Source organism: Bradyrhizobium sp. 179, from assembly GCF_023073535.1.
Lineage (GTDB): Bacteria > Pseudomonadota > Alphaproteobacteria > Rhizobiales > Xanthobacteraceae > Bradyrhizobium.
Genome location: NZ_JADPJR010000076.1, coordinates 1 through 55,535, shown reverse-complemented (window position 1 = coordinate 55,535; position 55,535 = coordinate 1). Strand labels below are relative to the sequence as shown.

General features: G+C 59.8%; 43 protein-coding genes and 8 pseudogenes. 29 read left to right on the top strand and 22 right to left on the bottom strand.

What is annotated here, in order from left to right:
• Positions 1 to 553: 553 nt before the first annotated feature.
• Positions 554 to 790 carry a hypothetical protein gene (locus IVB12_RS19150; RefSeq protein ID WP_247301110.1) on the bottom strand — a complete coding sequence of 79 codons (237 nt, stop codon included), beginning with the start codon at positions 788 to 790 and terminating at the stop codon, positions 554 to 556.
• Positions 791 to 955: 165 nt separating this feature from the next.
• Positions 956 to 1,210 carry a hypothetical protein gene (locus tag IVB12_RS19145; RefSeq protein WP_247301109.1) on the bottom strand — a complete coding sequence of 85 codons (255 nt, stop codon included), beginning with the start codon at positions 1,208 to 1,210 and terminating at the stop codon, positions 956 to 958.
• Between the two features lie 797 nt (positions 1,211 to 2,007).
• On the opposite strand from IVB12_RS19145, the gene IVB12_RS19140 reads away from it, so the two are divergent.
• Positions 2,008 to 2,316, top strand: coding sequence for a hypothetical protein (locus IVB12_RS19140; RefSeq protein WP_247301108.1), 309 nt, complete (start codon positions 2,008 to 2,010; stop codon positions 2,314 to 2,316).
• Between the two features lie 55 nt (positions 2,317 to 2,371).
• Here IVB12_RS19140 and IVB12_RS19135 read toward each other — a convergent pair whose 3' ends face one another.
• Together IVB12_RS19135 and IVB12_RS19130 are read right to left on the bottom strand one after the other, a co-directional pair.
• Positions 2,372 to 2,989 carry a hypothetical protein gene (locus IVB12_RS19135; RefSeq protein WP_247301107.1) on the bottom strand — a complete coding sequence of 206 codons (618 nt, stop codon included), beginning with the start codon at positions 2,987 to 2,989 and terminating at the stop codon, positions 2,372 to 2,374.
• Positions 2,974 to 4,188: a TAXI family TRAP transporter solute-binding subunit gene (locus IVB12_RS19130; protein WP_247301106.1), complete on the bottom strand. Its 1,215-nt coding sequence runs from the start codon at positions 4,186 to 4,188 to the stop codon at positions 2,974 to 2,976. The genes IVB12_RS19135 and IVB12_RS19130 overlap by 16 nt, the downstream gene beginning before the upstream one ends.
• Positions 4,189 to 4,656: 468 nt before the next feature.
• On the opposite strand from IVB12_RS19130, the pseudogene IVB12_RS19125 reads away from it, so the two are divergent.
• A pseudogene (locus IVB12_RS19125) lies at positions 4,657 to 4,854 on the top strand (TauD/TfdA family dioxygenase); the annotation flags it as partial.
• Between the two features lie 180 nt (positions 4,855 to 5,034).
• Here IVB12_RS19125 and IVB12_RS19120 read toward each other — a convergent pair.
• Together IVB12_RS19120 and IVB12_RS19115 are read right to left on the bottom strand one after the other, a co-directional pair.
• Positions 5,035 to 5,751, bottom strand: a complete 717-nt coding sequence (locus tag IVB12_RS19120) for a DNA-binding response regulator (protein WP_247301104.1) — start codon at positions 5,749 to 5,751, stop codon at positions 5,035 to 5,037.
• Between the two features lie 471 nt (positions 5,752 to 6,222).
• A pseudogene (locus tag IVB12_RS19115) lies at positions 6,223 to 7,088 on the bottom strand (IS66 family transposase).
• Between IVB12_RS19115 and IVB12_RS19110 the strand changes: the two are divergent.
• The 7 genes and pseudogenes from IVB12_RS19110 (at position 7,041) to IVB12_RS19080 (ending at position 14,171) form a co-directional block, all read left to right on the top strand.
• Positions 7,041 to 7,283, top strand: a complete 243-nt coding sequence (locus IVB12_RS19110) for a hypothetical protein (protein ID WP_247301111.1) — start codon at positions 7,041 to 7,043, stop codon at positions 7,281 to 7,283. The pseudogene IVB12_RS19115 and the gene IVB12_RS19110 overlap by 48 nt on opposite strands.
• 102 nt (positions 7,284 to 7,385) lie before the next feature.
• A complete protein-coding gene (locus IVB12_RS19105) occupies positions 7,386 to 9,335 on the top strand; it encodes a hypothetical protein (RefSeq protein WP_247301103.1) in 1,950 nt (649 codons plus the stop codon).
• A gap of 274 nt (positions 9,336 to 9,609) precedes the next feature.
• Positions 9,610 to 10,101: pseudogene (locus IVB12_RS19100) on the top strand (transposase); the annotation flags it as partial.
• Positions 10,102 to 10,198: 97 nt separating this feature from the next.
• A complete protein-coding gene (locus IVB12_RS19095; RefSeq protein WP_247301102.1) occupies positions 10,199 to 10,816 on the top strand; it encodes a response regulator transcription factor in 618 nt (205 codons plus the stop codon).
• 353 nt (positions 10,817 to 11,169) lie between these two features.
• Positions 11,170 to 12,840: a polysaccharide biosynthesis/export family protein gene (locus tag IVB12_RS19090; protein WP_247301101.1), complete on the top strand. Its 1,671-nt coding sequence runs from the start codon at positions 11,170 to 11,172 to the stop codon at positions 12,838 to 12,840.
• A gap of 111 nt (positions 12,841 to 12,951) precedes the next feature.
• Complete coding sequence (locus IVB12_RS19085) at positions 12,952 to 13,341, top strand: hypothetical protein (RefSeq protein WP_247301100.1); 390 nt, start codon at positions 12,952 to 12,954, stop codon at positions 13,339 to 13,341.
• A 140-nt stretch (positions 13,342 to 13,481) separates the two neighbouring features.
• A complete protein-coding gene (locus tag IVB12_RS19080) occupies positions 13,482 to 14,171 on the top strand; it encodes an FkbM family methyltransferase (RefSeq protein ID WP_247301099.1) in 690 nt (229 codons plus the stop codon).
• A 656-nt stretch (positions 14,172 to 14,827) separates the two neighbouring features.
• On the opposite strand, the gene IVB12_RS19075 is transcribed toward IVB12_RS19080, so the two are convergent.
• The 13 genes from IVB12_RS19075 to IVB12_RS19015 form a co-directional block, all read right to left on the bottom strand.
• Positions 14,828 to 16,081, bottom strand: a complete 1,254-nt coding sequence (locus IVB12_RS19075) for a DUF4832 domain-containing protein (protein ID WP_247301098.1) — start codon at positions 16,079 to 16,081, stop codon at positions 14,828 to 14,830.
• A gap of 176 nt (positions 16,082 to 16,257) precedes the next feature.
• Complete coding sequence (locus IVB12_RS19070; protein WP_247301097.1) at positions 16,258 to 16,404, bottom strand: hypothetical protein; 147 nt, start codon at positions 16,402 to 16,404, stop codon at positions 16,258 to 16,260.
• Positions 16,405 to 16,666: 262 nt separating this feature from the next.
• Complete coding sequence (locus IVB12_RS19065) at positions 16,667 to 17,881, bottom strand: hypothetical protein (RefSeq protein WP_247301096.1); 1,215 nt, start codon at positions 17,879 to 17,881, stop codon at positions 16,667 to 16,669.
• 98 nt (positions 17,882 to 17,979) lie between these two features.
• Positions 17,980 to 19,254, bottom strand: coding sequence for a glycosyltransferase family 4 protein (locus IVB12_RS19060; protein WP_247301095.1), 1,275 nt, complete (start codon positions 19,252 to 19,254; stop codon positions 17,980 to 17,982).
• A gap of 12 nt (positions 19,255 to 19,266) precedes the next feature.
• A complete protein-coding gene (locus IVB12_RS19055) occupies positions 19,267 to 19,848 on the bottom strand; it encodes a hypothetical protein (RefSeq protein ID WP_247301094.1) in 582 nt (193 codons plus the stop codon).
• 157 nt (positions 19,849 to 20,005) lie between these two features.
• On the bottom strand, positions 20,006 to 21,988 hold the full coding sequence (locus IVB12_RS19050) for a hypothetical protein (protein WP_247301093.1): 1,983 nt from the start codon (positions 21,986 to 21,988) through the stop codon (positions 20,006 to 20,008).
• Positions 21,985 to 23,130 (bottom strand): glycosyltransferase family 4 protein, encoded by a 1,146-nt coding sequence (locus IVB12_RS19045; protein ID WP_247301092.1) that lies wholly within the window; start codon positions 23,128 to 23,130, stop codon positions 21,985 to 21,987. Before IVB12_RS19045 ends, IVB12_RS19050 begins: the two co-directional genes overlap by 4 nt.
• 36 nt (positions 23,131 to 23,166) lie before the next feature.
• Positions 23,167 to 23,958 (bottom strand): glycosyltransferase family 2 protein, encoded by a 792-nt coding sequence (locus IVB12_RS19040; RefSeq protein WP_247301091.1) that lies wholly within the window; start codon positions 23,956 to 23,958, stop codon positions 23,167 to 23,169.
• On the bottom strand, positions 23,955 to 25,211 hold the full coding sequence (locus IVB12_RS19035; protein WP_247301090.1) for an NAD(P)-binding domain-containing protein: 1,257 nt from the start codon (positions 25,209 to 25,211) through the stop codon (positions 23,955 to 23,957). Before IVB12_RS19035 ends, IVB12_RS19040 begins: the two co-directional genes overlap by 4 nt.
• Before the next feature lie 257 nt (positions 25,212 to 25,468).
• The gene (locus IVB12_RS19030; RefSeq protein ID WP_247301089.1) at positions 25,469 to 26,986 is read right to left on the bottom strand and encodes a hypothetical protein; all 1,518 of its coding nucleotides are present in this window, start codon (positions 26,984 to 26,986) and stop codon (positions 25,469 to 25,471) included.
• Positions 26,987 to 27,036: 50 nt separating this feature from the next.
• Positions 27,037 to 28,278: a hypothetical protein gene (locus IVB12_RS19025; RefSeq protein ID WP_247301088.1), complete on the bottom strand. Its 1,242-nt coding sequence runs from the start codon at positions 28,276 to 28,278 to the stop codon at positions 27,037 to 27,039.
• 13 nt (positions 28,279 to 28,291) lie between these two features.
• Positions 28,292 to 29,614 (bottom strand): NAD(P)-binding domain-containing protein, encoded by a 1,323-nt coding sequence (locus IVB12_RS19020; RefSeq protein ID WP_247301087.1) that lies wholly within the window; start codon positions 29,612 to 29,614, stop codon positions 28,292 to 28,294.
• A 61-nt stretch (positions 29,615 to 29,675) separates the two neighbouring features.
• Positions 29,676 to 30,863 carry a GNAT family N-acetyltransferase gene (locus IVB12_RS19015; protein WP_247301086.1) on the bottom strand — a complete coding sequence of 396 codons (1,188 nt, stop codon included), beginning with the start codon at positions 30,861 to 30,863 and terminating at the stop codon, positions 29,676 to 29,678.
• Between the two features lie 266 nt (positions 30,864 to 31,129).
• Here IVB12_RS19015 and IVB12_RS19010 point away from each other — a divergent pair, with 266 nt between their 5' ends.
• On the top strand, positions 31,130 to 32,596 hold the full coding sequence (locus tag IVB12_RS19010; protein ID WP_247301085.1) for a beta-mannosidase: 1,467 nt from the start codon (positions 31,130 to 31,132) through the stop codon (positions 32,594 to 32,596).
• Positions 32,583 to 33,584: a glycosyltransferase family 2 protein gene (locus IVB12_RS19005; RefSeq protein WP_247301084.1), complete on the top strand. Its 1,002-nt coding sequence runs from the start codon at positions 32,583 to 32,585 to the stop codon at positions 33,582 to 33,584. The genes IVB12_RS19010 and IVB12_RS19005 overlap by 14 nt, the downstream gene beginning before the upstream one ends.
• A 1,319-nt stretch (positions 33,585 to 34,903) precedes the next feature.
• On the opposite strand, the gene IVB12_RS19000 is transcribed toward IVB12_RS19005, so the two are convergent.
• A complete protein-coding gene (locus IVB12_RS19000; protein ID WP_247301083.1) occupies positions 34,904 to 35,083 on the bottom strand; it encodes a hypothetical protein in 180 nt (59 codons plus the stop codon).
• A gap of 424 nt (positions 35,084 to 35,507) precedes the next feature.
• On the opposite strand from IVB12_RS19000, the gene IVB12_RS18995 reads away from it, so the two are divergent.
• From IVB12_RS18995 to IVB12_RS18965, 7 genes and pseudogenes are all read left to right on the top strand, one after another.
• Positions 35,508 to 36,485 (top strand): NAD-dependent epimerase/dehydratase family protein, encoded by a 978-nt coding sequence (locus tag IVB12_RS18995; protein ID WP_247301082.1) that lies wholly within the window; start codon positions 35,508 to 35,510, stop codon positions 36,483 to 36,485.
• Entirely contained in the window at positions 36,485 to 38,404 is a 1,920-nt protein-coding gene (locus IVB12_RS18990) for an HAD-IIIA family hydrolase (protein ID WP_247301081.1), read from the top strand. Before IVB12_RS18995 ends, IVB12_RS18990 begins: the two co-directional genes overlap by 1 nt.
• A complete protein-coding gene (locus IVB12_RS18985; protein ID WP_247301080.1) occupies positions 38,405 to 39,406 on the top strand; it encodes a GHMP kinase in 1,002 nt (333 codons plus the stop codon). It abuts the gene before it with no gap.
• On the top strand, positions 39,403 to 40,110 hold the full coding sequence (locus IVB12_RS18980; RefSeq protein ID WP_247301079.1) for an SIS domain-containing protein: 708 nt from the start codon (positions 39,403 to 39,405) through the stop codon (positions 40,108 to 40,110). Before IVB12_RS18985 ends, IVB12_RS18980 begins: the two co-directional genes overlap by 4 nt.
• A gap of 290 nt (positions 40,111 to 40,400) precedes the next feature.
• The gene (gene galE / locus IVB12_RS18975; protein WP_247301078.1) at positions 40,401 to 41,462 is read left to right on the top strand and encodes a UDP-glucose 4-epimerase GalE; all 1,062 of its coding nucleotides are present in this window, start codon (positions 40,401 to 40,403) and stop codon (positions 41,460 to 41,462) included.
• Between the two features lie 418 nt (positions 41,463 to 41,880).
• Positions 41,881 to 42,475 (top strand): annotated as a pseudogene (locus IVB12_RS18970) (IS3 family transposase); the annotation flags it as partial.
• A gap of 383 nt (positions 42,476 to 42,858) precedes the next feature.
• The gene (locus tag IVB12_RS18965; RefSeq protein WP_247301077.1) at positions 42,859 to 45,696 is read left to right on the top strand and encodes an Ig-like domain-containing protein; all 2,838 of its coding nucleotides are present in this window, start codon (positions 42,859 to 42,861) and stop codon (positions 45,694 to 45,696) included.
• Between the two features lie 448 nt (positions 45,697 to 46,144).
• On the opposite strand, the pseudogene IVB12_RS18960 reads toward IVB12_RS18965, so the two are convergent.
• Both IVB12_RS18960 and IVB12_RS18955 read right to left on the bottom strand, forming a co-directional pair.
• A pseudogene (locus tag IVB12_RS18960) lies at positions 46,145 to 46,779 on the bottom strand (pyridoxal-phosphate dependent enzyme); the annotation flags it as partial.
• Positions 46,780 to 47,696: 917 nt separating this feature from the next.
• Positions 47,697 to 48,185 carry a CDP-archaeol synthase gene (locus IVB12_RS18955; protein WP_247301076.1) on the bottom strand — a complete coding sequence of 163 codons (489 nt, stop codon included), beginning with the start codon at positions 48,183 to 48,185 and terminating at the stop codon, positions 47,697 to 47,699.
• Between the two features lie 101 nt (positions 48,186 to 48,286).
• Here IVB12_RS18955 and IVB12_RS18950 point away from each other — a divergent pair, with 101 nt between their 5' ends.
• From IVB12_RS18950 to IVB12_RS18900, 11 genes and pseudogenes are all read left to right on the top strand, one after another.
• Positions 48,287 to 49,225: a metallophosphoesterase gene (locus tag IVB12_RS18950; RefSeq protein ID WP_247301075.1), complete on the top strand. Its 939-nt coding sequence runs from the start codon at positions 48,287 to 48,289 to the stop codon at positions 49,223 to 49,225.
• A gap of 297 nt (positions 49,226 to 49,522) precedes the next feature.
• Positions 49,523 to 49,756 (top strand): IclR family transcriptional regulator C-terminal domain-containing protein, encoded by a 234-nt coding sequence (locus tag IVB12_RS18945; RefSeq protein WP_247301074.1) that lies wholly within the window; start codon positions 49,523 to 49,525, stop codon positions 49,754 to 49,756.
• Positions 49,757 to 49,763: 7 nt separating this feature from the next.
• A pseudogene (locus IVB12_RS18940) lies at positions 49,764 to 49,952 on the top strand (alpha-hydroxy-acid oxidizing protein); the annotation flags it as partial.
• A 58-nt stretch (positions 49,953 to 50,010) separates the two neighbouring features.
• Positions 50,011 to 50,552, top strand: a pseudogene (locus IVB12_RS18935) (AcrB/AcrD/AcrF family protein); the annotation flags it as partial.
• Positions 50,553 to 51,173: 621 nt separating this feature from the next.
• Positions 51,174 to 51,659, top strand: a complete 486-nt coding sequence (locus IVB12_RS18930; RefSeq protein ID WP_247301073.1) for a hypothetical protein — start codon at positions 51,174 to 51,176, stop codon at positions 51,657 to 51,659.
• Positions 51,619 to 51,795, top strand: a complete 177-nt coding sequence (locus IVB12_RS18925) for a GMC oxidoreductase (protein WP_247301072.1) — start codon at positions 51,619 to 51,621, stop codon at positions 51,793 to 51,795. Before IVB12_RS18930 ends, IVB12_RS18925 begins: the two co-directional genes overlap by 41 nt.
• A gap of 526 nt (positions 51,796 to 52,321) precedes the next feature.
• Positions 52,322 to 52,741 carry a CopG family transcriptional regulator gene (locus IVB12_RS18920; protein ID WP_247301071.1) on the top strand — a complete coding sequence of 140 codons (420 nt, stop codon included), beginning with the start codon at positions 52,322 to 52,324 and terminating at the stop codon, positions 52,739 to 52,741.
• Positions 52,742 to 52,746: 5 nt separating this feature from the next.
• Complete coding sequence (locus tag IVB12_RS18915; RefSeq protein WP_247301070.1) at positions 52,747 to 53,931, top strand: PHB depolymerase family esterase; 1,185 nt, start codon at positions 52,747 to 52,749, stop codon at positions 53,929 to 53,931.
• A gap of 215 nt (positions 53,932 to 54,146) precedes the next feature.
• On the top strand, positions 54,147 to 54,518 hold the full coding sequence (locus IVB12_RS18910; protein ID WP_247301069.1) for a hypothetical protein: 372 nt from the start codon (positions 54,147 to 54,149) through the stop codon (positions 54,516 to 54,518).
• A 240-nt stretch (positions 54,519 to 54,758) separates the two neighbouring features.
• Complete coding sequence (locus IVB12_RS18905) at positions 54,759 to 55,103, top strand: DUF1236 domain-containing protein (protein ID WP_247279936.1); 345 nt, start codon at positions 54,759 to 54,761, stop codon at positions 55,101 to 55,103.
• A gap of 91 nt (positions 55,104 to 55,194) precedes the next feature.
• Positions 55,195 to 55,535: pseudogene (locus tag IVB12_RS18900) on the top strand (hypothetical protein); the annotation flags it as partial.

Sequence of the window (55,535 nt, the reverse complement as noted above, 5' to 3'; positions counted from 1 at the left end):
CTGAACTGAGTCGCTGCATAAAACCCCCGTTCTGACCGTGTCGCGAGGGGGTCAATTCCTCGTGTCGTCAGGGGGTCAATTTTCCACGTCGCCCGACACCGCATGAAGGTTGCGACCGCGGTTCTCCCAACGCCGTCGTGCGAACCAACTCTCAACCAGGAGCAGCGGAGCCTTGGCGAAAACTTCCACGGAATGTTTTGCGTTCTCTCTCCCCCGCTTCCCGCGGCTGGACTCTGAGGCGCGCCTGATCGCTCAATAGCCGGGGGGCTTCCGTCATCGCCGAGGTTTTCGTTGAAGGGTCCGTGCTGCACGAAGTCCGCGTCATTCGCGAGCGCGAGGACGGCTGGATTCAGGACCGCACGGACCCCACATGCTCGCGAGCGTGCAGTCGAATGGACGACACGCGTCCGGAGTGTCCCAGGGAACGCGGCTTTTCCAGTGCGGGCGGAATTGCAAAAGGACAGGACCGTGCAAAACGAGAGTTTGTGAAGGCCTGTATGCGCGGGACGCAAAGCGAATTGGACAACTTCTAACCGCGCAGGCCCATCTCGGGTCAATCGAAATCCGGCCGCACATCGGCGCCGCGCCGGCCGCATTTGCGACAGGTGAACTTCGGCTCGAGATCCGACAGGCGCAGGTCATCCGGCCATTGGTCAACCTCGGCCGACGCCAGCCGGACCATGTGGCCGCATTTGTAGTCGGCGCAACAAACTAGCAGGTGGCGTGTGCCGCCGCGGCCGCCGTCCGGATTGCGCATCTGACCGAGCGTGATCTTCTGATCGCGCGCCATTACTTGCCCTTGCTCTCGCTAGGCGACCGCGAGAGCGCGGCGGCCGCCGAGCGACTCCCCCATGTCGGTGAGCGTCGACCACGACCAGAGGCTCGCGCGCAGGCGCGGCGCCTCACATTGGCCGAGAGTGATCTTCTGACCGGTCACTTTCCTTCCGCGGCTGTATCAGCTGACGTTCGCCTGGATATGCAAGACGAAGAGCGTGTTTTGAAACTCGTCCGTCACTTCCATCCGCCAATCGCGTCCGGGCGCAAGCTTTCCGTCGAGCTCGTGTAGGGTCTGCCCGGCCATAACGGTGGCCTCTTTCCATGCGGCATGCTTGTCAGGCAGCTCCTCGCCTTCCTCGTCGACGTGCGTCCGGCCGTGAATGACATGAAAGAAGTACCTCTCATGGCGGTAAAATGCTGCAGTCGAAAACATGTTCCGGATAGGGTCGTCTTTCGGGTGGGCAGCTAGCGCTCGTTCCGCATATATGGGCTGTTCTTGGACACAAAAAGCATAGATGCATCGGAGTTCGGCACGCCTCTTTGGTCGAACGAAATTTTGGGCAGGGCTACGATGCAGATGCTCGCGAGTAGGGTGATTGAGGACAAAGCCCCCACTACAATCCAAATCTCCCTCTGCATCTCAGCCCTCCTAGCAAGAGCATCAATGGCACGGCCAACGCGAGCCGTGGAGAGCTGTTCCTATCACCTAAAATTCGGCGAAGGCCGCTCCCGCGGCTATCTCCGCGCCCAAGTTGCCATCGAAGAAAGCTGTCGGCTGCGCGATCAAAGGAAAGCCTTAACGGATCAGCGGGCGCCGCTGTCAGGTCCGCTTATCGCTGAAGAGCTTGCGGCGCTCGCCGAGAAGGTGCCTCCCCCGTCTCCGCCGCAATATCGAAGTGAGCGCGCCGGAGTAGGACTGTGCGCAGCGCCTTCCTCGCCCGATAAACGATGGTCGCCTATTGCCGAAGAAGAGCGGGTCGGATGAAGTCGTCTAGAAAGACGAAGCCGCAGCAATGTTTTCGCTGCAGCGCGCACACAGTGAAAATAGACCGGGCAAAACGATCTAAATCCGGGTGCAGAAGAATTTAAATCGACCTACGTGCGAATGATTTTGCGTCGCAGAACGGGAAAAGTCCGAAGTTCCTTTAATCTATGTTAGCCGGAGAGGACATCCGGCTTAACGTGGGACCCTTTCGGGAAAAATGGGTACATTCCCGGAGAGGAACGACCATGAAGCAAGCCCACCTAGAGCTACTTCGCGGGCAAATTGCAGAATGCGAGCGCACGCAGCAGGCCGCGAAGAGTGAACTCAAGCGGGATGCGTTCGCGAGGCTGCTCGCACGCTACAGGGCTATCGCGGTCGAGCTTGAAGAGGCGATTGCAAAGATGCCTGCTCGAGAGACTTTCAGAGATCGGACCAAGGAAGCAGGGCAGGTCGCCAAAGGGGCTGCTGGTGACCTGCTGGTGCTAGCAAAGAAGCTCCGTCCAGAGCGGGGTGCTCCAGCGCGTACCGAGGCATTGTTTTTGCGACGGAGTTGAGTGCCTCGTCGGATTCCTTCCCTTGCCGCGCTGCCCGCGTCAACCGAGGGTAGCCCTAGTGACCGAGGACGAGCCGGTGTACTGGCGTCTTGCCCGGTGGTGTTGTGCGCGTTTTCGCAACGCGCTCTTCCTGCTTCTTGGTCACATGCCAGATCACAACGTGGTAGTGCGGCATGTCCACTCCGGGGTGACCCGGGTTGAAGTAGAAGCTGACGTGGTCAACTCGTCCGGCGAACCCGGTGGTCTCCATTGGTTTGTGATCGTTGATATCTTTTGTCGGGACCATATACACGGTCGCTACCAAGCGATCCTTCCGATCGAAGCAAAGGAAGGGCCCTAGCGGCAAAGTTTCGGGTTTGACAAAGATGATGCCAAGACCTGGAAAGAACTTTGGGAAGTTCACGAGTTCGCTGACCCGTTGGTAACCGTCCCTTTCGGCAATCTTCCGCTGATTTGGAAGCGAACGATAGACGTGAGGCCTCCTGTGTACTTTGTCGCGGCCATGACCTCGGGCGTGCATTTCCACTTCATGATGGGCCAATTGCAATCGCATTAATGCAGGCGCCTCCCCCGCCGTGCGTTCGGCTCGATCAGGTTGCGCGCAAGGCCGTCGCACGTCGGCCGTAATTCCGAGCAATGCAGCTAGTGCCGCGACGGCTACTCGATTGCGCATTCAGGTCTCCCGATTCGCTCACTCCGCCGGTTTCCGTTCTTCCCACCGCACGAACTGCTGGAACAGGGCTTCGCGTTCGGACAGATTGTCGATTGATTTCTGTTCGAGGAATCGGCCGAACGTCTTACGAAGTCCGGCCTCTTCCCCAGTGGCCGCTGGAGCCAGCGCTCTGCGGGACGAAATCGCTGCCACCCCGGAAGCAGCGCCGCCAAGTTCACGTCTCTCCACTTTGGGTGGTGAGCGTCCCCTAGAAAGTCGGGGAATCGCGAGAACAATGTCTGGACAAACAATTCCGTTAGTTGGAACCGCTCGCTGCGGATCGGCCAGTTGTAAGCGAAAAGAGCGGATTGGATTGCAATCGTGCCGACGCTTTCGCCAGCCGGGATGATGTTTGGATAGTCCTCGTGACGGAAAGCCGATGGCAGGTAATCATCCTCCAGTCTTGGCGAATACGGGATCGGCAGGAAGTGAATGCCTTCGGATTCCTGATAACGCGCTAAGAAGTTGACCGGTTTTCCCGAAACCAACAGGGTGGCGAATATTTGCCCCTTTCGCATTCCATCTAGCGCGGCGTCCAAACCCAGGTTCAATTCGCTGATCGTGACGCCTAGGCGATTGAGCACGTCACGACCAAGTACAGCTCCAGAGCTGCCTTCTTCGCCGAGATTGACTGTCTTTCCCCCGAGATCTGTCAGAGTTCTGATTTCAGGCCGTGCGAGCAGATGGAACTCTTGGGGAAAAAGAACGGTAATGTAGACAAGCTTCTGACGGATATCGCCGAATGTCCCTGAATCACGCACTCGATTGGCCAAGACGACGGGCGCGATTGCCATGTCGGCTCCCGAGGCGGGACGCATGTCCAGGATGTTGCTGATGCCACCGTTCCCCGCTATGGGCATTACCCGCAAAGCCACCTCTCCGCGAGGGCCGGTCTCTTGACCGCTGGCCAACGCGGTTGCGATTTCTTGAGCTATGGCGAATTCGGTGCTGCGCGGTGTACCAGTAACGACTCCGGCCCTGTACCTGTTCTCGGATGTTCCGGCTTCCTTCCTGGGGGCGCTTTCCTTCGCCGGAGGCACATTCGCGCTTTCATTCGGAGAAGCGGATGGTCGCCTTTGCGCGAGGGATGGTTCGACGAGCCAGGCGGCTGCAATGAATATAGTGAACAACGCGACCCGCGCCGCTTCGCAGACGGTCATTGTCGAACCTGTTCTGCAGACCAGCCCTCGCCTGAGCGTGACATCCTCTCACACCCTATTCATTGGTGTAGCTGCCGCCGCTACAGACAACCCGCGGCAAACATCGTTGTAGTAACACCAGGCAATCTGGCCTGAGTCGTTTATGGTTAAGTCACCACGCTATTGAGGGCGATTGCATGATCGATCATCCTGTGAATACGTGTCGTCTAATGTGGCTGACACTTCAGCAGCTTGGGGTGGCGGAGATTACACCAAGCCAAGGAGCGTGACCGTATTGTTTGGTACCTGAATTGTTTGGTACCTGACTTGTTTGGCCTGAGGCACATTCTTGGAGAAGCGATCCGACCATGTGCCATCGCTGAGCATCAAAGCGAAAGCGAAATACGAAATACAATCAAATGCTCAAAGTGACTACCCCGTTGGTATGTCAGCCCCATTCTTCGAATGCTCCGGCAAGCTCCACCGAACGACGAGAGCGACGCGATGCTCGCCTATCTCTACCAGCATGTCGAAAACCCGCTGTTTCAATGCCGCTTCCGCTGGACCAAGAATGCCATCGCCCTTTGGGACAACGGCTGCACCCAGCACCGCGCGATGTGGGACTACTGGCCGCATACGCGCTCCGGCACGCGAGTGACTGTGAAGGGCAGCTGCCTGTTTAATTGAGACTGATGCAGGGCTGGGCAAAGGCGCATTAGTGCCGTGCCCACCGTCTCTCCGGCTCCCGTGAGCACACTTCCAAACAGTCGCATTCGTACGCCTACTTGAGCATGTCGTGCTCAGGGTTTGCCGGCGCCTTCTCGCGTGGTGCTACGTTTTTGACTCATTGTTGCTCTCACGACGCGGTCACTTGCCGTGACCGTTGCCACTCGTTCGTGGCAGCCATCCGCAATTCATCCCCCAAATCGCCGCTTGTGTGCGATTGTGGACCCGGATCTTGCGAAGGATCGCCTTGACATGGACCTTCACGGTGGCCTCCGCGATGTTGATTTTCCGTGCGATGCATTTATTAGAATCGCCATCGATCAGACAGCGCAGGATCGATTTCTCCCGTGGCGAAAGCTGGGGCGCAATGTCCTCAGTGGCAGCGAGGAGCGCGTCGTCGGCGCTGTTTGGGCCGGCGTGTTCTGCGGGCGCGATTTCAGGCCCGAGCACGAATGGCAAAGATGCCGAGGGGAGAACTGTTTCACCCATCATCACCAGTTCTAATGCTTTTGTGAACACTTCGGAGGTCATGATATCAACGAAATAGCCACTAGCTCCTGCCCGAAATGCTGAGACCAGCTCTTCTAGGCGACAGCGATCGGTAACCACTGCGATTCGAGCATCCGGGTTGCGGGCCCTCAAATGCTCAATTTGCTTTGGTAAGTCAAAGTTGTCGCCGGTATGGATAGCGATAAATAGCAGTTGGCGTGATTTGACTTTGCCGCTTTGAAGATCGTCGGCGGATGCCACTGAAGCCACGATGCGAAAGTTGGCCGAACGCAGGATTCTGGCAACGCCTTCTTTAAGTAAGCTGCTATTTCCCAGGAGTATGGTTCCGAAAAAATGTCTCCGACTCATACTGGCTCTCCGATCTACACCCAAAGAGATGCTTGGATTTGGTTGAGCCGACCCTCCACGTTGATTCTGGACGGCGTTAATGTCCAACCTTGCTATGGACAAAAGTCGGTGAGACGCCCATTTGCTTGCTAGCTTACGGCAACCGCAGTCGTGCTGTTGCGCTTGCATTTCTTGAAAACAAAATGATCCAAATTGGGATCAGGAGTCACCAGCATTTATTAAATGTCGCGCGGCTTCATTAATTATCGGACATTATAATTAAATCGAAGTCTATATATGATTTGCTATAAACTGCGAACGCGGGACCAGATCGCTTATCGGCCTGATCTGCGTGTTTACGGTGGCTTTCCGCTCGCGAACCTCGCCATGTAAGCGCGAGATCACAGAGCTGACCTTCTGTCAAAGTTCAGACCAGCATCATCCAGTCTGACAGCTTGGTATCGGTTTCGCCGAGAAGGAAGTATGTCGTTCTCAGGCCAGCTTTGAGGGCTTGAGCGCGGTAGGCCGAACGCAGTAGCTGGTCGATGTCGCGGCTTGGAGGCCCTTTGAGGATGGGACGTCGGTGAGATGGGCGAGCGGATCGACTCCGTTGAGCTTGCAAGTCTTGACCAGGGAGGTGACAACAGCCCGGTGTTCGGCACCGCCGTCGGAATCGGCAAAGAGTGCGTTCTTGCGACGGAGCTTGGTACTACTGATTGATCGTTCGACGGTATTGTTGTCCAGTTCGATGACGCGCGTTAAGCCTTGCCGGCGCGAGAGGGCGTAGCGGATGGCCTCGGCGAGCTTGATCTTCTGGCTGATGAGAGCCACCTTGGCGCGCGGCCATCCCTCGAAGCTATCGGCCAGTGGTCCGCTCTTCTGCTGCCGCACGAGGCGACGCTCCTCCGCGCTGCGGCCGCGGATCTCGATCGCATAGAATACGACGATGTGCTTCAGCGCTTCGCTCGCGATCGGAGCGGGGCGGCTGCCGCGAGTTCGTAGAAGTTGCGCCGGACGTGCTTCCAGCAGAAGGCGAGCTCGGCCTCGCCACGTTTTGCAAGCTTCGGGTGGGCGTTGTAGCCATCGACCTGCAGGACGCCCAGCAAGATGGCTGCACAGCCGCTCGGCTTTGCGGTCGGGTGCATAGACATAGGCGATGCTGGCGGATCGAGGCGCCAGGGCGTGCCGTCGGCGGCATAGGCCCAGACCTCGCCGGTCTTGGTACGCCCTCGACTGGGATCGAGCACCGGCACCGTCATCTCGTCGGCGAACAGCTTTGATCTCGCGCGAAGCACCGTGAGGAGGCGCTCATGCAGCGGGCGCAGGTGGAAGGCAGCATGCCCAGCCCAGTTCGCCAGAGTCGCTCGATCCGCAGCGATGCCCTGGCGATCAACCGCGCCGGAGCCTCGGCCTGCAGGACGCCATCTCGCAGGCACGGCAGACGTACTTGGAACGACAAGGCGGAACTGCGCCGGCACCATGTCCAGCCGCTCGCTCTTGTCTTCGCCGATCTGGTCCAGGTCGACCCCCGCCGCCGTGTAACTCCGAAGTAGGTACGAGGGTACACCATTCGGAGGAGTAGCTCATAGCCGAGCGAACTGCATAATGATGCATGCAGGATGGTTCCTGCCCGGTTGCTGCATCTCGATCGCCGAATGCAAAAACTGACAAACACTGACGTGGAATCACCTGCACTCGCGGAGACTGCAACAGGTTTCGGAGAAGACCTCATTCAGGCAAAATGCCTATTGGAGCAAGACACAGTGAATAATCTGTCTGGGCCCTTGTGGATCGCTTCAGCTCTCCTCGCTATGACGTGGACGTCCGGAACTCAAGCTTTCCTTGATCAGGCGCGACGTGCGCCACCGGATTGGCAACATGCTCGGGTTCTGGCTACTCGGGTTCCGGCTAAGAGTGGCGGGTCGGCCGTCAATCAGGACCAAGATAAGCCGCATCCGAAGCCGGAGAGCCGGCATGAACTCGCGCGGATGGCGCAAGCTACGACGAGCGACACAGGCCGGTTAAAGCCGTCTATTGGACAGCAACACCAGCCAGCAGACGCGCTGGAGTGCGAACTCTCTGTTGCAAAGCGCGATATCGACTTGCTGCAACATATCGAGCAGGCGCACAATCGAACCGAACAGCTCGAGCAAGATCTCCTAGCCGCTCGGCGCGATGTTCAAAGCCAGACCACGCTGGCGAGGGAAGCAACTGAAAAAGCTGACCGCGCAGGCCAGTTGGCGGAGCGCGGCACAGCGGAGTTGCAGAAGACGCTGCAGCAGCTGCAGCAAGAGCGTGAGTTTGCGAATGAGTTAAAATCGGATCTTGCAATCGCTCGGCGTGAGATCGGAGAACAGACTGCACTGGTGGCCAAGAGGAGCGACGAAATTTCCGGGCTCAGACAGGAGTCGGAGAGCGGGGCCGCAGAGCTGCGTGAATCCCTGCAGAGAGAGCGCGAGCGGGCGAGGCGGCTGGAGCAGGATCTCGCGGTGGCCCGACGCGATCTCGAGACCCAAGTCGGACTGACAGCCAAAGCAAGTGAACACGCCTTCCCGCTGAAACAAGCCCCAGGCGGCCTCACCGAACTGAGCCAATCAATGCAGATGGAGCAGGAAAGGGCCCAGGCGCTCGAACAGGAGCTCTCGAAGGCGCGGAGCAAAATCTATGCCTATGAGACTCAATCATGCAATGCAGGCGCTCGAGTGGCAGAGCCCAGCCAGGCCACAGCAGTTGCACCGGCGCTGCGCAGCCCTATACAAGAGGAGCCGGACCGGGCCAAGCAGCTAGAGGAGGAGCTGCACAAGGAGCACGAGAGAGCTAACGCATTGGCGGAGGAGCTCTCCGTCGCCCGCACCAAGCTTTACGCCTACGAAGCGCAAGCCAGCAGGAAGGCCAGTGAGACAGCAATACAGCTAGACCAGGCGGTGGAGGCCGATATGGGAGAGCTGCGAAGATCTCTGCAGCAGGAGCGCGACCGGGCCGCGCATCTTGAAAAAGATCTGGCTACGGCGCGCTCGAATGTGGACGCGCAGACGGAGCTGGTAAGCAAAGCGACGGAAGACACCACCCAAACGAAACAGAAAGCGGCGCGCGAAACAGATGACCTTGGCAGCTCTCTGCAGAAGGAGCGCACGAGGGCCGAGCGGCTGGAGAGTGATCTCGCGTTGACGCGGAACACTTCTCTTCCTGACAAGACAGAACTATCGGCTGCCAAGATCGCGATCGTTGGTGGAGTCGAACCTCAGAGACGGGTGGAACCGTACGGGAAAATCATCGCCGAAGGCGCAACACCGGCGAGCGCACGCGGCGATGCTCAGCCCAATTCCGAAGAAGCTAATCAATCAGCACGGCTACTTGCGCGTGCGAACGTTCTACTCGGACAAGGTGACATCGGCGCGGGGCGGACCGTCCTGGAGCGGGCGGTCGAAATGGGCAGTGCTCAGGCAACCTTCGCACTAGCAGAGACCTACGACCCATCGATACTTTCTAAATGGGGAACGTATGGAACGCGAGCGGATACCGTTAAGGCGCGAGATCTATATGCGAAGGCTGACGCTAAAGGAATCAAGGAGGCGAGAGCGCGGATCGAGGCGTTGCTTCGGTAGGTACTGTTACTGTTGCGGCGTCTGCGTGATGGCGAGGGGAGCGCGGAGAGGAGAGCGCAGAAGAGGGTTGCTGGATTGTTTCCGGTGCAGCCCAGACGGTTTGGCCGCGACATGGCCGGTCCTCATGATCATTCCGCTGCCGCGTAGACTGCAAGTACAAAGAATGAGTAAGCCGGCTTGCGGTATGGCGTGCCGCCTATGGCGCCCATTCACTGAGCGTACGAAATGAACTCGGTGTTGTGGGGCGGTGAGTTCGGTGAAGTCAGTCGCCGGCGCGGTGCGCCAGGAACAAAGCGGTCCGCTTGTGACGGCATTGGAAGCATGGCTGCGCGAGCAACGCGCTCGACTGTCGAACTCGTCCGCGGTCGCCAAGCCAATCGGCTATATGCTGCGCCGCTGGGACTGGTTCGCCCGCTTCGTCGATGACGGACGGATCTGCCTGACAAACAATGCGGCGGAGCGCGCGCTGCGCGGCTTTGCCCTCGGCCGCGAGTGCTGGCTCTTCGCCGGCTCCGAACGTGGTGCCGACCGCGCCGCCACCGTGGCGACGCTGATCATGACGGCAAAGCTCAATGACCTCGATCCGCAAGCCTGGCTGGCGGACGTCTTGGCCCGCATCGCCAGCACCCCGCAAGATCGGCTCAATGAGCTGCTGCCTTGGGAATGGAAGAGAACCCCCGTTCAGTCTGCGGCCTTATCGGGCCACCGCGCCACGCAATTTATCCCGCGGCCCTCACCGAACGGTTACCCTCGGCCCGCAACTTAAAAGGAAATAATCGTCCAGGAACGCAGTCCCAGCTATGGCATTATATTTTAAATTTTAATTAGTTAATTGGAAGTCGGGAGCAGAGCGTCAGGACGCCATGCGCTGCGCAAGTGTGGTAATCGCACATCCCCGTCCAGGGATTCTGCACAGTCTGACGAACGTGCTTGGGAGGCAATATGCTTTCGAAGTTGTTGCAACTTGCCGCGATGGCAAGGAGTGCATTGACGCGATCCGAAGGTTAGTGCCCGACATAGCACTCATCGCCATTTCGCTGCCCGACGTGTCCGGGCTGGAAATCCTCGCCATCGCAAACTCCGAGGGATTCCCTACGCAGTTCGTTTTTTTCGCGGCGTCCGTCGAAAACGGTGAGCCCGTCATATCGGCAGCTGCCGGTGCGTACCCGGTCCTTCCAAAAGATGCGGCAATCGAAACACTGGCGCAGTCACTGCGGCAGCTCATGAGTCGCCAGAGCGGTTCTTCGGCGCTCCCCTCTGATCAAACCGGGGCTATCATGGTCTACGAGAACCTACTCACGGATCGGCAGCGCCAGATCATGTCCCTGGTGTCCCAAGGGTTATCGAACAAGGAAATTGGCCGCCGGCTCAAACTTTCCGACGGCACAATCAGCGTGCACCTCCACCGCATCTATGGGAGGCTTGAAATCAACAACCGAACAGCGCTCGCCGCACTGGCGCTATTAAGCAAAAGAAAATAGCGAACTTGGCGGCGTTTTCCTAAAACTCGGCAATTCCATCGACCGGCGGAGTTCAACGCGAATAGCAAATGCGGTCTCGTGCAAGTCGTTGCGGTACATTTGCGGGGAGGGGAGCAATCCGCTGTGGCACAGAGGCGTGCTCGTGCAGCACGGGGGGCAATCCGCTCTGAAGTTGCTTTGTGGAAGCGCCTTGCTCCAGGAGAGTGCGCGAGGGTGCAAAAGAGGTGCCCACAAAGAGACGATTGTGGCGGTGGCTCCAAAGGCCCACGATATGGCGTGCGACCTTGGCACTCGCGCTTGCCCGACGACCACTCCGGGACGGATGGTGATCCTCGAAATCGAAAGGACGCGCCATGGAAGCCCTAGACAATGACGAACCTGAGACCCCCCCGGTAGCCTCGGGCTCCTCCCGCAGGAGAATCAAGCCGATCCTGTTGGCCCTGGGAGTGTCCGGGCTTGTCATCCTCGGGGCGGAAGCGCTCGGACACCGGCAACCGGTCAACGTTGTGTCCTCAGCGCTGACGCAGAAGGTGTTTGCCGCCATCGGAGGCCGGCACGATTTACCGACTGGAGCCACACCAGAATCTGCAGAATCTGGAGCCACGCCAGAATTCTCGGGAGAGGCCGTAGCGGTACTGGATGCGCCGGCCGCGACACCCGTAGAACGGACCGCCGCTTCAGCTGCTCCCGCTGCCACCGGGCGCTCCACGGCGGTTAGTGCTGCACCAGGCACGCCGACCACGGTGATCAGGGGCTTGTTCAGCGTTGGGGACCGTCTCAAGGTCGCGTTCTACGAGCGCGTGGACCTTGAGGAGGACAAGTGGGGGCGCACCTCCTCGGCCCTGCGCAGCATCCAGCAACGTCCGGAACTGACCGGGGAGTACACCGTCCAGGAGGACGGCACGATTTCCGTGCCCCTGCTGGGCTCCATCTCGGTCATCGCCTGTTCAGCGGAGCAGGTGCAGACCGCCTTGCTGAAATCATTCGAGCAACTGCTCGGCCGCAAAGGAATGGTGAACATCCTGTCGCTCGAGCGCTCGCCGATTTATGTTCTGGGGCCTGTCAAGAGTGCGGGCTCGTTCAAATACGCGCCTGGGATGACGGTTCTGCACGCGATCGCGATGGCCGGGGGGCTCGACCGGACCGCGAACGAACCGTGGCAGAAGGTCGAGGCCGTTCGGGAAATTCAGAAGCGGAACGGCGCGGTCGGCACGATGCTGAAACTGTTGGCGCGCGCGGCTGTCTTGAAAGGTGAGCGCGACAAGACGGAGCCCAGGATTCCGGCGCGGCTGCTGGAGCTGGTCGGCTCCGCCGAAGCGACCCATCTCCTCAACGAACAGCGGGACAAGCGCAAAGCCGTCGCCATTGCCCGCAAGAACCGCGAGACCGCAGTCCTGAACGCGCTGGACTCGGCCAAGCAGGACCTCATGGTGTACGGGCGCATGGACTCGCTCGATGAGCTCATCAAGCTGCGCCAGGAGCGCGTCAACAGCATGCGAGCGCTCGCCGAGCGCAATGTCATCAGCAAGACGGTGCTCAATCAGGTCCAGACCGAGTTGACGGACGCCGAGCAACGTCGGCAAGAGGCGAACACCCAGTATTCGAATGCCAAGCAGCGCCTGACCTCGCTGGAGGCGGAATCGTTGCGGGTCCAGGCAGACCTCCGCAACGATCTCGAGGTCGAGATCGATGCCACTGAGCGCGAAATCGCGACCAATGAGCGCGAGTTCAGCAGCAGCGAAGGCGTCCTGACGACCCTGCCGGCGACCCGTGCCCAGTTTGCGAAGGAGTCGAATCGGGTGAGCTACCGCCTTGTACGGCAAACCGCAGCCGGACCGGTCAGCATCGAGTCCACCGGCATGACGGTCTTGCAGCCGGGCGACCTCGTGAACATCATCGTGGGCGAGGGCGATGCGGCAGAGCAGCCCAACTCGTCAACTCCGGCTTTGCCCCCGGACCAGAGATTGCCCGGCGGCCGCACCGCCACCAACCAGCAAGAAGCAGGCCGCTCGGTCACGGATTAAGGATGGGAGGATGGAGGGCGCGTTGTCGTCATCCGGGCTCAAGTCCGATTGCCTCCTCAAGTCCGATTGCCTCGCGATCCAGAGATCGCGGACAATGAGCGTGAGTTCAACATGAGCGAAGCTGTCCTGCGCACGTTGCCGGCGATCCGCGTCCAGTTTGCGGCGAAGGAGATGAACGGGGTGACTTACGAGGTCGCAGACTGCGGGCGGACCGGTCGCCATCGGGCCACCGGGATGACCGTGTTGCTGCCTAGCGACCTCATCAACATCATCACGGGCGAAAGCGAGAAGGCGCAGGCCGGCGCGTCGGTCCCGACTGCGCGATGGGCGACAGACCGCCGGTCGGGCGTGCCGTCGAACGTGCCGAGGCGAGTGGTCGTGCTGTCGCGGACAAGAGGACGGGTCCGAAGTGATGACGCTCAGCGGATTGTCCGAACGCCATTGGCCTTCAAGCATCAGATCACTCGTTTTATTATAACCGGAAGGTTGGGGAAATGGTAAGAACGCCCTCAATCCTAGCTCGGCTAATTGCTCTAAATGCTTATGAGCTTAAAAATCATGCGAGACGGCTCGCGGCTATGGTAGTCCTCAGGTTTCCGCATGGCTACAACCTTGCGACTTCCCAATGGCGTTATACTTTCATGTACTGGATGCGCCGCCCACACGAACGTGACTTTCGCGCCCTTGCGTTGCTGAATTTCAATAATCCGCCATTGTTGGTCGATGCCGGCGGAAATGTAGGACAATCGGTGCTGTCCCTTTATACTCTATTTCCGAACGCAAAAGTCCTAAGCTTCGAGCCTAATCCTACCGTATTCCGCAAGCTTCAACGATTGACGAAGAAATTCCCCCAACTAACTGTTATTCCGAATGGACTTTCTAACGAAACTGGCGAGGCGGAATTGTTTATCCCATCGTATAATGGGAACGCGCTAAGTGGACTGGCATCCTTCGACTACGAGAGCGCCCAGGGGTGGCTTAGTAAAAAGTGGGTAGCAGGGTTCGATCCAAAAAAGCTGACAGTGACGTCTAAGCGAGTCTCTCTGGCGCGCCTAGACGACTTGGAATTGGAGCCGGATTTCATCAAGATCGATGTTCAAGGACTTGAATACCGGGTTCTTGCCGGGGGTCTAGAGACGATTCGAAAATATAGGCCGGTTATCATGGCCGAGACTATCCGGTATGGAAGTGACGCTCATAGGATCGTACAACCATTTGACTACTGCCTGATGGAATTTGATGGACGCAGTTTCATAGAAGTACGAGGAGACCTTCGACAATTGAACCAATTTCTCATCCCTATTGAGTGTCTGCCGCATGCTGTACACTGACTGACTTTATGAAGATATGAGTAGCAATGATCCGGGGCGCGCCCGGATCCTGATGCAATCGCTACATCGCTACATGCCGGGTAGTCGCGCCAGTCGAGGAGGCCAGCCGGGCGATCCGGGCCGCGCGCGGAAAATTCCTGCCGGAGATCCAGATCCGGTCCATGGTGAACAGGCGCGCGTATTCCGCGATGGCGGCACCAGCAGCTTCTGCTCCGCGGCAGCCTTGTCCGTGCCAGCCGGGCCGTGCGGCATGGCCCCTTGGGAGCGATCGTTGCGGGTCGAAGAGTGTGGGCCTCGAGCGCGGGCGCGGGGAAGCGACCAGCGCGGCTTCGCCGGCGCCGCACAATGCGGTCGCTATAAACTGAGCAAATCTCTCATCCATTCCACGGGTGGTAACAGCCGGGGTGCCACGACGAATGCCGCTCGGTCTCAAGGGCGGGAGAGGATCGCCGGGAATCAGCTGCTTGTTCCCCATGCTGGCGATTGAAATCGAAAATATGCTGAGCTGCCGCGCCGTCCAGACCAAAGGGCCACCACCGTATCGATCACCATGATGTGGTTATCATGTGATGATCGGTACCGTTGGTAATCAGTTTCATTCCGCGCGCGATCAGCGCTTCAGCCAACAACCTTGGCGTTGCGTATGTCGGTCGGGCTCACGGGACCAAATTTCCCACGACAAGATTGCCCAGCGTGTACCAAGGGCCTGCCCCGGCGATCGCGAGCGTGATGTCTGGAACAAGATTTCCGGGAGCTGCAAGTCCGATTTGGACCGAGTACGTCCCTGAAGCCAAGCCTCCCACGCTGATAATCGGAGTATCTGTTCGATTTCCGGGAAGAAAACCCTTCATTGTAATTCCAGTATCTGTAACCAGCGAGCCGATTTTTACAAGCAAGCGGCGCTCAAAATACATTGGGGCGTTTCCTACGTTTGACCAGTTGAGACGCAGAGTAAATGAAGAATGAGCCACAGAAGTCGGCATCTGCGCTTGAGTCAAAACAAAACGGTAGCCAATTTTTGTGAGCATGTCTTGCACGTACGGGAGCATCACTGAAGGGATGGGAGAGCTCTTGTTGCTAAACTGAGAGGCATGATTGTCAATCGCCCACAGCAAGGCCTGCTGCCACGGATAGTTAGATGCAACCCAGTTTGACATCACGCCACAGGGTTCAAGGATCACCGGCGCATTCTGCCAGGCCTTGGGAGCTTCTGCGAGGATCGCAGGGTAAGCGTTCCGCATGTGGTTCCAGCCAGAGGCGTAGTTTCCCCAACAATCGACCCGCCATCCAACCTTGCTTTGAATCGCGTACTTGAATGCGCTGTCATCGCCTGCTCGTACATCGCCACCGATCACAACCGGCACTTTGAAATTCGCGAGGAACTTATCGGTCAAACCGTTGAGGGCCGACGTGCTCGGATATGGCGGCGTGGGTGATGTGTGCCAGAAATGAAACTCTCCCCAATCGCCGACAAAGCCAATGTCCACCGAATCAATCGCCGGGTTGTTGCCGTACTTCTGGCCAAGGGCCGAAACGAGCGCCGCAAGATCTTGCTGGACGACGTCTTGTGTGAGGTCGGGAAACCAAACTCCCGAAAATCGGTCAAAGCTGAAAGTGAAGCCGGGAAACCCCCCGTTCTTCAGGCCGGCAGGTCCGAAATTGCCCTCTTCGTAACCCATGATTCGGAAGGCCAGGCGTTGTCCGGCGGACTTCGCGGAGGACAGTGCATGGTCAATCACCGCAAAATTAAAGGCGCCTGGCGCCGACTCCACTTCGCTCCAATTCACCCGGATGTACATCGTCGAGGAAGGAAGTTGAGTGTCTGATGCCGCCGACTTGTAAAACGTCTGATAGCCAATGCCAGGGTTTTTAATAATTCCGGTAATGGGAGCCGGAGTGATGGTTTGCAACTGAGGTGTGGGAGTCCATGCCGGTGTTGGTGCTGCAGTAGGAGTAGAAGACACTGACTGCGACGAGCCCTGCGATTGGGCGCCGAAAGAGCCTGGGCAAGCGGCAAGCGCTCTGGGTAAGGCCATCGCAAGAAAGACGGTCCGTCTTGATATCATTCCATCACCCCCAAATATAATCACAGCGAGAGCTGTGCTTCATCCTCAAATTCACCTTGGAGCAAATGAACGCTTTGCCGCCAGGCATCTTTTGCCTGCGCCTCCAGCGAGGACTGCTGAACGGGCAAAAGCAGCGGAGCCAATGTCGCAGCAAGAGCGGCCAGCATCGCCCGCAATTGTCCAAATTCCTTTCTGCGGCCCCGCTCTATCGGCACTTCGCTGATCGGGCCGTGACGCTATCTGCTTAGCGCATCGAGCCGCGCCTTCGCCTCGTTGATGCCGCCGGTTACGGGTATTCATGAGAGGATGTGTCGATGCAGAAGTCGAACCGCCGGGATGCGGATAGCGCGACGCGCTCCGCGCCCGCGACTGACTCGTCGTCATGTCGGTGGTCGTGTTCGACGTCATGTGCTGCACCTCCTCGGGTCTCTAGAGCGATGGCGCCGGCTCCTCGCTTAGGGGACCGGAGACGGAATCCAGCCTAGTCGCAAAGACGATGACGAAGGCGGCGCACGCACCCTCGATGCTGACCGAGAGCGTCCAGCCCACCACCAGGCCCTCAAGCCCGTCGAGCTTCGCGCCCGCGACCGCCAGGCAAAGCTCCAGCGCGCCGCCAAAGGCGAACCAGAACGATGCCTTGCGCATCCTGTCGGCAAGCCGCGCCAGAGCGCAGGCGTGGAACTTAAGTGCCGATCCCACCAAGCTGAAGCCGAGGAGGCACAGGCTAGAACCGGCGATCTTCGGATAGGCCGGATTGAAGAGCGCCAGGATCTGCTGCGAATATAGGAAGATAAAGTTGGCGCAGATCAGCGCGAACAGCAATGACACCGTGAGCGACACGAGGATGTAGTGCTTGGATTGTGCCGAATTCGCCCTGACCACGGGGAACAGGACAGTGGCCATGGCTGCCGGAATCATTGCGGCCACCGAGACCAGCATCCAGACCGACACGAAGACGGCGTTGATGGTCGGCGACAGGAGAACTAGCACAAGGTAAGGCATGAGCAGGCCTGAGGCCTGAGAGGCGATATCGAGAGCGTAATGATCAAACACCTTGCGCCGGAGCTTATGCAGCAGCTGGAAATCGGGGAGGCCAACGAGTCGGCGCGCACCGCCCCGGGTCAAAAGGTCGAGGGCGATCCAGGACGCCAGCAGGCCAGCCACCCAGGTCAGGACAATCGCGGTACTTGAGGCGAAGCCGACGTAGGCTGCTCCAGCGACCAGCATCAGCTTGAACGCGGAGAACAGCACCTGCCGGACCATCCTCCCGCTGCTGCGCAGATTGCCGACCAGCGCCTGATCGAGCACTATGCTGAGCACGGTTAGGATGCAGCTGAGGACAAACAGGCCGGCCTTCAACCAATCGTCGATTGGTCCAGCCGGTACGAACAGCGCCTCGCCGAATACAAACAACAGCGCCACGCCGAGTGCGATCACCCCCCCGACACACGTCGCCGCAGCCGCGAGTCCTGATTCCCTGCCGGGATGCCGGACCACTTCGCCGATCACAAGGGTCCCGAGTCCGGCTTCTCCAAGGAGAGCGACCAAGCCGATCATGGACAGCAGGGCGGAAGCGTTGCCGATCACCTCCGGCGGAAACGTCCGCGCGGCAAGCCACCAATAGACGAATCCAAGGCCCGCCATCGCTATCGTTCCGATCGCGAGAGCGCCCGAATTCGTAACGAGAATGGCACACTTTCGCAAAATCCCCGGTGCGCGGATGATGGCCGTCCTGGCGAGCGCTAGCATGACGGCTCTCCCGAACGCTGCTCCGCCGGCAGCACGACGCTGCTGGCGGAGGGGCACAGCACACCGCCGTAGACCTGCTCGATCCGGGTCACGACCGCACCGGCCTTGAGGCGCCCCACGCGGGCGAGACTTGTCGTTCCGAGGCGGGACAGCAAGGTGCGGTCGTCCAGGAGTGATTGCATCATGCGAGTCAAGGCTTGCGTGTTGCTTGGCGGCACGAGAAGCCCCGTTTCACCGTCATCGACCAGATCCGGCATGCCGCCGACGTCGGTTGCGACAACGGCTTTGCCGGACGCCATCGCTTCCATAATGACGGTCGCGCAGGCTTCCGGCCCGACCGATGGCAGCACGCCGAACAGCGATCTGTGCCATGCATGCATGATGGCGGAATGCGGCCAGTTACTGAAAACGCGAACGTTCGGCGGAAACTCGGCTGGCGTATCGGCGACCCGGCGTCCGATCAGGACCAGCGGCGGCGCCTGCTCCAGGCGGGCATAGGCCTGCAGGAGAACGTCAATGCCCTTGAGCCGCATCATGTCACCGACGAACAGGATGAATCCATCTTCGGGCAGCTCCCGCACGCAGGAATCTTCTGGACCAAGAATTCCGATATCGTCGGGCACAAAATTCGGGATGACCTCGTAGGCAGCGCGACCTCGCGTGAGACCGGTATGTCGCGCCACCGCGTGGCTCACCGCGATGAAGCGGTCCACCACGCGCCGGGCTGCGAAGCTCGAGGCCCAGTTGCCCAACGTGGTCGCGGTGCCCTTCACGGCGCCGTAGTGCGCGGTAGCGCAGGGCAGGCACTTCGCGAGCCGCGGGCCATCGCACAGATGAGTGCCCAGATGCATGAAGTTCTTCTTGGCGCAGACGAGGCCGTAATCATGGAGCGTCACCACGAGGCGCGCGCCATCGAGAACCTTGAGCGGCAGGAAGGAGGCGTAGATCCAGTTATGAGCGTGGACGATGTCCGGCCTCTCCTCTGCGACCAGTCGCTTCAGCGCCAGCAGCAGTTCGGGGTCGGGGAAGGGTGGGGCGTGGCGGCGCTCGGAATCGGCGTGCAGATTTGACAGGCGTTGGATCGTCCCGCGCAGGCGATGTACGCGGACTGGGCCGTCGAACTCAGTGTCTGTTGATCCGGAATGCATGAAGGTCCCGACGCTCACACTATGTCCGCGCTGCGCCAGGGCTCTGCCGAGGTTGCGGACGTGCCGCTCCTCGCCCCCGATCACCGGAGGATAGAATTGTGCCAGCAGCAGGATGCGCATTGTCGGCTCCTTTCAGATGCGTGGCACCAGCGTCGAAACGCTGCGATAGAGTCGATGGTCCTCCGGCCTGTAGAGTCGGGCCTGCGCCTTCTGCGCGGTGGCCAAGACGGGTACCGGGATGTGTCGCAACCAAGTCTTCCCCGGCGCGATGTTCAGCGAGCGGAAAAGGGCGAACGGTTGCCCGTCGATGGTGATCTCCACGTCGAAAAGCTGAGTTTGGGTCTCAGCGCTGTGGACCCCGACGGTAAGCCGACCCGAGCCGCCGGTCGGTGGCAACATCCAGAACTCCGTGTAGCTGAATTGTCGGTAAGTCGCTTCGTCGCGGACGGCCAGCGCATAAGCTCCGGTCGCCAAAAGCATCGCGAACGCGATCGCGGCTATCTGCCAGGCTCGGACCCGCAGCGGACCCGGCCAGGCTGGCAGATCTGGAGCGTCGCCGCGGCGGACGGCCGCCAGCGCCGTGCCGGCCGTGACGACGCAGAACCAGATCGCCCAGCCGAGCGACGTCAGGAAGCGTGCGGCGTTCAGGGCAAAGCCCCCGGCGATGCCCACAGCGAGGCTCGCGCCAACCGCGTAGGCGAGATGTTCAGACACGGAGACGGTCCTTGTGCCGGTGGCTCGCAGCACCACATGGCCCGGGACAAGGAACACCATGGGTGCGCCCAGGACGGTGCGAAGGAGCACGCTATCGCTTAGCGCAACGGCTGCCACCGTGGTCACCGCCCACAAGCAGGCGGCGAGAAGGTCCCGGTTACTCGGAGCTCCCATGCAATCCCCTCACGTCGTAGATGATGATCCAGCCGTTGTCGTAGATGCGAGTGATACCCTTGACGTCATTGAATTTGAGCAACTCGGTGCCGGAGAGCGGCGTTCCCTGTCGTGCATCCCACGGCTGGAAGTAGAAGCCGAGCACCGGCGGAGCCGTGGTCAGACGCAGGTCCACCAGCAGAAAATCGAGGTCGCTTCGCGCGAGGGCCCAAAATTCATTAGGTCCCAGTGTCTCGTTCTCGAACACGCGCGATGAATACACGCCTTGGGCGACCTTGGTCCTGACGTCCTGCCGCCCGTAGGTCGCAAGCAAAACCAGGTTGATGCGGTCGGCCGCGAAGCGGTTGCCGGGATCGAGCCATTGCCTGCTCCAGCGTGCTGTTTCGATCCCCATCGCCTCGACTGATCCCCCATCGGCGGCCACCCTGTAACGCCCATGAATCGGATTCAGCGTAGAGTTCGCGATACCGCCGAGCACGATGAGCGCCAGAGCAGCGATAGGTGCGATGCGGCGCCATCCGCGTGGCGCGCGGCCCTGCCAGAAATGGACAATGCTCACCGCAACGACCAGCCCGACGCCGATGAACACGAACGTTCCCATGCGGTTGCCGATTTCCCATCCGGCGTTGGTCAGCCGGAAGGCCACCGAGATCGGGAATCCGAAGGCCAGTACGGTCAGGAACACTATGCGGCTATTTTTCCAGCGGCCTGCCAGAATGTCCTGGACCAGACGCCAACTCGCCCGCGCGCCGCTCGACGCTGCGAGAGCCAGCGACCGAAAGAATCCCGTCGCCAGCGCGAGTGACACGAGCAGGAGTCCGAGCAACGTGGCCAGTCGTAGGCCGATGGGCACCGCTGGCGCGCTGAGGTGCTCCGAGCTTGGGGTGGACGCGCCCATAATGTTTCCGAGCAATGCCTTGAAGCCGCCCTCAACAACGGGGCCGAGATAGGCTGTGAGAAGGTTGCCACTGATCTGCACCCACAGCAGCGGCAGCGCGATGGCCAGCGTCCCCGTGATGCCCATGGCGATCCTCGTCCCGGGTCGCACCGAGCCGTCGCGGCGCAAAGCTTCGAGGACCGCGACTGCGCCGAGGTAGATGGCGGCGTAGATGGCTGAGAGGTGATGCGCGACTGCGAGGCTCGCCAGCAGCAAAGCGAGTAGCCCAAGCGCCTTCAGCCTCTCTCGCCCGACGAAATCCCTGGACGCGGCTTCGGCCGCGAAGATCAGCACACACAGCACAATGCCGAGGCTCTCGTAGGAGAACATCGACTCGAACACGACGAAGGTTGTGCAGCCCATATTGACGAGACAGGCAATGGCCGCGATGCGCGGCGATCCCGTGATGTTTTCGTAGAGCAGAAACAAGGCGACGATGAGCGTGCCCCTCAGGATGATCAACAGGAGCGTCGCCGCTACGAATAATGGGAGTCCGGTGAGATTAATGATGGCCGTCGCCAGGATTTCCAGTGCCGGGTAGGTTGGCCCAATCGGGAAAAGCGGGTTGGGGAGGAACAGCCGGCGGGCCGCCAAGAGATCGTCTGTTACGACCCAGTGCAAGAACTCGTCGTAAGCGATGAAGCTCGTGGGGGAATAGACAACCTTGTAGTAGAGCATAGCCTCGGTAAGCAGGAACAGCAGGAAAAGGCGCTCGCCCCGGGCGATCCTGGGCCAGCCCATGCGAAGGCTGATCGGGACGACCAGCAGGACCACGCCAGACCAGAAAAGCAGTGGCGCCACCTCGTAGGCTCGGCGCCCGGCGGCGTGTCCCGCCACGACCAGCAACAGCGCCATGGCCGTCGTCAGGCACAAGACCGCGATCCATCCGCAACTCACCGGTCGTGTCGGGACGTCGGAGCTGCCGCCGTGAAGATCGGGGCCGATGACTGCCGAGACGAATTGGACTCCGGTCTGGAGCGGGCTTGTCCCGGTTGCTCCGGTAAGATGAGCCGGCATCAGCGGGGTCATGCTCCGGTCTCAGCAGACCACGGCAGCCCGCCGCCGGGCCGAAGGCGCACTGTGGATCGGCTGCCCACGACGTCACGGTACACCTCGCTCAGCGCTTGTGCGCATGCATCCCAGTCAGGAAGCGCCAAGTCCGGAACCTCCCGATTGGCCTCCAGTTCTTCGGCCATGGCGGTGGCCAACGCACGCGGGTTTGCGTCGCGCGAAATCGCCCGGCAGAGTCCTTTCGATGCCAGCTCTCCAAGCCCGGACGTGTCGGTCACGAGCACCGGGCGGCGCAGCGAAAGAGCTTCGATGACGGCGACCGGATGAGCTTCGTACTCACTGAACAGGACGAAGAGGCCTGCGCTCGCCAGCAGATCTGCCATTCTCTGCCGCTCGGAAGCGGGGATGGCGGCGATGGTCACGCGCGCCTCGAGCCCAAGCTTTGCGACAAGGGTCCGCAGCTCTCCTTCATACGGACCCGTTCCAACGATGCGCAGCCGCGCCTCGGGCACGCGGCGGATCAGCTCCGGCAGGGCCGCAATCGCGCGGTGATGACCTTTGTAGCGCTCGAGTCTGCCGCCCGAGACGACCAAGCAAGGGTCGACTGTGATCCCAGGACTCGGAGCCGCCATGGCGGCGCCGTTCGGAATGACGGCAAATCTTTCTCGGGGGATGTCCATCCTGGTGCTGAAGAAGTCGGCTTCGAAGTCGGAGACGCCGATCAGTCGTGCGGCGCGCGCCAACAGCGGCCGCAGCAGCGCGCGCTGGGTCCCGCGCACCGCGTTCCGCAGCCACGAAGAATGTCCGCCGCTGTGAAAGGTCAGGACGAACGGAACGTCGCCGCGGATCGCCGCAAGCAGTCCGATGGGAACCACGAAGGTGTTGTAGCCCTGGAAATGGATCAAATCCCACGCCCCGCGCCGGATCGCCGAATAAATGCCGGGCGAAACATAGAGATCCAGCTCCTTCGGCCAAGCCGGCACGCGCTGCACACGCATGCCGCGGACCTCCTCCTCAAACGGCAACTTCCCAGAGGGATCGGTGGTGAGCACGTCGACCGTATGGCCACGCGCCACCAGGCGCGGCCCGACCTCCTGGATATGGGTTTCGATGCCGCCGATGAAGGGGTAGCAGCGAGCGGCAACCACCAGAATTCGCATCGCCTAGTCCATCGTCACTATGGCTTCCGTTGCTGCTCAGGGATATCCATAAGCAACCAGCGAGACCGGCGAGAGCACCTTCTCGCGCAGGATAGTCTTCAGGACTCGCCAACCATCCGGGATAGCGCGTAGATTGCTCTCGCCGCTGATGCGCGGAGCTTCGAAACTTGCCACCTCGACGATGTTCAGGTGGTTCTTCAACGCGCGCACGTTGATGAGGGTCTCGACCTCGAAGCCGTCGCAGTCGCAGTTCAGGGTGGCGACGTGCTTGGTCCAGAACGCCATGTATCCGTAGCACAGATCGGAGAACAAACCGCCATAGAGCAGCCGCACGATCAGAGTAAGACCCCAATTGCCGAGCATCCGGAACAACGACATATCATCGGTGCCGGCGCCCTGGAGGAAGCGCGATCCCTTCGCCAGATCCGCGCCGGCCATTAGCGCACTGACAAAGACGATTGCCTCCTCCGGGACCATCGAGCCGTCGGCATCCAGCATCACAATGATGTCGCCTGTGGCGGCCCGGAATCCCGCTTGCAGCGCTGCGCCTTTGCCGCGCCGCGGCTCCATGACAACTTTCACGTCTTCCCGCAGGTGGCGCGCGACGGCGACTGTGTTGTCGGTCGACCGACCGTCCACGATAATGATCTCGTGCGCCCAGGTCGGGATGCGCGGCAGAAGCCAAGGGAGGTTCTTGGCTTCATTGAGCGTCGGAATGATGAAGCTCACGCGGGGTAACGTCACTGACAATGCCGGCATCATGGCGCCTGGCTGGGCGACTGGCACGGCGCCGACATGAGCGAGGATGCTGGAGGTTGGGGCATTCATGGCAGCACCGTTTGCTCGAGCGCCGTGATCCGGGGCGCAGGCTGGGAGCGCGACAGCGGGGAGGACAGATGTCGGGCGAGATGCCGGGCCGGGTGATACGTGCCGTAGACGAAGCGACACACCGGACCGAAGCTGTTTGCGGCGGCGGGACCGATGAAATGCAAACCTGGTACGGATGTCTCGTAGTGGCCCGAGAGCTGCGGGGCTCCCTGGACGAGACGGATCTGGCGCAGCAGCCCCTGATTGAGGAAATTCAGCCGACTGATATCAACCTTGTAGCCGGTGGCGAAAATCACGTGGTCGGCGCGCTTCCGGGTCCTCACGCCATCCGCGTCGTGCAGGTCCAGCGTGATTTTCCCATTGCGGGTCTCGATGCCGTGGACGGTCTGACCGAGCCAAAGCGGCGCTTGCTCAATGACACGATCCTTCATGAAGGCACCGCCCAGGGGACCCAGCGCGCGCGTGTTGGCGAGCCCGACACGCAGATGCTCCGGCAGGAGGCGGATCAGCTGCGGAGCGTGGGCGCAGACTGCTAAACTCCAGCCATGCCCAAGTCCGCTCATCGGGGCAGTGGTGCGCTCAAAGAAGGTGCGGGGGCGAGGCCGGTCGGCGAAGTGCAGATGCGACTGACGCGAAACGAGCGAAACCGAAACGCCTCGTTCGTGGAGCAGCGCTACGAGATCAAACGCGGATGATCCGGATCCGACCACGATCACGTCCTTGCCGTCCAGCGACTCCAGCGGGCCGTAGTCGCCGCTATGCGAGCACAGCTCGGCGGGCAGATGCGCGGCCTCGGGCGGCAGACGCATGAAGGGATGCAGCCCGACCGCCACCACCACGCGGCGGGCGTGAACTACTTCGCCGTTGTCAAAACTGGCGCGGAGGCAGCCATCGCTGGGTTCCAGCATCTTCAGCATCTTGCGCTCCACCGCGGGCGCGCAACGCTCCTGAAAAGCTTCGCCGTATTCGATAAACCGGCTGAGCGGAAGCGGCATTAGGCAGTGATGATAGGGCAGGGCACGATCCGCGCAGAACCGCTTCAATGCGAATTCGGAGTTCGGATCGGACAGACAGCTTGCCCAAGGGAACGATTTCAGCAGCATCCCAGGCGGCATGTTGTTCTTCCATGCTCCCATGGGCTCTCCAAAAACCCGGTGCTCCACACCACGCGCACGCAAATGCGCACCCAGCGACAATCCATAGGGGCCAGCTCCAATGACCGCCACATCTACGGACGTGCTTGGTCTCGCCATATGCAGACTCCCGCACAAGATGAAATGAAATCGGATGAAAGGAAGATTGGGAGGAAAGTCTTGAGCCCTCTCCTGACCTCAGCTAACCCGACCTTCCCCGATGCGACACCGCAATGGAAGCACGATGGATGGTTAGCTCTTTGTGGTTATGCTTTCAGGCCCGTCCTCACCGTACCAGCAGCTACCTCCTCGACTGCGGCGCTCTTGGGCACCTACTTTCGCAAGGCTGCCAGATCGGTATCGGCGAGGGCGGGAGTCTATCCATGCGTGGCCGGTGGGCGGGATGCAAGCAGTCCATAGGAGGCCGTGACCTCTCGCAATCCCCTGACATGACCGAACAGGTCGATGACCTCAATGCCGGATCGGCGGTTGTAGGTATGGCACCCGAACGCGCCGCACCTGATGCGGCCGACCGGCGTCTGCGCAAACTCCGACCGGTTGAGCGCATCGATCTGGCAAAGCGTCACTGCGCCGCCATAGCGACGCGAACAGTCTTGGGCCGGACGTAGTGTGCGCCCACCGTGCCGGAAGAACGCGCCTGCGGGACGGCTGAGCGTCGCATCGATCAGTAGGGGATTTTCCGCGTGCGGCGTCCACGGCCCGGTCAACTCTTCGGCACGGTAGAGGCTGAGGGTATCCCAGGACGAGGCCTTCCATGACCTCGGGCTGACGAAAAGCCAGAAAGCGCCCTCATGGTGCAGCAGCGTGGCATCGTAAAATTCCCTGCCTTCGACGAGGCAGGCCTCGCGTGTCCATCGGTGCGGAAATTCCACGCACCTGTAAAGGCTGACATTCCTCCCCGCTCCCGACTCAGGGATCATCCAGATCTGTGCGTCCTGCTCGAACACGAACGGGTACGATAGGTGATATGGCTCATCGAGGACGATCTGCGGTGCGTTAGTGGCTGCGTTTCGGTTCGCGGTCACGACCGCGATGCATCCGCGGCTCTCGGCATTGAGGTATTGCTCGACAAAGATGTAGTCTCGCCCCTGATGTCGAAACGGGAACGGGTCGGCGAGAAAATTGCCGGCGTCGCCGGTGAGAACATGGAAGGCTGCGCTCCCTTTGTCGAGCAGGCTCGTCGCGTCGTCGAAGCGCCAGCCGATTGCCCAAGCCTTGCCGCCCCTCGCCAGGATGTCGACGAACCTGATTGCCTTGGATATCACCGTGTTGGTCGCCCGCGCCAAAACGGAAATCGCGCCAAGCCGAGGCGCGAAAGTCCGTGGACGCGAGACACCTGGCGCGGTTGAACCCGTTTCCTCGCGCAAGGCTTTGAGGATCAGTGTGACCGCGCAGGAGAGGGCACTGTCCAGGCTTGCTGCGAACACTTCACGGTCTGCGCTGGCCGGACGAGCTGTCAACGGCCGCAAAGGGTGGAGGGTGTCGTGCACGTCGACGAGAAGGTCCTGATCCTGCGCCACGGCCGCCATGACCCCGATCTCGCCGGCGATCCCGTTGAAGAGCGGCGTTAGCACGCGCCGCCCGGCCGGGAGCGGCTCCTCCGCGCTAAAATCGATCACCACGTCGACTTCGCCGGCCGGAAGCGGCGGCAGGGACCGGAGCGGAGCCTCGACGGTGTCGGTGGCGCTGTTCTCGCGAAAGCCATAGACCAGTCGTTCGAGTTCGAGCAGCAGACGAGATATCGGCGGGAGCGGGTAACAGCTGGCCGCGAGCGCGCAGTAGACCGTGTTGCCGGGCGTCTCGGCAAGCGCTTCTGCTAGCCACAGATGCCAGCGCAGAAGCCGCGAAGGATCAAGTTTCAGGCAAATGCGCATTGTCGTTCTTCACGCCCAGTTTGGGCCAACACAAGGTAACGCCGAGACAATCAACCGGCCCGATGCATTTCCTGCCCCGCTGACGCTTTGGAGTTGGGAAAGTGTCCCAACGTGCGCCGTATTATCTGCTTCACGCTAATCGCTGCCGCCAAAAGCGCCGGAGCCGGATCGTCCCAGCGCCAGTAGGCGTTGTGAATTCGATGACGAGGTGGATAGAAACAGCTGGTGCCGAGGAGCCAAGCTGAGATGATATCCTTGAATTCGTCGCGCCAGACATGCGTCGGATCAAAATTCAATGGAGAGCGTGGCTGGCCTGCACCGTCACAATAACCGACATGACAGAGATTGATGCCGCAGAGTGCGGAGATCTCCACCTGACCATCGATCCGCCCAACGGTTGGCTCGACAAACCGCAACACGCCGTCACGCTGGTCGCGCTTGTATTCCATACTTGCGAAGCCGTTCGTCAATCCAATCGATTGGAAGAAGCGGATTGTCAGGTCCTCCAGTTGCTCGGCGGCTTCGGGCGCCGCCCAGCAACTCGCGGTCAAGCCGATCTGCGGAGGCCAGGAGCGACCCTTGCGCCCAGCAAAGGCGACAGGGCCACCGGGAGCCAGGTAGCACAGACAAAAGTAGATCGAGTCATTCGACCCCTCGATCCACTCCTGAACGATTACCTCGCCGACGCTGTCCAGCACTTGCTCGCAGAGCGACCGGGCGTCGGCTTCGGTCTCAACACGGTACGCCTTCTTGAAAGCGCCGTCATACGCTTGGGAGCGACAGTTTGGCTTCACGCAGAATGGAGCGTGAAGGTCACGCAGAGCGTTCAAGTCACGATGGTCGCGCAGCAAGAGGGTCTTCGGCACGGGAAAGCCATGCTGCTGGGCCAGCCGAAAAAATCGTTCCTTCAGAGTGAGATCGACCAGCAGTTCATGGGGTGGGAGTTGGAACTCGAACAGGGGGGCGACATGGTTGCGATACTGTGACACTGTCAAAAGCGGACGATCGTCGGCAAATATGATGACACCGCCCTGTGGCAATGTTGATCGCAACCCACGCAGTTCCTCCACGAATTCTTCGCCATCAAAGGTCGGGACGACGAACCGTCGCGCATATCGCGATGCCATTGCGATGTCGTACTTTGAATTGCTGACGACGACCGGGCGAAGTCCGGCCTGAGCCAGGCTGCGCACGGCAGACAGGCCGTTGATTCCTCCTCCGAGGACTATGGCGGCCGGTGCGCCATCCGAGGCCCGAGTATTATGCCGCGTATTGACCGTTCGACCAGGCATGCTGGCTCCAATCCTAACGAGAGGACCGCCGTTTCTTGATGGGGTCGAAGTGGATGGCCGCAGATCTTTCAAGGCCGGCAATGTCGAGCCGTGGTCGGTGCGTCTCGGGCGCCAGGGGAGCCGATTCTCGCCTTTGCCGAAGCACCGCATTCGCCAGATGCCGTGATATTTTGCGAGCGGTGAAGTCGGTGCCAAACACGAAGCGCATGACGGGGCCAAACGTTCTGATTGATGCATGACCCACGAAATAGAGTCCCTGGACCGACGATTCGAAGTTCACTGATAGCCGCGGAGCGTTGCCGATAAGATGCAGCTCCTGCAAAATTGCCGGGCTTAGAAATGGCAGCCGATTCACGTCGGCTCTGTATCCGGTGGCCGCGATCACGTGATCTGCCTCCACGACTTCGGTGCTGCCGTCCATCGCGACCAATCGTAGCTGCACAGCTTGCCCGGATACTCTCGCCTCCTGCAGCGAGCGCCCGAGATGTAAGGGAACGGATTCCAGCCGATCTCGCATTGCCTCTCCTGCGGCCGGCGAGGGAAATTGTTCTGCTATGCCGACTCGATAGGACTCGGGAAAATAGCGAAACAGCCAAGGCAAATCCGCGAACAGCCTATGTTTCCAACCCGGGCCAATCCCGGATACCGGCAGCACCAGAGGTCTTAAAAGCGGGTGCGCGCCCGAGCCTCCCCACCTGCCAGTGAAAATGAGAGCTGGCGTACGCGAGATGAGCCGAGCGTTTCCTACTGCCTCGTTCAAGAGCACCGCGATATCTATTGCAGATGCGCCGCCTCCGACGACCGCGACGCGCTGCCCTCTGAATCTTTCAAAGTCGTGAACGTCGGTGGCGTGCGATAGCTTCTCGCTCGACAGGTGTGAGAGCTGTTCGGGCATGTGATGGAAATGGTTGAGGCCTGTTGCGATCACCACGTTGTGCGTCCGGAACGATGTTTCACTCCTCATGCGCAATTCGAACCCTCCCGAAACGGCCCTCACGGAGACTAGCTCCTGCTGCTGTACATCCGGCACACAGCGCTTTTGGAACTCCAATCCGTAAGCGCAGAATGTTTCTAGCGGAATTGGCAGATCGAGATTGTCATAAGGACTGCTGTGTTCGTGGCAGAAACGTTTGAGTGGAAAGGCCTGCTCGGGATCGGAAAGGTTTGACGCGAACCCCGCTGATTTGAGCAACATGCCCTTCGGCATCTTGCTTTTCCAGCTCTCCATGGGGCTGCCGATTATCCGATAATCCACGCCCAGCTCGCGCAAGTGTGCTGCAATGGACAGCCCATAGGGGCCGGCACCGACGATCGTCACGTCACATAGATTGGACAACGCGTACCTCCCTTGGTCTTCCCCGGCAACGGCCCAGTGCTCAGCCGATCCTCTGAGAACGTCACCCGACAAACGGAATGCAGCGACGCAGTTTCCTTTCAGTGGCAAGATGCAGAGCGCCCTGCTTCAGATGCCTGGTAAGGCTCGCCAGCATCCGAGTTGTGTGCCGGAGCTCCGCTTCCACGCGTCGCTCCGGACTGTCTCTGCTTATCGCGATCCATTTCATTGCATGCTCGGCGTTGGCCAGATGGGACTTATGGCCGGCGGGCCCCGCCAGGAAATCGTAGCAACGCTCCCCGCGTGCAATGCTGTCCTCAATGGACAGCACATAACTGACAAGGCCGGGCTTGAGCCGGCCATCGCGTTCATAAAGAAAACCGCTTTGGTAATTGAGAACAGTGCCGTCATGGACGAAATTGTACAAGACCCCAATCGTCTGGTCACCGGCCAGGGTCCGCGAGATGCGCACGGCGCCTATGGGCACTCCGCGCGCAATCAGCTCCTGATGAAACGAGCGGAAATTCGAGTTGGCGAAGCATCCCCTGCGTCCCCATCGGGACTGATGCAAATCGACCAGCAAATCGAACGCGGCAAGGGCCTCAGATGCCGTTTCCATGGTCCGGAGATCAAGCGGGCCGCGTTGCGCATATAACCGTACGGCACGACTGACGGCTTGGCGCGTGCTGCGGCCCAACGCGGCACGATAAGTTCCGCTGTTCTGGCGGACTTTGGCAAAATCAACCCATCGCGCCGTCTCTGCCTCTTTCACCTCAGCGACCAGCCCGGCCCGGCTCGCTGTGCGACAAGCGGTCAACTCCAGCTCAGTACCAATGCCCGAGAGCACAAGCTGATCAGACCGTTGTAGGCGTTGCGTCAGAGCCTCGAGACATGCTGCGATAACGGCTTCGGCCGAAGATCGCTCTGCGAGAATACTGTTGTATTCGATGAACAATCGGTCGAAGCGCTTATTGCCGGTTTCGTTCAGCAGCCAACGCGTCCGCACATGCGGCCCAAAACTCCACGCCCGCCGCCGGCAAACGATGGCCAGGCCGACGATCCTGTCACCCGTCCGGGCGACCAGGACGTGCGGTTGCACGTCCTTTGGAAGATGTCGCAGCCAGGTTCCAATCCAGAGCCAGGACAAGAAAAGCGAGTGGTGTGCGTGCGTTTCGAGTTCCTTCCAAGAGCTCTCAAGTAGGGCAATGTTCTGCAAGGCCTCCACCCTGACCTCGATCACCGCATCAGGCATTGTTGCTCCTCGAAGCTCTGCACGATTGGTCAGCGCGGCCTGGCGTTTTCCGGAGCCGAACGCTTCGGCGGGCGCGACTGCTGACAAAGGACCCTTGTGTGGCTACTTTAATGGACAGCACTATGCCTGATCGGCGACCGCCTGTGGCAAGGCCAGAGGGAGTAATCCCTCGGGACTCTTGCGCGCCGTCCCTGACAGCGTCACGTGGAGGAATGATTGTCGACTGGCAACGGGTTAGAAGCGGGCTGAGCAACGCCGGAGTACGGATGCTGGTGTTCGTGTTGCTGTGCGCGCCGGCGGCCGTAAGCGCGGCGGACAACCCGTCCGCGACGTCGTTCGTCAAGACCTCCGGAACAGAATTCACCCTGGACGGCATGCCGTTTTTCGTCGCGGGCGTGAACAATCACTATTTGCCCTACGGCTCGCATGAGGAGGTCGCCCGCGTTCTCGACGATGCGGCGGCGATGGGCGCCAATGTGGTCCGCATCATTTTGCAACCGGTCGTTGTTTCGCTCGACGGCAGCGTCGCGACGATCTGGAATTGGAAGCTTCAGGGCGAGACCAGCGATCTCGCGGTCAACGGCACGTACCTGCTCTATTGGGATACGGTCCAAAACAGGACGGCCATCAATGATGGCGCCGACGGTATAGGGAAGGTTGATTTCCTTGTCACCGAGGCCGGCAAGCGCCGTATGAAGTTCATCATCGCCTTCCTGGAATTCTATACCTACACGGGCGGCGCCCAGCAAATGCGCCCCTGGTATGGCAGCCAGGATGAGTCCGGTTTTTTCTTCAAAGACCGGCCTACGAAGCAGGACTACAGGACCTGGCTCAGTTACGTCGTGCAGCGGGTCAACCCGCTCACCGGGCGAGCCTACCGGGATGATCCGGCTATCATGGCCTGGGAGCTCATGAACGTAGGCAATGCGAGCCCGGAATCGTTGCGGTTGGCCTGGACGCCCGAAATGTCGGCGCATTTTAAGTCGCTCGATCCCAATCATCTCGTCAGCTCAGGTAACGCCAACATGATCGCGAAGATGGCCGATTTGATGATTCTGACGCTCGATTTCGGGGCATGGCACGGCTACCCGCTCTTCTACAAGCTCACTATAACGCAATTCAACGATACGATAACCGAGTTCTGTCAGCTGGCATTGCGCGCCAGAAAGCCGGTCCTTCTGGAGGAATTCGGCTATGCCCGCTCCAACGGTGATTCGGCCGAGGCGTACGGGATGTGGCTCGATACTCTTGCGCGCGATCCCAACTGCGCGGGCTGGGTCGTGTGGCGGCAGGACAGCGGAAGGTACCCCGTCGACGAGTATGAGCACTTCGACATCCGCAATGACGCAAGTCTGCTCTGGAACATCCCAAAAGCCGGGGCAGAGCGGGCCGTACAGACCCCCGAAAAACAGCCGGGCGTCAGAAAATGTCCGGGAGCTCCGATGACCGCACCGTCGGCCTGCCACACGGAAGCGACCAATGCCCGCAACCCAACAGGCGAACGAAAGAGATCATCGAAAATGATCGATGCGTCAGTTGTCATCTGCGCCTACACGCTTGATCGCTGGGATGATCTAGACGCGGCTATCGCATCGGTACGCCTGGTGCTTCGAGATCGTCAGCAGTACCAGCTCTTCGGCGACGACCGCGAAATGCCGTTCCCCGATCGGGCTCTTGAGCCTATACTAAGTCGGCAGCTTGAGGAGTTTGGGGGCCGCTTTGGAACGTTCTGAAATCGATGACAGAAAGCCCAGCGATGTATCCGTCGTGATCTGCGCGCATACGCTCGATCGTTGGAGCGAACTGAATGCAGCTGTCGCGTCAGTGCGCGAGCAGACTTATCCGGCGAGGGAAATTTTCGTCGTGATCGATCAGGAAAGCGAGGCACTGCTAGAGCGTGCCACGCGCGAGATGGAGGGGATTTCGGTCATCGTGAATAAGGCGGCGAGGCTGTCAGGTGCTCGCACGTCCGGTGCCGAATTGGCGACCGCCCCGATCGTTGTCTTTCTCGACGATGATGCAATCGCCGATCGGAATTGGCTCGCGTATCTCGTCGACACGTTCCAAGATCCGCGCGTTCTCGGTGCCGGCGGACATATCGATCCGCTGTGGCTCCGGCCACCGCCCCGCTGGTTCCCCGCTGAATTCAACTGGATCATCGGTTGCACCTACACCGGGATGCCAGTCCATAACGGACAAGTTCGCAACCTGCTTGGGGCTAATATGGCGGTGCGCGCCGAGGTGATTCGTCGAGCTGGCGGGTTTACCGCCGGGTGGGGCGGAGGCTCGACGAGACTTGGCGGGCCGCGCGGAGGCAAAGCGGTGTCCGAGGCCTGCGACGAAACCGAATTCTGCATTCGCGCCTCACGCCTGTTTCCGGGCGGTATCTGGCTCTATTGCCCCCAAGCGCGTATCCAGCATGTTGTGCCGGCCCAACGGACGACGTGGCGCTATTTCGTCCGCCGCTGTCGCATGGAAGGAACCGCCAAGTCCGTGCTGACCGGGGTGACCGGTTCGCGGGATGGGCTTGGTTCGGAGCGGCGGTATGTGCTGACGATCGCACAATCTTTCTTCCGCTATCTGATCACCGGGAACTTTGGGCGGGCATTTGCGATTTTTGTCGGCTTGGCCGTCACTGCCCTCGCCTATGGACAAACGCGGTTATTGCAAGCACTTGGCAAAACGCGTCGGTCCGGCGAACGCAAGATCAACTATACCTGAACTGCCGGATCCGGTAGGGCTGGCCAACCCAGAACCGATGCCGTTCCGACGACTCGAGAGGTCGCCGCCTCACAAGACAGAGCGCGGCGCGTCGTCCCTGCGCCACTGGCAGCTTGTCAGCGGCGCACTTAAGGCAGGTGAGGCCTGCATGTCTCTTTATCCGTCCTTGGGCTGTCGCACCAGCGCCGCTTTCAGTTCGAATTGGTCGACCGGATCTGCCGGATATTTCGCATCTGTTGATGAGCGACGAGACGCCAGACTAACCAGCCGGCGCAATTGCTTCATCCATCTGTGGGCCCTGCGACTGGCCTACTCACTTCGGGGTATGGCCTGCCGGCGGTGCTCCTAGCTATTGTCCAACATGGCGCCAAGCATGGTCGGACATCGCCTTTTCAGAGGCAAGACTTTGGAGAACGTCGGCTACACGCTGGCCGCCGCTCGCACGATCGCGAACTGGCCGAGCTTCCTCATCGATTACGTCTGCAGATGGGCCGCGAACCTAAGTGCTGCGCGACGGCACGCGGATCGAGACGGACGAAGCAATCGACCTAGCGACGATCGGGGTCGTGTATCTGGCACGGGAATACGGAGAAGTGTCCACCGGCTGGACCGTCATCGACATCGGCGCGAATATCGGCATCTTCTCGTCTGCGCCGCGAGGGCAGGCGCCACGGTCATCGCATACGACCTATGCCCGAAAATTACTGCAGGCTGACCCACAACGTAGGTCGAAACGGCCTTGGCGGGCCGATCAAGTCCATGCGCCAGGGAGCCGCCGGATGCAGTTAAAAGCGCATCCTGCACGTGTCGGGGACGGGCACGGGGGCATTCTCTGGTGATTGACGCGAACGCCTCAGGCGGCGTCGAGATCGACTGCGTGTCGCTCGCTGACGTGCTTACGAGCAACCGGATCGTCCGTTGCGACCTCCTCAAGATGGACGCGAGGGCGCCGAACTTGAGATCCTTGAGAGCGCTTTCCATGAGGTTCTCGCCGCGATCGGGCGGATAAGGATGGAATGGCATCCGAACTACGACCTGAGGACGCTCACCGCGCTTCTAATCGAGATAGGCCTCACCATAACTCGCTTGCACCCGGACGAGGCCGGACGGGGAATGCCCTGGGCGCAGAGGGACCGGACAAACTAAGGACGACCTCATGGTGTTGAAGGGTCACCGAGCGGCCCGGCGCATCCGCAGGTCAATCAATTTCACATACATCTGAGGCTACATTTTGAGCGTTTGCGACGTAATGGCCTTCTTCGTTCCTCGTATACCGAACGGTCTACACGGCCTGGGTCACCTCGGGATCCCTGTGAGCGTCAATCGATACATCGCTCGGCTCCCTCTTCCTCCTTGACGCTACCGACAATTCGGAGCGCTAAGACCCGATAGCTGCCCTCGATTCCGCCGGCGACGTGGCGCCCGATCAGCTCACGGATCTCGCGTTCTTTGCGTGTTGCGACGACGCCCAGAAACGACCGCGGCTGGATCCTCGCCATGCCGAACTCTTGCCAAGCGGCCTCCTCGTCGCTCGAGACGATTTCGACCTTTCCCGAGTGGTGGCGACAATCATCTGGGAACACGAGGTCGAGGCCATTATTCATTATCGATGGGAGCCGACGTACAGGCGGGCGCGGTGCGGCTACATCGGATCAACAAGATGGGGTTACCCCGGAGGAAGGATCGCTGATTGGAGAAAACCATGCGATGATTCAAATACGCTCGAGGAAAGCGCATGACCTTAATGGCCCTGCTGCAGAGTCACCTTTGCCCCAAGGCCATTGAACTGCAACGCGAAGCAGGTGGGCTCTATCCAGCCCGAAGATGAAATGCGGGTCACCCTGCGCCGATCCATCGCGCGCTGCGGTTGCATGACCCGGAAGAATTGAGAGAGCTTGCGCACACAGGGAAGGGGCAATCCGATTGGGCGAACCGCACGCTATATTCATATCAGGGGTCGCGGGCTTTGTAGGAAGCAAGCTCGCAAGGCTCTTTATTGATCGCGGATATCCGGTCGTCGGCTTTGATAACCTGTCACGAGGTTGCCGGGATAACGTGAGTGGGCTCCTTACGAATGAGAGGTTCATCTTTGAAAAGGTAGATCTCTCAAACGGGGGTGCAGTGAGAAGCCACTTTTTGAGATGCCACAGCCGAATTCCGATTTCCGAAGTGTGGCACATGGCTGCCAATTCGGACATTCCGGCGGGAATCGCCGATGCCTCTGTTGATCTGCGCGATACCTTTCTGTCGACGTTCAACGTGTTGGAATCAATGAAGGAGGCGAGGATTTCGTTTCTGGCTTTCGCTTCGAGTTCAGCTGTATATGGCGACTTGGGAGAGGCTCCGATCAGCGAGAATGACGGGCCGCTGCTACCCATTTCCAATTACGGTGCCATGAAGCTCGCATCGGAGGCGCTAATAAGCGCTGCCGTCGAGAACTGGCTACATCGGGCGTTGATTTTTCGCTTTCCGAACGTGATCGGGGTTCCAGCAACCCACGGCGTCGTTCTGGATTTCGTAAGAAAGCTAAGGAGCACGCCAAACAAACTGAATGTCTTGGGATCGGGACGACAGCGGAAGGCATATCTTCACGTCAATGATCTGATTGATGCGCTTGCCTACTTGCGTGAAAACGCATCGGAGCGGCTTGGGTACTACAATATCGGCCCTGAGGACAAAGGGGTAACCGTTAGCTTTATAGCGGAAACAACTGTCGAGGCCGTCGCGCCGGGCGCCGGGATCGAATACGGAGTTGACGACCGCGGCTGGACAGGGGATGTTCCCCGATTTTCCTATGATATAGCAAAAATCCGTGCGCTTGGTTGGCGGCCCCAGCTTGGTTCGGCTGATGCCGTTCGCAAAGCCATCGTGGAAATCGTGCGACAGGAAGGACACCTGTGATGCAGGCGGTTGTACTTGCAGGTGGTCGAGGGACACGGCTCAGGAGCCGGACAGGTGATTTGCCCAAGTCACTGGTCGACGTAGGTGGCAGGCCGCTCCTTGAGCACCAGATCGGGCTCGTTAAGCGGCACGGCATCGAGAGAATTTTGATTCTGGTGAGCCATGCAGCCGAGCAAATCGTCGAGTTTTGCAATCAACGCGATAACTGGGGGATCGACGTTCGTTGCGTAAATGACGGTGCGCCTCGCGGGACAGCTGGAGCAGTTCTTTCCGTTTTGGATCTGCTCGACGATGACTTCCTTACGATCTATGGCGACACGATGCTCGACATCGATCTCGACCGCTTCAAGCGCTTCCATGAAGAACACAAGGCAGCAGCGGCGACAGTTTTGACCCATCCGAATGACCACCCGCAGGATTCCGATCTGATTGAAACTTCAGAAGACGGCATGGTTAGCGCGTTCCATCCATATCCACACGATCCCGGTTGCTATTACCCAAACAGAGTCAACGCGGCTCTCTATTACATTCGAAAGCAAGCCCTATCCCCGTGGCGCGCCGCAGCAACTCCGCTCGATTTCGGCAAGGACCTCTTTCCTGAGATGCTTCGGCTCGGCATGAAGATAACAAGCTACAACAGCCCTGAGTATATAAAGGATGCTGGAACCCCTGAGAGACTTGACAAGGTTTGTGCTGACTTTGAATCGGGCCGCATAGCTCGAGCTTCACTCAGTACACCGCAGAAAGCCGTATTTTTGGACAGGGATGGGTGCATCAATGTGGACCATGGACACGTCGATCGTCCCGAACTCCTCGAACTGATTGACGGAGCTGCGGCCGCGATCGCTTGTTTCAACCGAGCCGAATACCGGACAATTGTCGTCACGAACCAGCCCGTTGTGGCGAGAGGTAATTGCTCCGTGCGAGACCTGCAGACAATCCATAACAAGATGGAGACCGAGCTTGGCCGATGCGGGGCTTTCGTTGATGCGATCTATTTTTGCCCGCATCATCCAGATCGCGGCTTTGTCGGTGAGGTGGAAGAACTGAAGATCCGCTGCGGATGCCGCAAGCCTTCCACTGGGCTGGTTGATGTGGCGATCGAGGCTTTCAATGTCGACCGGAGTCAATCCTGGATTATCGGCGATTCCTCAACAGATGCCGCTCTCGCAAAACGGTCTGGCATCAGATCGATCCTAGTCGAGACGGGCGCGGGCGGGCTGGATGGCACGTATCATGTCATGCCTGACTATACCGTTTCAAACTTGTCTAAAGCTGCTAAGTTCATTCTCGCCGTTCATCCGCTCTTGCTTCGCTCGGCATCTGATCTGACCGCGCATGTGAAGCCAGGTGATGTCTGTTTCGTAGGCGGCCTTTCCCGGAGCGGAAAGAGTTTTCTTGCCAGCGCCATCGCGGAGGTTCTTCGCGGACGTGGCCTTGAGACGCAGGTCCTTGCGCTTGATCGCTGGATACGGTCTGGCGCAGATCGCGAACCAACAGTGTTGGGGCGCTACAACGTGGACCAGATTAGGAGAGTTCTAAGCCGTCTGGCGGAAGTGCGTTCTCGCGAAACGCACGATCTGCCCTTTTACGAAAACCTAAGCCGCATATCGCATCCAAGATCGGAGCAGATAACCATTTCTCCTGAAACCGTCCTGGTCGTGGAGGGGACTATTGCTCTCTCGCTGTCCGATGCGGTCTTGGGAGGGCGTTCGCACACATTCTTCGTTGATGTCGATGAGGAGCTGAGGAGGACCCGCGTAATGCGAGAATACTTGCGGCGAGGTATGGATCGGGAGTCTGCTGCGAGTATTTACAGTTCGCGTCAAGAGGACGAGACACCGATCGTGTTGGCATCGCGCGCGAGCGCAAAACATCGCGTCCGATTGCAGGAGATTGAGCCGATTGAGGCAGTTTGAATGATTATTAGTCAGACGCCGCTTCGAGTCAGCTTTGTGGGGGGTGGTAGCGATCTCCCTGCCTTCTATCGTCGGGAAGGCGGCGCCGTCCTAAGCGTCGCTATCGACAAGTACGTCTATGTGAATGTGAACCGCAAGTTCGATAATGGCACTCGAGTCGCTTATTCCAAAACGGAAGAGGTGGATAGCGTTGAGCAGATCCAGCATCCGATAGTAAGGGCGACGATGGGATATCTTGGGATCTGTGGAGGCGTTGAGATAACAACTATTGCGGATATTCCATCGAAGGGAACGGGACTTGGATCCTCCAGCACGTTTACCGTTGGCCTTCTGCACGCGCTAAATGCGTTTCGCGGGCAGTATGTCTCGAAGGCAAAGCTCGGCGCAGATAGCTGTCTAGTTGAGATAGAACTTTGTGGCGCTCCGATTGGGAAGCAAGATCAGTATGCCGCCGCTTTCGGGGGATTGAATCTTATCGAGTTTCACCCCGATGAGAGCGTTTCGGTCTCGCCGCTCATATGCCCACGTGATTTTATCGCTTCAATCGAGAAGCAGGTTCTCATGTTTTACACCGGCATTACGCGTAGCGCGTCAGACATTCTCGTCCGACAGTCAGAGGCCATCGGCAGGGCGTCGGAAAAGCGGAGAGCGCTCAGGCGGATGGTCGAGCTCACGTATCACCTTTGCGACGAACTGCATCGATGGAACCTCGATGCATTCGGCGAAGTCCTCCACGAGAACTGGCTCCTAAAAAAGAGCCTCGCTGAAGAAATCACGAACGACGCGATCGATGGTTGGTATCGAAGAGCATTACAAGCAGGCGCCAAGGGCGGCAAGCTGCTCGGAGCAGGTGCGGGAGGTTTTCTCATGTTCTTCGCGCCTCCCGATCGCCACGACGCAATCAAGAGAGCCCTGGGGGAGCTGCAGCACATTCCTGTGAAGTTCGACTTCGCCGGGAGCCGCATCGTTCATTATCAACCGACATTGGAGCTCACTCAATGAAGCATATTAGCAATAGGGCCCGGTCAGCCGAAGCGCACTTATTCGATCAGTTTTGCGGTAGCGCTCAAGCCTATTTCAAAAAGCTCGAGGCCGTTCTTGCTTCACTGGACCACCAGAGTTTCGATAGTGCAGTAGCCTTGATCGCGCAAGCGCAGGAGGATGGCAAGCAGATAATCACGCTTGGAAATGGGGGCAGCTCACTTACAGCGCTACATTTCATCACGGACTGGAATAAGAGCATCTATCTCTCTACCAAGCGTCCTTTTCGTGGTCGGTCGCTGATCGACAATGTGGGCCTGGCTTTCGCGTACGCGAACGATATCTCGTTCGAGGATGTATTCGTCGAACAGCTGAAGAACATCCTGAATGATGGCGACTTGGTTATTGCGATTTCGGGAAGCGGGAATTCGGAAAACGTTCTGCGTGCTGTTCGATATGCTAACGATCGTGGTGCAGTTACATTAGGTCTTTGTGGATATAGCGGCGGAGTGCTTAGGCAGATCGCCCAGCACGTAGTTTTGGTTAATGTGAATGACATGCAGCTCTCGGAAGATATACATGCGATGTTCGGGCATCTCGTTATGCAGTGTCTTTGTCTTGGACGTGCGGGCGAAGCTTGGGGCGCCGACAACGGCGCGGCGCCGCTGGAGGGCTCCCTTGGGAAGGCGCCTGCTCTTTCCGGCAATGGGTTCCACAGAGCATGAGTGAATCGGCGCAAGGAGCCGGAGGAGGTGGTCCTGCCGCACTGTTGCGCTGCGGCACGTGAGGGGTGGTTATCGACGGGCAAGAAGTTGGAAATGAATTGCGGAACACGGGACTGCGGCTGCTGATGGTCGGCGTTGAACTCACCACGCTCGCCTACGTATGACGGCTTGGAGGAGCCGACGAAGCCTTACCATATCAGCTGTTACCGCGTCTCGGAGTCTGCGGAGCATAGCCACGCCGATGCCGGCAGCGCGCGAAGCCGGTTGGGCCAGTACGGAGGGTGTCCGAGATGATCTTGTTGACTGGAGGCGCCGGCTACATCGGATCCCATGTCTGTGTCGCGTTGCTGAACGCCGGGCTCGAAGTTGTCGTAGTCGACAATCTTTCCAACAGCAACAGAGCCGCTCTCGAACGGGCACAATATATCAGCGGGCGATCGCTCGACTTTCGACACGTCGATATGCGCAACGAGGAAACCATTTACGAAATACTTCGTCGTTGCGGAGTCGCGGCAGTCATTCATCTTGCAGGGCTGAAAGCCGTAGGCGAGTCCAACCTTCGTCCGATGACCTATTACGAGAACAACGTAATGGGAACGATGCGACTTGTATCGGCCATGAAGAGGGCGAAGGTAAAAACCCTCGTCTTCAGTTCGTCGGCGACCGTTTACGGACGGCCGACGTACCTGCCGCTCGACGAGAAACATCCGCTCGGACCGACAAATCCGTATGGTCGAACGAAATTCTTCATAGAAGAAATGCTTAGGGACCTCTATCGGGCGGACGACGATTGGCGCATTGGAATTCTGCGCTACTTCAACCCAGTCGGGGCTCACGACAGTGGTCTCATTGGAGAAGACCCGTTGGGTACTCCGGACAATCTGGTGCCCTTTGTGGCGCAAGTTGCGATTGGACGGCGGGAGAGGCTGCTGATCTGGGGAGACGACTACGACACACCTGACGGCACCGGCGTCCGCGACTTCATTCATGTCGTCGATCTCGCATCAGGTCATCTCAGCGTCTTGAGGCAGCTGGCGCAGCCGGGGGTGCTCACGGTTAATCTTGGCACCGGATATGGCAGCAGCGTCCTGGATGTGATCCGGACCTTTGAAACGGTCAGCGGCCGGCGTGTCCGTTATGAAATTGGTCCGCGTCGGGCAGGCGATGTCGCCACCTGCTACGCTGATCCGACACTTGCGCGCGATGTGCTCGGTTGGACGTCAGCGCGGTCACTGGCGCAGATGTGTGCGGATCATTGGCGTTGGCAAATGAAAAACCCAGACGGCTATCCTCGTGTCGGCGGGCCGGTGAGCCAGGAGAGTCCGGTGCGGGGTTATTCTCGCAGTGCTTGATCATAGTGGCCGTGGTGAAGCGCAGTGGACCGCTCTTTGTTCCCAAGCTTTGCAGCTTGCCGTACGCGGTCCAGCGCCTGGGTCACGCGAATCCGGCTCTGCGCCCGGTACGTGCTTTGCTGGCCCACGCTCCCCTTGGTCGCCGGCCTTGGCTCCACCGGCTCCTGAAATGGACCGCGATTTTGGGACCATGAGCTTAGTTGGAAAGGGCTGCTCCGTTTGATAGACGGAGCGCATGATGACGACGAAGATGAGACGCAAAATCGACGCGGCGTTGAAGGCAAGGATCGCGCTGGAAGCCGTGCGGGAGCAGGCGAAAGTGGCCGCCATGGCCGGCCAACGACAACGACCTTGCCTTGATGCACGCCTAGCCGTTCCCCGGCGAATGACCGCGATGCTGAAGGCTGAGGGGCTTCAGGTCAATCGCAAGCGCGTGCAGCGATTGATGCGCAAGATGGGCATCGCGGCGCCGGGACCGAAGCCGAACCCGGCAAAGCCGGCGCCTGGCCCCAAGATCTATCCCATCTGCTGCGCAACATGACGATCAACCGGCCGAACCAGGTATGGGCGGCCAACATCACGTATTTGCCCATCGCCGCGGCTTTTCTCTATCTCGTCGCGATCATCGACTGGGGCCAGCCGTGCGGTTCTGGCGTGGCGGTTGTCACACGATGGACGTCTCGTTCTGCGTGGCGGCTCTGGAAGAGGCGCTGGCGAAGTACGGCGCGCCGGAGATTTTCAAACCGACCAGGGCGGCAGTTCACGAGTGCGGCCTTCACCGGCGCGTTGGCGGGGGCAGGGATCAAGATCTCCATGGATGGCCGCGGTCGTTGGATGGACAACGTCTTCATCGAGCGGCTGTGGCGGTGTCTCAAGCATGATGGACATCTATCTCAAGGGCTATGCCGACGGCCGCGAGGCCAAGACAGGGATCGCGAGCTGGATTGCCTTCTACAACGATCGTCGCCTTCATCAGGGCCCTCGGCTATCGTACGCCGATGGCAGTCTGGCGCGAGCGGATGCACGCCGACAAGGCTGTGGACATGGTGGACAACGCTGACGCGTTGACCACATTCCCGCAGCAACAGCAGCAGACAGAATCTCTGGCTGCGTGATAGAAAGGATCAGGAGCGGTCAGTTTCCAGCTAACAAATCGGTTCAAGCGGTCCCACTCCCCGGGTCCATTTCAGGACCGCGGCGAGGCGCGCTGACGTCCTGAAGCGATCCGCCTTTCTCTCAAGAGGCGGCTTGAGCGCGAGGATCATGCGGCCGGCAAGATTCTCGACTTTTGACGCACCTTTCCCGGCCATCACCACCGCAGCAGGTTAAAAACGCGGCTCGATTGCACGAAAAGTCCGGGATATTCCCCCGGGCATACATTCGTACAATCCATACTTTGATATTTTTTTTGCCACACTTTCTAATTATCTCGCCGGCTAGCAGTTGGGGGGCAATCAAATCCCGCTGCTTGGAAATTTGTTCGCGGTGCAAGCGCTGCGAGCATGCGGTATGTCGCGCGCCATCGTGCGCCGCGGTGGAATTCCCTGTTATCAACGTCAAAGAGGAATACGGAATGACTCTTTCCGCACCCACCGGCTTTACCTCAAGCGATCTCGTCTTCGAGGAAAACTTCTCCGGGACGACGCTCGACAACTACTGGCACAACTACATCACGAGCAATGCCGCCAACGGCTGGCCATGGAACAGCAATGGATCAGGCGGAAGTGGAATGGGCAACCAGTTTGACGCCGAATATTTCATGCCGAGCCAGGTGTCGGTGAGCAACGGGGTATTGGATCTCACGGCGAACAAACAGGCAGTCAACGGCGTGAGCGGCGGGTCGCCATATACATTCCCCGTTACGTCGGGCGCCGTGAGCAGCTATGGCAATTTCGAATTCAACGGCGGCTATCTTCAGATCAGCATGAAAGCGCCAAGCGGCGACGGCTCGTGGCCGGGGCTCTGGCTGCTGCCCGGCAAAGGCTCGAGCAGCGGCGACAACTTCGAAATCGACATGCAGGAAGGTGGATATACCGGTTCGGAGCCGGCTAACCAGGCGTTCTCCTGGCATCTTCACACGCCTTCGGGGGCGGTCGGCGGGGTCATCGACACCGGCATCGACCTGACAGCCGGATTCCACACCTACGGCATCAACTGGGTGCCAGGCCAGTCGATGACCTGGTACCTGGACGGCAAGCAGATGGCGCAGGTGACCAGCGCGCAGGCACCGATCCCGAACGAGCCGATGGAATTGCTCCTGAGCAATTCGGTCGCGAATTCCAACGCGGCCGGATGGCATACGACTCTCGACAGCTCGACTCCCTCCTCAATGACGATGCAGATCGACGATGTCCAGCTCTATCAAAAGGCAGGCAGCGGCGAGACTGTCCTGGGCACTAACGTGACCTCGTCCTCCGGGACGTCATCGAGCGGCACCTCGTCGAGCGGAACGTCCTCGACTGGCTCTAGCTCGGTTGCCGCTCCCGTGATCGCTTCCTTCTCGTCCGACACCGGCGTGGTTGGCGATGGCATCACGAAGGACAACACCCCCGACCTCAAAGGCACCGCGGCCGCAAACAGCACGATCAAGATCTACGACGGCTCGACCCAGATCGGTACGACGACTGCCGATGCTGCAGGCGGTTGGGACTACATCACACAAGTCCTGAGTGACGCGAAGCACACGCTGACGGCGACCGCGACCAACTCGTCCGGCCAGACCAGCGTGGCGTCGGCTGCACTGGCGGTCACTGTCGATACCAAGGCGCCGGCGACGCCGACGATCGCCAGCGATACTGTTGGCAGCAACAATCAGGTGGTGGCATCCGGGCAAGCCGAGGCGAACAGCACGATAAGGGTATATGACGGCACCACGCAGGTCGGTACCGCAACGACCAACACAAGCGGGGCGTGGGCGGTGACAACCGCCGCTCTGGCGGCAGGTACGCACGTTCTCACGGCGACCGCGACTGACGTCGCAGGCAACGTAAGCGCCCCGTCAGCGGCTTTCGATTCCGTCATCTCATCTTCGGGCTCGTCCGGCACGGGTACGTCCGGCACGGGCACATCCGGTACAGGGACCTCGGGTACGGGCTCATCCGCCCCGACGCCACCCGCCGCGCCGAAGATCGCCTCGTTCTCCAGCGATACCGGCACCGCCGGTGATCACATCACGAGCGACAAAACGGTGACCCTGGCGGGGACTGCAGCTGCCAACAGCACAGTCAAAGTGCTCGACGGCACGACCCAGCTCGGCGGCGTCACGGCGGATGCGAGCGGAGCGTGGCACTACACGACGGCCGCGCTGCCGGACGGCAAGCACAGCTTCACCGCGAGCGACACGGTCTCTGGTGTCACCAGCAAGGCATCGACTGCGCTGGATGTCACGGTAGATAGCGCTGCCCCCGATGCTCCGGTTCTGTTGAGCGATCCGACCACACATAACCGCGCAACCGTATCCGGTACGGCGGAAGCGGGGAGCTTGATCAAGCTCTATGAGGGCACGACCCTGCTTGGCACCGCGACCGTCGCAAGTGACGGCGACTGGAGCGTGACGACCCCGAATCTCAAGCATGGGTCACACACCTTCACCGCGACGGCTACCGACGCAGCCGGTAACACCAGCGCCTTGTCGCAGCCGATCGACCCGCCGATTGGCTCGCACACCGGTAGCGACACCTCAACCGTGGAAGTCACCAATGTGCGTCAGCATTGGGATCACACGGCAACGATCAAGGGCACTGCCGATCCCAACAGCCCGATCAAACTGCTTGACGGCACGATCTCGGTCGGTTCTGCCACGACGGATGCAGACGGCAAGTGGAGCTTCCACACCTCCGACCTGTCGGACAAGACCCACGCCTTTACCGCGGAGCAGGTCGACACCACCGGCCATGTGGTCGGAACCGGTTCGGGCGAGGCGATCATCGGCTCGGGCCGCAACGACACGCTGACCGGCACCACAGGCAATGACATCCTGGTCGGCAAGAGGGGAGCGGATACGTTCGAGTTTGCGTCGAACTTCGGCCATGACGTCATCAAGGACTTCGCTGCCGCAGGACCTGCTCACGACGCGGTTCAGTTCAGCAAAGGCGTGTTCGATACTTTTGCGAGCGTTCTTTCCCACGCCGCCCAGTCCGGCCACGACGTCGTCATCGCGACCGGGAGCGACACGCTGACGCTGAAGAACACCAAGCTCGATGCGTTGAACAGCCACGACTTCCACTTCGCGTAACGCATAGATCAACACGGAGTAAAGCCAAGTTCGCCTCGGAGAATTTTCCCGCAAAAGATTCAGGCGTGAGTAATCACCGGCTTGCAAGGCGGGGGCGTCCCCCGCCGTATCGGTCCAGCCATGTTGGTTAGCAGCCGGCTGGAGTTGTCGTACAGCAGGGGGCTGAGCACGCAACAGCTACCATTTCTCTTATGCATCGATTGATCAGTCGAAGCTGCCTTGCTCGATGGCGAACAGCGCACGATCAAGCCCCACGTCTCGTTGAGAACGTCACAGCCGGTCTACAGGATCGCATCGATAGGGATCAGCGAGTAGCATCCGGACTAACTGTCTTCCTTGTCCATTCGGCGGACGAATTCGAGCGTGCGTTCGCCTCAATCCCGCCGCCTGGATGCTGGCAACAGCGAAGGCCTCGTCATTGTCTCTGATACGCCGTATCAATTGGCATGCCCTCCAGATTTTTGGTAACGCGTATTACCCGATGCCTTGTGATTGAGTCTCCTTCGGTCGTCAGCTCCCTTTGGTAAACCAGTTAAAGAGAGCGGCCCCCATGGGATCCCTGAGTGCAATTTTAATGCTCGGATTTCGCTCTTAAGGGCTCGCGCGATTCCACCCAAGGTGCCGCCGCTCCCAACGGCGCAAGGAAGGCCTTCGATCCTTCCAGCCGTCTGCTCCCAAATCTCCGGACCAATAGTGCGATAGCAGCCATCCCGGTTGGCAATATTGTCGAACTGGTTAGCCCAGAAAGGCACCGCATAACCGCAACATATCTTTTTTCTCCTGACTTTGCGTTTCAGGCATCACAATTACGCTTCGATAACCGCGGGCATTCGCCACCAACGCTATGCCAATCCTACATTTGCCGGCTGTTCGCTCGACGATGATACCGCCTGGCCTAAGCTTGCCGTACCGCTCAGCATCATTGATTATGGCTAGGGCCGCGCGATCCTTAATCGAGCCACCAGGATTAAGAAATTCGGCCTTGCCGTAGATCTCGCAACCTGTGGCCTCTGACGGCACCGCAGTCTGGATCAACGGCGTACTGCCGATGGCGTCCAAGAAACTTGTCCGGATACCGTTCATCGCCTGCCTCACCTTCACTACTGCGCAACTCTAGGCTGCCCGGCGGACAATTCGATTCTCTACTTCAGGCGCTTTGTGCTATGTTTTGAGCTTCCAACCTGCCTAATGGGCAATGGGTTCTGAAGCAGCTGTACCTATCGGGCTTTTGCTCACGAGAACTTTGCTGCAGCTCCGAGCGGAGTTCGTTATCCGCGGGATATGGGCAAGGGCTTATGAGTACACGCCCTAGTTTGCTGCATGAACTGGTCGGAACCTGGCGCGCACGCTCGGCTCCGCATCGCGGCTGAGTATGACAAACTTGCCGACAGGGCCGCAGAATGGAAGCGCTCTAGCCCGGTGAACCTTCCAGGAACAAGCACAGCAGTGCGCGGAAGTAGAGAGAAATCCGCCACTATCGGCAAATCGCCGGGCGCATACAGACCGTGACGCTCGAGGCACTTCATAGCTCCCTCCCGGTGGCTGGGTGGCGCGGGTTGACGTTGCTATCAGCCGCCCATCGGTCCGTCCGGCGCGGCGAGCCGGAGCCGCGCGCCACGTCTTGCGCCGGAGCCGCTCGGCCAGCTGATCGCAGCGGGACTTGCTCACTCTGAAGATGAGCAAGGCTCGTTCAAACTCGCGCTGAGGCTGCTGAGCGACTCGGGTTGGCGAAGCCACGGCGCGAAAGACTGCGATGCAGGGATCGTCGCGGGATGCTGCTGAGGTGCGGCGAGGCTCGGCTGATCGCGCTCTCTATGTGGGACGCACGAGCCGATGCTTGCTTAGCAGCGCGTGGCCTGGAGCTCTCGTGCCTTTGTGTCCCGGTCCCGTCGTCGCTCGATGTTCTCCGCTCAGTCGGTGCTGGATCGAGCGTCTTTCCTGTTCGCCTCAACTGTCCACCAGAAATCACCCTGCACTGCCTTCGTTCGGGCAACGGCGGGCTAATATGGTTCGTCGCGCAGATGGACCCGAAATAGAAAACGAGACAGAATTACCGCGCCAATAAAAAAAATCCCGACGCCAAGCGCCACGTCTGCGATCGTCAATGAAAGTGCGCCGCGGCATGCCAGCATCGGAAATAAGGATTCGGGAATCTGATCGAGCCCGAGTGCCTGGCTTCTAGGCGGAGAGTTTAGGCGGCGCTTCGCGAAACTGGAGAACAAATCGCCCGCCATAGCCGCAACCGCTACGATTGCACCAATCGTCAGATCCCGCCCGATAAGTGGGGCGCTTGCTGTCGTGAGGAGGAATGAAATCAAGATACCGCGGATGGTCTTCGATGGTCCAAACAACGGCCGCCCATCAAAAAATATGGTGCCGGCATCCAGCGGAAAGGAAAAATGTGAGCCAAAAATCTTCTTCGCAACGATCGGTGTGCCGTTCGCCAACGTCACTAAAACCAGCAATTGACAAATAGGCACAAGTTGCATTTCTTCAGCTTAGCTTATTGTTGCATCCGCCCGGGTCGGGCTGTTCTGGTCTCATGGGAATACGGTATATCTACCTGAAGGCCGATCAAGGGGGCTAGCTGGTGGACGAAGACATTCTGCGCAAGCTCGAGATCCGTCTCGGGCCGCTCCACGCGCGGCAGCGATTGGGGATTGAGCGAGATCATGAAGCTCAGGTCTTTGGCCAGGGCCTCACGTTCTTCCATCTTGAAAACTCATCCTGGGCCGAGTGGATCATTCGAAATGTTCTGCGGGCAACGGGGCTTTATTGGCGTGCATGCCAGAATGCAGAACGGATTCTTGTCAGGCGGAATGACTTGAGGTTCGAGAAATTACCGTCGCTCTTTGAGGGCTTCACCATTCTCCACATTAGCGACCTCCACGTGGATATGAATGAAGTTGCCATGAACAGAGTCATCGAGCTGGTTGGCAGCATGCAGTACGATGTCTGTGTCCTGACTGGCGATTATCGGGGTCGGACTTTTGGGCCCTTCCAGCCCGCGCTGGATGGGGTCGCGCGATTGGGAAGTCATCTGAAACAGCCAATCTACGCCGTGCTCGGCAACCACGATACGATTCAGATGGTTCCTGGGCTCGAAGCCATGGGCATTCGCGTGCTGCTCAACGAATGCGAAACAATCGTCCGGAAGCACCAACGGATCTATCTCGCGGGAATCGACGATGCACACTTCTACAGAGTGGATAACATTGAAAAAGCCGCTCTCTCGATACCCCGCGGTCAATTCTCGATCTTGTTGTCTCACACGCCGGAGGTTTATCGCCAGGCTGCCCATGCAAATTTTGATCTCATGCTGAGTGGACACACTCACGGCGGTCAGATTTGTCTTCCCGGATCCATTCCAATCAAGCTCGAGGCGGTGCTGCCAAGACGGATGGGGGCGGGGCCTTGGCAGTACGGCGATATGACCGGCTATACTTCCGTTGGTGCAGGCTCGAGCGTCGTTCCCGTGCGCCTCAATTGCCCGCCGGAGATAACCTTGCATCGTTTACGTCGCACCTGACGCTCACGAAGCGATCCACAGGTCATAGGTCGGCGTCCACTACCAGTAACTGAGTGCCATGAGCGGGGGGCGCTGTCATTCAACTGCGCAATTTGTGCAGTGCATGAGTTTCTTTCCTGGCAAGTGCACATCGGCCACTGGCCGACTTCTTCCATAACAACTCATATCCGCCGGCCTACTTCACGGCTTCCGGCATAGCCATCCTGGCGGCCCTTCCTGAGGCAGAGCAACAGGACCTCTTGAAGCGTACGCGGCTCGAGCCACTCACGCCTTACACGATTACATCCCGGTAAGCTCATGGAGCAGGTGCACCTCGCCGCCAAGCGCGCCTATTCGATCCAGATCAACCAAAGCGTCATGGGCGATATTTCCGTCGCGGCGGCGATCATCGACGAGCACGGGCGGGCGATCGCCGCGGTCAACATCTCCGTGCCCACGACGCGGTGGACCACTGAGCGTGTCGAGGCCGAGCTCGTTCAGCAGTGTTCACAGTCGATCTCGAAGTCCAAGTTCAAACGCTACGCCGCCTGAAACGCCGATGCCGATGCTCCTCAATGCCAGCGACTATCGCCGCCGCGCGCGACGGTTCCTCCCGCGCGGGTTGTTCGATTATATTGATCGCGGCTCGGAGGACGAAACGGCATTGACCCGCCTGCGTGCCTCGCTTGACGCCATTACCTTGGTGCCCGCGGTGCTGACAGGGCAAGACAGGCGCGATCTCGACACGGTGTCGTTCGGCCGAAGGATCGCCGCGCCCCTCGTTGTCGCGCCAACGGCACTCGCCTGTGCTGGTGGAGGTTCGGCTGCCGGAAGGTACCAGCACGAGACGACGACCGCCACAGTCGAGAAGCTCGAGCGCTGGTTGCACGATCAGCCCGAGGCCAAGATCGTCACGAGCTATGTCGGTCAGGGCGCGCCCCGCTTCGCCTTCGCGATGGCGCCGGAACTGCCTGATCCGGCCTTCGCCAAGGTCGTCGTGCTGACGCCGCATACGGAGGCGCGCGAAGATCTGAAGCACCGGCTTGGACAGGCGGTGTCACAGGGGCTCGCACCTGAGGCCAATGTACGCGTCACGCAGCTCGTGTTCGGACCCTATACCCCGTTCCCGGTCGAGTTTCGGGTCATGGGGCCTGATCCGGCGCAATTGTACGCCATCTCCGAAAAAGCGCTCGGTATCATGCGTGGCGTTCCCGATGTGCGCCAGGCGAACCGCGACTGGGGTGATCGCAAGCCCGTGCTCCGCTTCATCCCGGATCAGGATCGACTGAACCTCATCGGCCTTTCGCCAGCGGAGGTCGGCCGGCAACTGCAGTTTCTCCTCACCGGCACCATCGAGACGCATTCGTAGAACTCGGTCTTGCCAGATTGATACGAGTTCTGCATCTCGCAACCGAGGGCAGGGCGATTGCGCTCAAAAGAGTGCCAAGGCTCCTGTTCGATCTGTCGAGTTTCAGAAGAAAGGTGCTCTGCGCGTTAGGTAGAGACGGTCGAGGTCGGCCCCTCGGGAAATAGGCGCGATTTCTCCAGCGCACCGTTTCAAGTGATAGATGGATGTGTGGTAAGGGCCTGGTATCGGCCTGCTAAGTCACGCACGCATTCCTTGCGGTGCTGTCGAAATCTAACGACGCGGCAAATGCCGGAAAAGGCGCTCAAAGCCATCAACTTCGCAGAAAATGCTTTTGATGTGTACGATAGTTCTGCTGCTGGACGTCGTTCGTTGGGTTGCTTCGATCGAATTTCGCATTTGGCGTTTGCGAGAGATTTCCTATCGCTCGTTTCCTCCCTCTACTCGGCCCGGCGGCGATCGCCCGGCCCTTTGTCTCCGCTACGTCTGATGCTTCTCGGAACGCGGCTGATCAGCGCCGTATGACCTTCTTCAAGATTTCGGTAAGCGTTCGACATTCATCTCGGGTCTCTCGCGCGACCGCGCGAGAGGCTGGACGGCTGCGTGTTTAGGTTTCGCACTACGGCCGTTTTGCTCTCCGTGGTCTACCTTGCGAACGGCTGTTTCAACGACAGGGCTGGCGGCCGCTTCGGAGCTCTCGTGCCCGCGCTGTTTTCGGTCGGGTCTCTTCTCGGTAGGCCGTGTGGGGCAGCCGTCCGGCTGCTGGCAAGGCTCGTGGTGCATCCGCAGCTCAATCCCTGGGCCGGCGATTTCTTTCCCGCCTCCTATTCCCCGCTCATCAAGCGCCTAAGCAAGCATGGCACCGCGAACCGCATCGTCGCCTCGATCCTCGGGCCGATGCTCGACGTGCCCGCCGGCCTCCGGCAGCTCCTGATCCGGCTGGTGCTGCTCAACGGCACCGCCTTCCAGGCGACGCTCGCGGACGACCGCGCCTTCGAAGCCTTCGTGCGGCAGAGCGTGTTGGGCGTTTGGCATCCGGTCGGACCGCATGGACGATCCCGCCGACCGCACGGTGGTGGTCAATCCTGACGGGCGAGTGATTGGCAGCGCGAACTTGTACGTGGCGGATGCGTCCATTATGCCGCGCCTGCCCGCGGCCAATACTAATATTCCCACGATCAGGATTGCGGAGAAAATCGGCGATTTCTTGCGAAAGTCGACCTGAGAAAATCGCGACGAGCGCGGGAGAACCAGAAGCAAGCGCTACCCCACTCGACCAATGCTGGAGGGAGACCGGGGACAAATGGAACGTCTAACTGGCCAGATCGTCCTGGTCTGCCGCTGCCCTGACTCAGCACCGCAAGGGGAATAGATACGGACCTGATGTTGGCTCCAGAAAGCGCGGCATGGGCCGGCTTGGGTGGGAGCTGGCGCAGCAGATCAGGGAAATCTCGCCTGGCTTTCCCGTGGTCTACATGACGAGCGCCGGCGCGCCCTGACTGAAATTGCAGGGCGTCGACGGCAGGGCCTTTGCCCCGCCCCAGTTGGCTGCCGCGGTGTCGCAGCTACTCGATACCGGAGCCTCATCGGCTTGAACCGCTCCGAGTTTCCGATCCTTCGACCCCTCGGTGGTGGCTGATCGTCGGCTCCAGTGTCTCGTCGGATGGCAAAACTTCCTCTTGTAAAAACCTCGCCAGCCATCCAATTAGCTTCTAGGCGCCATCCACAGGGATGGGCAATGGATAGTTTCGATGTATGACAATGTTCGCGACCTGCGTCCCAAAGCCCCAGACACCGAGAAAATCACGATCAACCTTGGCTACGTGGACCTCGGCCATGTCGATCTGATGGTGCAGGAAGGGTTCTATTCGAACCGCACTGATTTCATTCGCACGGCCATCCGCAATCAGCTCGAGCGGCATGCAGATGTTCTCAAGCAGTCGACGGCCAGACACAGCTTGGACCTCGGGCTACGCAACTTCACCCGCCAGGATCTCGAAGCGGCTCAGCGCGCCGGCGAGATGCTGCACATCAACGTTCTCGGCTTGGCAACCATCGCCCAGGACGTCACGCCCGACCTGGCACGCGCCACCATCGCGTCGGTCTGGGTGCTCGGAGCCCTCCATGCCACTCCCGCGGTCAAGGCCGCTCTTGCCGACAGAACGAGGTAAAGCAGATGCTGAATCGAAATACGATCCATGAGGCCACTCGTCTCACGCGTGCGGGCAAGTTGGTCGAGGCCACTGCGCTTCTGCAGCGCATGCTCCGGGGTGAAACTGCCGCAGAACCGTTTGATCGCGCGGGCCCTCCGGCGCCAGCGCGGCTGGAGCCGCCGACCATCGAGGTGAAGGCCGACCTGGTCGGGGAGAAGGAAAGGCGCCCAGCCACGCGGGCCGCTTCCGCGCAGCGGCGCGGACGGCCCGCGCCTTTGGACAACATGCAAGAGTTCGCTGGCCTCGGTCTGCGAGGCCCGATATTGCGCGCTCCTCCGTCCATGTCGGATGTCGCGCCCGACGGGACGCAATTCATTGCCGGCACATTCCGTAGCGCGGCCGGAGTTCGAGCCTACAAGCTGTTCATCCCGAGCCGCTCTCGAGGAGAGCCCCTTCCCCTCGTCGTCATGCTTCACGGCTGCACCCAGTCGGCTGACGATTTCGCGGCCGGTACACGCATGAATTTTCTGGCTGAACACCGGAATTGTTTCGTGGTCTATCCCGAGCAGCCGAGCGCAGCCAATCAGTCGAAATGCTGGAATTGGTTTCGTACTGGTGACCAGGAACGGGATGGCGGCGAGCCTTCGCTTATCGCGGGCATCACCCGCCAGGTCATGCAGGATCATCGGATCGACCCGAAGCGCGTGTACGTAGCGGGGCTGTCCGCCGGCGGCGCGGCGGCTGCCATCATGGCTGCGACGCACCCCGACCTCTACGCCGCCGTTGGCATCCATTCGGGCTTGGTTTGCGGAGCCGCCAGTGATCTTCCCTCCGCTCTTGTCGCCATGCGGCAGGGAGCCCGTTCTATCATTTCCCATCACGGACCGCAGGTGCCGACCATCGTTTTCCATGGCGACCGAGACACAACGGTGCATCCGAACAACGGCGACCGTATCGTCGAACAATCGGGTAATGCGTCGGATTTCAATGCGAAGGTCATCGGTGGAAAAGTGCCACACGGGCACGCGTATACCCGCACCATTCTGGCCGACGTGAGCGGGCGCGCCGTCTCCGAACACTGGAATGTTCACGGCGCAGGCCACGCTTGGTCGGGAGGAAGTCCGGCGGGATCCTACACGGATCCAAGCGGCCCGGATGCAAGCAGGGAGATGCTTCGCTTCTTTCTCGAGCAATCGCTCCCGACATAGTCGGCATCAGGTTGATGCCAATAGAGCAAGCAGAGCGATTGCAGGCTGAATTGGCGCGGCCCGGATTGAAGTTTGCTGAAGCCGACTGGCCGTGATCTTCACCTCGATTGAGCGCGTGCGTCCAACGGACGCTCGCGCCGATCGCGCTACGTCTTCCCGGGCACTCAAATCGGTGCTGGCGCGGTCATATTTGAAGCCAGGCGCGGTGCGGGTAAATGTGGCAGACGTTCCAAAGTCGGAACATCGCGCATAACGGGAAGTTAGTGGGTAGGAGCACCCGTGATGGGCCTGAAGCGAACGATCAAAAACCTCGGCCCTATCCGTCGCTCCTTCTGTTGGCAGTACCCACGGCGACGGTCGAACCGTTGAAGCTTGTTGCGTTGGCGGTTGCCGGCAAAGGCCATTGGATCACCGGGACCGCGATGATCGTCGCCTGCTATCTCCTTAGCCTGTGTGTCGTCGAAAGGCTCTTTGTGATCGTCAAGCCGAAGCTTTTGATTCTTCCGTGGTTCGCCAAGTTGTGGAATGCCGTCACCTCGGTTCGCACGGCTTTTTTTGCGCCTTTTCGTAAGCTGCGCGTGGATTAGGGCTCCGACGCGCGCGACGTGCTGTCCCGTATGCGAGGGTCGTCGCCACAACCACACCCATGAGGTGCGCCGCTACGTCGAGTGCCGCGCCGATGGCGACGAGGTGAGGCCTGCCCCGTAGCCTCTCCGTATCATCCTGTGCTCGCGCGGGCAAAAGCGGCAATCGTGCTGCCGCGCGTTCGGAACTTTGCCACCATTCGCGGGTTCATGCAGGCTGCATGCTGCGGCGAGGAGATATGCATGAAGAAGCTGATGCTGACGTGCGCGGCCGCCGCGCTGATCTCGACGGGCGCGATGGCCCAGTCCACGGTGGTCACAACCACCGGGACGAGCCACGCCGCGGCCGTGCAGATCGAGCCGGAATACCGCACGAAGATCCGCAGCTACGTGACGGAACACAAGATCCGTCCGGTAGAGAGCCGCGAGAAAATCGTGGTCGGCTCGCCCGTGCCGCGCGAGCTCGAGCTCGAGTCCGTGCCGGCCGAATGGGGGCCCTCTCTTACGAAGTATCGCTACGTCTACTCCGGCGAGCGCGTGATGCTGGTGGACCCGTCGACGCGCACCGTGGTCCAAGAGGTGGAGTAGTCCTCGAAGGCGGGCCGCTGAAGGAAGCGGCCCGCCTTCAGCCACGTCCGGCCCGTCGAAATCGATTCCCTTCATTTGCAAGCGGCTGTCCATGCCGATCATCCGTTATTTCGTGTTCCTGAGCGGGCTGCTGCTGGCGCTGCTCTTCGCAGCGGACCGGTACCTGCCGGCGCCAGTCGAGCGCGCAGGCGCGGCCGACCCCGACAGGACGACCATCCGGATCAGCTCGGCAAGGAGCCTTCCGGAGAAGATCGTCTTCGACACGCGCCCGCGCACCGATGTTCCGGAGATGGTGCAGGCCGAGCCGACGCCCGAAGTACCGCACCAGGCAATGCGCAGGGGAATCGCATATGGATTTCTCTGGCCTATTGCATTGGAGAGCAAGAGAGATTCTGAAGACGACTCCCAGAGCATGGAGGGGGTCGGATGCGG

Excerpts from the sequence above, each read along its gene's own strand:
- IVB12_RS19150 (WP_247301110.1), bottom strand. The coding sequence starts at position 790 with ATGGCGCGCGATCAGAAGATCACGCTCGGTCAGATGCGCAATCCGGAC.
- IVB12_RS19145 (WP_247301109.1), bottom strand. The coding sequence starts at position 1,210 with ATGTTTTCGACTGCAGCATTTTACCGCCATGAGAGGTACTTCTTTCAT.
- IVB12_RS19140 (WP_247301108.1), top strand. The coding sequence starts at position 2,008 with ATGAAGCAAGCCCACCTAGAGCTACTTCGCGGGCAAATTGCAGAATGC.
- IVB12_RS19135 (WP_247301107.1), bottom strand. The coding sequence starts at position 2,989 with ATGCGCAATCGAGTAGCCGTCGCGGCACTAGCTGCATTGCTCGGAATT.
- IVB12_RS19130 (WP_247301106.1), bottom strand. The coding sequence starts at position 4,188 with ATGACCGTCTGCGAAGCGGCGCGGGTCGCGTTGTTCACTATATTCATT.
- IVB12_RS19120 (WP_247301104.1), bottom strand. The coding sequence starts at position 5,751 with ATGAGTCGGAGACATTTTTTCGGAACCATACTCCTGGGAAATAGCAGC.
- IVB12_RS19110 (WP_247301111.1), top strand. The coding sequence starts at position 7,041 with ATGCAGCGGGCGCAGGTGGAAGGCAGCATGCCCAGCCCAGTTCGCCAG.
- IVB12_RS19105 (WP_247301103.1), top strand. The coding sequence starts at position 7,386 with ATGCAAAAACTGACAAACACTGACGTGGAATCACCTGCACTCGCGGAG.
- IVB12_RS19095 (WP_247301102.1), top strand. The coding sequence starts at position 10,199 with ATGCGCTGCGCAAGTGTGGTAATCGCACATCCCCGTCCAGGGATTCTG.
- IVB12_RS19090 (WP_247301101.1), top strand. The coding sequence starts at position 11,170 with ATGGAAGCCCTAGACAATGACGAACCTGAGACCCCCCCGGTAGCCTCG.
- IVB12_RS19085 (WP_247301100.1), top strand. The coding sequence starts at position 12,952 with ATGAGCGAAGCTGTCCTGCGCACGTTGCCGGCGATCCGCGTCCAGTTT.
- IVB12_RS19080 (WP_247301099.1), top strand. The coding sequence starts at position 13,482 with ATGTACTGGATGCGCCGCCCACACGAACGTGACTTTCGCGCCCTTGCG.
- IVB12_RS19070 (WP_247301097.1), bottom strand. The coding sequence starts at position 16,404 with ATGCTGGCCGCTCTTGCTGCGACATTGGCTCCGCTGCTTTTGCCCGTT.
- IVB12_RS19065 (WP_247301096.1), bottom strand. The coding sequence starts at position 17,881 with ATGGCGGGCCTTGGATTCGTCTATTGGTGGCTTGCCGCGCGGACGTTT.
- IVB12_RS19060 (WP_247301095.1), bottom strand. The coding sequence starts at position 19,254 with ATGCGCATCCTGCTGCTGGCACAATTCTATCCTCCGGTGATCGGGGGC.
- IVB12_RS19050 (WP_247301093.1), bottom strand. The coding sequence starts at position 21,988 with ATGACCCCGCTGATGCCGGCTCATCTTACCGGAGCAACCGGGACAAGC.
- IVB12_RS19045 (WP_247301092.1), bottom strand. The coding sequence starts at position 23,130 with ATGCGAATTCTGGTGGTTGCCGCTCGCTGCTACCCCTTCATCGGCGGC.
- IVB12_RS19040 (WP_247301091.1), bottom strand. The coding sequence starts at position 23,958 with ATGAATGCCCCAACCTCCAGCATCCTCGCTCATGTCGGCGCCGTGCCA.
- IVB12_RS19035 (WP_247301090.1), bottom strand. The coding sequence starts at position 25,211 with ATGGCGAGACCAAGCACGTCCGTAGATGTGGCGGTCATTGGAGCTGGC.
- IVB12_RS19030 (WP_247301089.1), bottom strand. The coding sequence starts at position 26,986 with ATGCGCATTTGCCTGAAACTTGATCCTTCGCGGCTTCTGCGCTGGCAT.
- IVB12_RS19025 (WP_247301088.1), bottom strand. The coding sequence starts at position 28,278 with ATGCCTGGTCGAACGGTCAATACGCGGCATAATACTCGGGCCTCGGAT.
- IVB12_RS19015 (WP_247301086.1), bottom strand. The coding sequence starts at position 30,863 with ATGCCTGATGCGGTGATCGAGGTCAGGGTGGAGGCCTTGCAGAACATT.
- IVB12_RS19010 (WP_247301085.1), top strand. The coding sequence starts at position 31,130 with ATGCTGGTGTTCGTGTTGCTGTGCGCGCCGGCGGCCGTAAGCGCGGCG.
- IVB12_RS19000 (WP_247301083.1), bottom strand. The coding sequence starts at position 35,083 with ATGGCGAGGATCCAGCCGCGGTCGTTTCTGGGCGTCGTCGCAACACGC.
- IVB12_RS18990 (WP_247301081.1), top strand. The coding sequence starts at position 36,485 with ATGCAGGCGGTTGTACTTGCAGGTGGTCGAGGGACACGGCTCAGGAGC.
- IVB12_RS18985 (WP_247301080.1), top strand. The coding sequence starts at position 38,405 with ATGATTATTAGTCAGACGCCGCTTCGAGTCAGCTTTGTGGGGGGTGGT.
- IVB12_RS18980 (WP_247301079.1), top strand. The coding sequence starts at position 39,403 with ATGAAGCATATTAGCAATAGGGCCCGGTCAGCCGAAGCGCACTTATTC.
- galE (WP_247301078.1), top strand. The coding sequence starts at position 40,401 with ATGATCTTGTTGACTGGAGGCGCCGGCTACATCGGATCCCATGTCTGT.
- IVB12_RS18955 (WP_247301076.1), bottom strand. The coding sequence starts at position 48,185 with ATGCAACTTGTGCCTATTTGTCAATTGCTGGTTTTAGTGACGTTGGCG.
- IVB12_RS18945 (WP_247301074.1), top strand. The coding sequence starts at position 49,523 with ATGGAGCAGGTGCACCTCGCCGCCAAGCGCGCCTATTCGATCCAGATC.
- IVB12_RS18925 (WP_247301072.1), top strand. The coding sequence starts at position 51,619 with ATGGACGATCCCGCCGACCGCACGGTGGTGGTCAATCCTGACGGGCGA.
- IVB12_RS18920 (WP_247301071.1), top strand. The coding sequence starts at position 52,322 with ATGTATGACAATGTTCGCGACCTGCGTCCCAAAGCCCCAGACACCGAG.
- IVB12_RS18915 (WP_247301070.1), top strand. The coding sequence starts at position 52,747 with ATGCTGAATCGAAATACGATCCATGAGGCCACTCGTCTCACGCGTGCG.
- IVB12_RS18910 (WP_247301069.1), top strand. The coding sequence starts at position 54,147 with ATGTGGCAGACGTTCCAAAGTCGGAACATCGCGCATAACGGGAAGTTA.
- IVB12_RS18905 (WP_247279936.1), top strand. The coding sequence starts at position 54,759 with ATGAAGAAGCTGATGCTGACGTGCGCGGCCGCCGCGCTGATCTCGACG.